Raw genomic sequence first — 57,671 nt, forward strand, 5'->3', positions numbered from 1 at the left:
TACCTGGTAAATCCCTTTCACTGTTGCTTTGGCGGGAATAGATGCCCCGAAATTCCAACGAACATGGGTGTACATTGCAACTGGCGCTGGTTTTGTTTCGGCTTTCCCGTTAGCAAGGGAAACTTTGACCGTGGGATTTTCTACAAAACTGCGTCCGCCATCAATGCTGTAGGTAATCTTTGTGCCATTGCTGCCATTTGTCGTAGCAGAATTAGGTACGTATACGGTTCCTAGAGGAATGGGTTGGTTAATAGCTAGATTTTTGACACTTCCATTGCTATTGTTGGCAGCACTTACCGTGTAGCGTACGACATCTCCCGGTTGTATCAAAGCTTTACCTTGCAATGCTTGCCAACTCACGGTTTGCTTACCCTGAACTTGCTGGATGACTCTCTTTTCTGCATCTAAGCGCAGTTGCACTTGCCCTTTTGCTTGGGTGTTTTGGGCAATGGCAGTTCCTGAAAAATTTACTATTACTGAAATCTGGCTGACAAGAGGAGCTGTAGATAAGAATGCTAAGAGTGCAAGCGCTCTTACACCTGCTATTGCAAATTGTTTCATATTAATCTCAGTACTTTGATGTTTGTTTTGAAATAAAAATTCGCTCCCCTCTTTGTAAATAGAGAGAGTAAAGTTCTAATTCACCTTGCGCTGGAAAGTAAATGTTCTTTCCTGTCCCGGTGAGACTTTGTCATTTACGGTATTTACGTATTTAGTTACGTCAGTATTAATGGTTGTTCCAGCTTGGTCACCCGTAGAGGTTGTGGCAGGTTTACTCTTAAAGAAGGTGATAGTTCCAGAAGCAGAATCTTTTGCAGAACCAATAACATTGCTGGTATCGATAGTACCGTTGTTGTCGTTGTCTAAAGCCCAGTTGTTCCCCTTGGTACCATCCCAAGTCGTTCCATCTTCAGTAATTACCACTTTGCCAGCTTCTAAGATGAAATTGCCAGTACCGGATTGAGCCTCAGAAATATTTCTGTATTTAATTTGGTACTCAATAATATTTCCAGAAGCGGGCTTTCTGGGTACATCATTGGATACATCTGCATCTATACCGGGTGTTGTCTCAAATACGCCCTGACCCGTGCCTACAGCTGGACCCGATCCTTCGAGTACGCGGGACAGTTTCACCATCTTTAAGAAGCCAGTGTAAACACGGTCAATTGTAATGTTATAAGCTTCCGTGGAATCAACGGCACCATTTTTATTGGAGTCAATAAAAGCGGTCAAGGGAACTGGAAAGCCACGGTTAATATCGGTAGAGAGTGGGGTCTCAGCAGGCAAATTGATTTCTACACCGTAGTTAGCGATACCACCTGATATCACCCCATCAATCCGAAGGGGGTTGTCTCCAGCAATGTTTTTACCGTCAACTTGACCCTGTCCTGATTGGAATACAAAAGTTTCACCATTGTATTTATAAGTTGCTGACAGGCTGTCATAACTGATGGTTACTAATGTATCCTGGGGCAAATCGCCAGGATTGACTGGAGATGTGGGTATTAGTGAGATGTTGGCACTACCCGTACTAGTATTCTTCAAAGTGTTGGTAAAGCTAACACCATTGGGGTCAATTGTTGCGCCGGGAACTGTACCTGCAGGTACTAATGAAGATTTGTTAGTGAAATCTTTATTGTTATCGTTTTCAGCAATTGCATCCGGTGCATCCTTTGGTCCATTCAACACAGAAGTACTTCCTGGTGTGGCGATCGTTACAATGTTTGCCTCTCCACCAGGCCCACTACCACTGTTATTGTTGTTCCCATCAATTCCAATTCCACTACTTCCTTCTAACTCATCGGGAATACCATTGTTATCGGAGTCATTTGGATTAATGAAACCGTCATCAACACTAGTTCGAGGAAGAGTATCGGGAATTTTATCGCCGTTGCTATCAGTACCGGTGGGGGGATTGGAACCATCGTAGTTACTGGGACTGTTATCGCCGGATTCATCGTAAACCGGAAATCCACTCGTGCTTGTACCAAACAACTGGGCAACGTTAGCAACAGCGATTGTCGCAGGTGTTCCGACAACTTCAACATTGATTTGGAAGCCCGTGACTGTCGTACCAGGGGCAATAGGTTCAGTTTTCACGAAACCGACCCGCCTGACAGTAGCTAAATCTGACGGTTCAGTCAATGTCCAAGTCGCCTCGTTGGCATTCAATGAGGTATCGGAAGTCGTATAAACAACCTGCCATCCCGTAGGAGGTTTAGCACTCGTCAATTTGGTATCTGCAGGAATGGCATCAGACACCAAAATGTAGGAACCAGAAAGACCGGGAATGGTTGTACCGACTAGTGGTGCGGGGCTGATTCCGTTCCCTGTCGGATCGTTACTCTCAACTCGCAAACTCAATTCATAGCTGAGAGTATCACCTCCAGGCCCAGGAGCACCAGCACTTGTTTGATTGGTACGAGTTTTGAGGACTGTCGCTAAAGTGTAGTTTTTCAAACTCGAATCTACCGTCACTGTTTGGGTAGCGCTGGCTTCACGAACACCATTGGCAGGTACACCATCCACTTCCCCAGGAACGGTTCCATTATCATTATCTACAGTATAGAGGTCTCCACCATTTTCGCTCCGTGGCTGGTTTTGAGCATCACCGGGCGTATCCCCTAATTTCACAGAAACGATTGAATTTCCAGTTGCGCCATCAGTCACCTTCACAGGGACTCTTACTAAAACAGAACCACCTGGTGGTATTGAATTGCTAACGCTACCAGCTGTAACTTCTACCCAAGTATTACCACCATCGTAGCTGATTTCTACCTTACCATCGATTTGCCCCGGACCTGACACTGTGGGTTGGTCTGGAATACGAACTCTGGTAGGGTCGTTACCGACGTTAGTTACGTTGTAATTGTAATAGATGGTGTCACCAATGCCGATTTTGCCATCTCCGTTTTGGTCGGTCTTAAATGCGGTACCAGAACCAGTGACAGTGATACCAGCAACCTCTGCTACAGTCACAACAACTGTATTAGAAGTCGTGTTAATTGTTGTTCCCGGATTATTGGGATCTTCATAAGTTGCCGTTGCCGTGTTGCTAATAGATTGACCTCCGGTTGTGGCTTGAGCTTTTACAGGGGTCACAGACTGGAAAATACTATTAGCTAATAATCCTGTTGCAATTAAATAATGGTAAAGCTTAGCTTTCCTGATAACTAACTTATGATTCGGTGGCATGATGAACCCGAAATCCTAAAATAGGATTTAACCTAGTTTTTTAAAGTAAAGTTGAATAAAATCATCTCCTGAAAAATTGCCAAGTAGCTTTAACTCAAAAACTTAAGTTTTAGAGTGTAGATTCTAAATATCAATTTTCAGTAGATTTCCCTGACTTGCTAAAAAGCAAATATAGGTGGTTGTTTGCTAGCCTTTTGATTCTTAGCGATCCAGAAGGTTTTAGCATTACAAGAATGTAGCTTTTGAACCTTACATCTATCTTCGGTGGTAATACTGAGTTAGCAAAAATTAATTTTATTAAAAAATATTTAAAACTATACAGTGTTGTTCCTAGAGAATTGAGAAACTTGGCATAAGTACTTCAGTATCCTTTGCAGCCCATAGCTGTACGTAAGTGAGGATAACTAGAGTGTTGGGACCGCGATCGCGATGCTGGATTAGTATGACCAGAAAATGGTCTTTCATTTGAACAGACCACTTTCCTAAAAAATAAAGGCTAGTACTTCAAGTCACTGCAAACTCAGTATATTGTCTCACATGAGGTGGATGAAACGCTAACACAATTTCCTCTGGTGCAATCCCCTTTTGTAAAAAATCCGTTGCTACCCCATCCTCTGTCCAATCTTCCTCAATCCAAATTTTGTTTGTCGCAATGATTCGTTTAATGCTCAAACAGCTTGTGTAACTCTCATAACTTTCTTAGAACTTTTCAGACATCCTCTAAGTAGACAGCGTCAAGATTTTGCAGTTAAGACTGCAAGAGAGCGCTTGTTCAGTCTAACGACTTGGTAGTTTATGAGGACTTGCAGGTAAAGAATATGGTTAAGAACCATCGTTTAGCTAAATCTGTCAGTGATGCATCGTGGTCACTATTCACAGATTGGGTGAACTACTACTCCAAAGTATTTGGTACATGGACTGTATCAGTTCCACCTCACTATACAAGCCAAGACTGCTCTGTTTGTGGGACACGAGTTAAAAAATCGTTGTCTACCCGTACCCACAAATGTCCAGAATGTGGAACACAACATTCCATCTCGCATCATTGATGGTGAAAAGATTAGCAAGATTAGAACTTGGCGTAATGTAACAGATTCCTTTAAAAACCTAACGGAAATTGAAAAATAGTCAAATTTTGGCTGATAAGAAGTTAAGGGAGCTGTAAAGAATAAATTATCCCCAGAATGTGGGAAGAGCAATCCTGCCCGTTCTTGACTAAGAGCGGGCTTTTCGACCTGCAGCACAAGAAATTTTGGGATACTTTTTGATTGAAAGCCCTAATACCGTTTTGTTAAGAATAATTTTAAATTGGGTTGAGTAGCAGCTATCCTAACAAGTACTTATGTTACTTAGGTTTTAGAATTCCTCAATCTCACCAGTGTTTTCTTCCCCCTAGAGAAGTATTTTGTCAGTTGTATAAGGAAGAAAAGAGGTACATCTATGAGATGTTCTAGCAAGCAGTCGTCTTGGCTTTGATTAGACAGAAGATCGCCAAACTCATACTATAAAAGCAATGAGAAAAGCAAAAAAGCAAAATTGATAACCGATTTGGCTGCAATTCCCACCTGTGAAAGTAAAGAATCAACTTCAATCCCAAATTAGAAATACAAAAGTTAAAAGTGGCGTGATTGACCACAAGTGATGTTAAAGTGGCAAGAAATTCATGTGAAATTTTCAGCGGGTATCGATGCTGAAGCAGCAACGGAAGAAAAAGTATATCCCTCTTATTGCAGGTGCTGGATTGTGTGCCTTCCTAGCAGGCGCAATGATGTCAGCCCCTCAGTTTGGTAAATCATTTAGCCATTTGCTGAGATTGAGTAAGAATCCACCAGAGCAGATCTCGGAAGAAAGCAAAGCTAAGTCAGCTGTGCTTCCACTGGTATCACAATCTCCACATGAACGCAGCGCAAAACTGGAAGCGATCGCGTTGGGAAGCGAAACCCAAGACCGAAATCGCGCCCGTTATCTTTTGGCAAGCGATTTGATTGACAAGAAGCAAGCTAAAGCTGCATTGGAGTTATTGGAAGGTTTGGAGGACAATTATTCACTCCTGGCACCTTACGTGTTGCTGAAACAGGCGCAAGCACAGGATCTTCTTGGGGAGGAAGGGAAAGCCTCAGATTTGCGGCAGAAAGTCGTGAAAAAGTATGCCAAAGAACCTGCAGCGGTCAAAGGGCTATACCTGATTGCAACTCCTGAATATCAGGAAAAAGCAATCGCCGAATTTCCCTCCCATCCTTTGACCTGGGAAATTATTCGTCAGCGTTTGCAAGAAAATCCGAATCAGCCGCGATTGCAGTTGACGCTAGCAAAACACGCCTACGACCAACCAGGAATTATTAGTGTCCTAGAGCAGTTGGCAGAAAACGACACCCTAAAACCCGAAGAATGGGAAATCGTAGGGACAGCGTACTGGGAAAATGGCGAATTTTTTAAGGCTGCGGCAGCGTATACCAAAGCATCTCGCACACCCCTCAATCTTTACCGTGTGGGACGGGGATATCAAGTAGGTGGAAAACGGCAAGAAGCGATTGCCACCTATCAACAACTTGTGAAAGCGTTTCCTGATGCCCAAGAAACTGGAACAGCATTGCTGCGTCTGGCAGAAATGGCACAGGTACGTCAAGATGCTTTACCCTATCTAAATCAAATTATCGGTAAATTTCCCGACAAAGCTGGCGCAGCACTGATAGAAAAAGCCAAAATTTTGCAAGCCCAAGATCCAAAGGCAGCCAATCAGGCATTGCAATTACTCCTGACCAAATACGGCTCAAGTGAAGAAGCTGCAGAATACCGTTGGAAAATTGCCCAAGAAAAAGCAAAAGCCAAAGATTTTAATGGTGCTTGGCAATGGGCAGGACCAATTCCCACTAACAATCCCAATAGTATTCTGGCTCCTAGAGCGGGTTTTTGGGTTGGCAAATGGGCATCAAGATTGGGGAAAAAAGAAGAAGCTAAAAGAGCTTATGAATATGTCGTTAATCGGTTTCCTTACTCTTATTATGCATGGCGATCGGCGTCCGTGATGGGGCTGAATGTTGGTAATTTTAATAACGTGCGCCAGATAGACCCGGAAGTAGTACCCTATCAGCGTGCCGTCCCAACAGCTGGTTCGGAAACTTTTAAGGAATTGTATTTGCTTGGTCAAGATCGGGATGCTTGGTTGCAGTGGCAAACCGAATTCGTCAATAAAATGCAGCCAACAGTCGCAGAACAATACACTGATGGCTTGATGCGGTTGGCACAAGAAGAGTATTTAGTAGCTATTGACAAAATTTCTAAACTGGAAGACAGAGAAACACCACAAGAAAAAGCTGAGTATCAAAAACTGAGACAACAATTAACTTACTGGCAAGCTCGTTATCCCCTTCCTTATTTGAAGGAAATTGAAAAGTGGTCCGAACAGTATCAGCTCAATCCCTTGTTAGTCACCGCCCTAATGCGTCAGGAATCACGATTTCAGAAAAAAGCCCGTTCTGTCGCTGGTGCTACTGGTTTAATGCAGGTTATGCCAGATACAGCTAAGTGGATTGCACCACAAATAAAGGTGGATAGCAAAAAAATTAACTTAGAAGACCCCAATGAGAATATCAGGTTGGGAACTTGGTATTTAGATCATACCCACGAGCAGTATGGCGGTAACTCCATGCTCGCGATCGCCAGTTATAACGCTGGTCCCGGTAACGTTGCCAAATGGCTGCAAATTCTACCAAAACAAGACCCAGATGAGTTTGTAGAAGCAATTCCCTTTGATGAAACAAAAAACTACGTGCGTCAGGTATTTGGTAACTATTGGAACTATCTACGGCTTTACAACCCAGAGATTTCCCAGTTAGTGACACGATATTCATCCGCACACCCACAGCTACCAGTTCAATGATCTTCCGACAGGTGTAGAGATGTTGCATCCAACGTCTCTACATAACAAAGGCTTACCCAGATACAATAGTTAATAAGGTGATGCCATTTTGTTGATTCATGACGCCTCCACAAGACGTAGAAACCAAACAGCAGTTTGATGAAGCCTCCGAACCAGAAGAGGTAACTGCTTCAACTTACCCCCGTGTTGACCTCGAAGAAGACAATGGCAAACCCGAGATTAACCCTCTCGATGAGTTGCCAGATGAGGTCGAAATGTCGCTTTTCGACCACCTGGAGGAGTTGCGACAGCGAATTTTTTACTCTCTAGCAGCTGTAGCACTTAGCGCTCTTGGCTGCTTTATCGCTGTTAAACCAATAGTTAGGTTATTAGAAGTACCAGCACAGGGAGTAAAATTTCTCCAACTTGCGCCTGGAGAATATTTCTTCGTCTCTGTCAAAGTTGCAGGTTATACAGGGCTGCTACTTGCTAGCCCCTTTGTGCTTTACCAAATCATCCAGTTTGTCCTTCCAGGATTGACTCGCCGCGAACGTCGATTGCTAGGACCTATTGTTCTCGGTTCGAGTGTTCTTTTTGGAGGGGGGTTAGTCTTTGCCTACTTGTTGCTAATACCAGCAGCCTTAAAATTCTTTATAAGCTATGGTGCGGATGTCGTAGAACAATTGTGGTCTATTGATAAGTATTTTGAATTTGTTTTGTTGCTGTTATTTAGCACCGGATTGGCATTTCAAATCCCCATCATTCAAATCCTGTTTGGCAATTTGGGAATCGTTTCTTCTCAACAAATGCTTTCTGGTTGGCGTTATGTTATTTTAGGAGCGGTTGTTCTGGGAGCTGTTCTGACACCATCCACAGACCCTCTAACGCAAAGTCTCCTAGCAGGAGCCGTTTTGGGGCTTTACTTTGGTGGTATTGGTCTAGTTAAGCTAATCGGTAAATGACGGAAATTACCTACAAAGAGTTTGAAAAAGTAGATATCCGTGTGGGCAAAATCATTAAAGTAGAAGATTTTCCCAAAGCACGCAAACCAGCATACAAACTTTGGATAGACTTTGGTGATTTGGGCATTAAAAAATCTAGCGCTCAAATCACTAAACTTTATGAAAAAGAAGATTTAATAGACAGATTGATATTAGCCGTTACAAATTTTTCACCCCGCCAAATCGCCGATTTCATGTCAGAGGTTCTGGTTTTAGGTGTCGTGCTAGAAGATGGTGAGGTGACATTAATCCAGCCAGACCGAGATGTCCCTTTAGGGAAAAAAATTTCGTGAACGACCTAACCCCCCTGCCCCCCTTCCCTACAAGGGAATGGGGGTTTTAAAGTCTCTCCCCAAAATCCTTTCTCTATAAGAGCGTTGCAATTGTTAGGATAGTGGAGATGGAGTTAGGACTTACGCACTGTACAAATTGACAATCATATTGCCAATTGTCAAAGTTTCGTGACAATGCCACCCTTCATTTTCAATTAGGGAACACTAATACCTTCAGGATGGGTGTTTATTAATGCAAAGTAAAAGGCAACAACTTCGTTATAAGCCACTTTGGGTTCCATTAAATCAAAGCCTTCTCTGATTAATTTACACTTGGCTGACTTAATAACAATATTAAATACTTTTTTTTCAGCATTAATAATTACTTCCTTTATTTTCTGCGGAAATTTCTAGAAGATTACTGCGTTTTTTAAATCTCATCTAAACATCAGCTAGCTCATCTTCAAAAAATTTTTGTCATAGAAGCTTGGCTTTCGTTTAACTAAGAGCTAGAACACTTCATCATATGAGTTCTCTTCTAAATTTTTGTTATATTCAAAGTAGTTATTAATTCCACCCTCGTAAATTTCGCCATTAGGCATGATTGTATCGGTCAAAGTTACTCCTCTCAAATCTACCTTATAATATTCAACTCCATTCTGGTCAAATCCACGTATCTTAACGCCTGTAAGGTTAGCTTTACTCATATCGGCACCTTCAAGGAAAGTGTCTTCAAGATTAGCGTAACTTAGGTCAGCACCTCTCAAAATAGCTTTGCTAAGCTTTACAGAGCTTAAGTTAGCTCTACTTAAATTTATATCACTTAGGTTAAAATTGGCTAAATCGTTATAGCTTAAATCAGCACTACTAAAATTGGCTCTACTAAGGTCAGCATTATTGAGGTTAGCACTACTAAGATTGGCTCTAGTAAAGTCAGCATTATTGAGGTTAGCACTACTAAGATTGGCTCCACTAAGGTCAGCACTTTTGAGGTCAGCACTAATAAGATTGGCTCCACTAAGATTGGCTCTACTAAGGTCAGCATCATTTAAACAACCTTCTTCTAAAGTTGCACCAGTTAAATCCGCACTAATAAGCTTGATTTCCCGAAAATCTACCCAACTGAGGTTTGCTTTTCTGAGATAGTTATTGTGGCTCACAATGCTGAGTTTGATAAAAAATGGTTTGGTTGTGCAAACAATGGAGGAAGTGTCTTACCAACTTTATTGAACCGTAATGATGAACCTTTGCCTTGGCTTTGTACCTGTACTGATTTTGAATGGCCTCGTCAAACTCGACCAAGGCAATCTTTGATTGAATTAGCAGCAGCGCATGACATTGGAATTTTTGGACTTCATAGAGCACTTACAGATTGCCAGTTAATCGCAAGTCTTTTTGATCGGATGGAAGATTTAACAGGTATGTTTGACAAAGCCTTAAGCCCCAAAGCTATGTTTAAAGCTAATGTTACTTACGAGAATCGGGAATTAGCAAAACAAGTCGGTTTCAAATGGGTTCCTGAATCAAAAAGTTGGATGCGAAGAATGGCTGTGGAGGATACGCTCAACCTTCCTTTCTCAGTCACGCAGATAGCATTCTCTTAAAAATTAATCTACTCACATTTTGCACTTAGAGAGTTTGATGTAATTAAATAGCTCAGTATGAGATCTAAGATCCTTGATTTAGCGATGAAAGCCGATTGAAAAAAGGTAGGGTTATTGCTGAGATTTTTACGTTATCTGGGTTGGTACGTATAGGTGCAAGATATGTGTCTAGAAACAATAGTTTACAACCTAGAAATAGGTTCGATGTGGCAATAAATTAAGAGTAAAAAAACGGTATATTAAGTACCGTTTTTTAATACATATTTAATTAAAAATCATTATTAAATACCAAAAAAATTAAGTAAAAAACAGCGATTACTACTAAAAATTTTATGACTGGGCTGTAACACTCACTGTAGAAAATTAATCAGTTCTAGGATTTACAAATAATCCTCAGACTACAATATACACTTATGGTTAGGTGGGAGTAAGTCACCACTTTTGCTAACGTAGTTACATACAGAGTTAATCACCCTACTCAGACAGTCATTGGCTGAAAGAGGTTAAGTATTATGGCTAATTTCAATCTACGTCTCCCCCAAAATGTTAGCGGTGACTTCTACGTCGATACCAGTTGTATAGATTGTGATACCTGCCGTTGGATGGCTCCAGAGGTATTTTCAGACATTGGAGAAAAGTCAGCAGTTCACCATCAGCCAGCTAACGAAAAGGAAAGATTGGCAGCACTTCAAGCTCTTTTATCTTGTCCCACCAGTTCTATTGGCACAGTTGAAACGCCCCAAGATATCAAAATCGCTCAGCTGAGTTTTCCGATTCTTGTGGAGGAGAATGTCTACCATTGCGGCTATCATTCCAAAAAGTCTTATGGGAGTGCCAGTTACTTTATTCAACTCCCTGAAGGTAATGTTTTGGTTGATTCTCCCCAATTTGCCCCGCCTTTGGTCAAAAAATTGGAAAAGATGGGGGGAATTCGCTATATGTACCTGACGCACAAGGATGATGTGGCAGATCATCAAAAGTTTGCTGACCATTTCAAATGCGATCGCATCCTCCATAAAGAAGAGATTACCGGAAGTACTCGTAATGTAGAAATACAGCTGACAGGTTCAGAACCCTTTTCCCTAACACCTGAGCTATTAATTATTCCAGTTCCCGGTCATACCGAAGGGCACACAGTTCTACTGTACAAAAACAAATTTCTGTTTACTGGCGATCATCTTGCTTGGTCTGATGAACTCAAGCAGCTTTATGCCTTTCGAGATTACAACTGGTACTCTTGGTCAGAACAGATTAAATCCATGCGCCAGCTAGCTAATTACTCCTTTGAGTGGGTGTTACCCGGACATGGGCGGAGATATCATGCCAATCCTGAAATCATGCGCGAGCAGATGGATAAGTGTATTGCTTTCATGAAAAGTCTATGAATTTAGACACAAATGTTCCTGATTTTTCACATTATGTGGAAAAGCCGACAAAAAACCTAACTTTCAAACCCAAAATTCAAAGTCTCTCTCCTTGTAGGAGAGAGATTTAGAGAGAGGTTTTCCATTCCACGTGAAAAGTAAGAGGTGTTTAGTGGAAAAAACAAATTAAATGTGTAATAGCTTAAAAGAATGTTCATGGAAACAAATTATCTGCTTCACGAACAGGCGTATCAAAATTTCAAAAAGACTGAAGGTTTTGTTGGTTGGGATGCTACAAATGAAGACTTTGTACGTTGTTTTAATTATGAATGGGAACGGCTATTTCAATTCGAGAAATTTCCTCGTAGCGGTCGGGTACTAGAACTTGGCTGCGGGGCTGGTAACATTGGTCTTTACCTTGCCTTTAAAGGATATGAAGTGGTAGGAGTCGATATTGCTCCAACAGCAATTGAATGGGCAATTGAGAATGCCAAGCAAGCCAATATTGAGGCAATAGAATTTAGAGTTGGTGATGTTTTACGGCTAGACGAGTTTTCAGATGAATCCTTTGATATTGTTTTGGACAGCCACTGTTTCCACTGTATTATAGGTAGCGATCGCTCTAAATTCCTGCAAAGCGCCTACCGCGTTTTAAAATCGGGTGGTATCCTCAGCATCAGTAGTATGTGCAACGAAGTTCCAGACACCGAGCAAATGAGGAAATACTTTAATCCTGAGACTCGCTGTTTGATGTTTAAACGAAATCCTAAAATTGCTATCCGCTACATTGGTTGGTCAAACGACATCATGCAAGAGGTCATTCAAGCAGGTTACTTATTACAACAGATGGAAATTCTAGATCCTGTTGATAATAAGGATTTAGCCATGTTACTTTTAGTAGCACAGAAAAAATGAATACTTAACAACAGAAGCCGATACAAACCAACCAATTTTCGTCTAACTTGCCATAACCTGTGTAGGAGAATGACGCCATAACTGATGTAACCTAGTTGCCGGCATTGTAAGATACAAAATATCTCCACCACTTAAGCTCGTTTCTAATAAATCCCAACCGTGAATGGTTTGGGAATTTGTTTCCAAATATAAAGGAACAAAGTCAGCGGACATAGCAGCTTCTCCCACTCGCAAACCACAAAAAGGATGTGCGGGTGTAATCAAAGTCGCAAACGCCACCCAAAGGCTATCTCCTGTGATGCCATTGCCAAGTATTTTTCCGCCAAGTGCTGCAGCCGCAAATGCTGGGGCTGCTAGTTCCGCAGGGCAAAGGACTGCTTCAAAGTCAAACACCTGTTGCGCCATACCAGCAAAATCGGGATCTGCGTAATGGACAATCACTGGCACTTTAGACGTTAATCCTTTTGCTTTCAACGCAATTTCTAAATTAGTAGCATCGTTCCCTGTCATGGCTAGTAGTGCTGCTGCAGTTTCTACATTGCTGGTTTTAAGTGTTGCGGGGAAGCTAGCATCAGCATGAATAACGGGAATACCCCATCCACGGGCAGTGTTGACGTACTTATTATTGGAATCGCGTTCAATCACAACAACTTCATGCCCGCTATTATGGAGCTGTTGGACGATTTTTATGCCAATACCACCTAAGCCGCAAATGATATAGTGATTGCGGTGAGGCACTCGTGCTGCATCCCAAAATTGTTTAAAGCGCGTACCTAAAATAAAATCATTAAGCAGGGCGTACCAAATACCAAAGACGGCTGCGCCAATTAACATCATGACAACGGTAAATAGCTTGATGCTCATAGGAGCTTGTGCTATTAATGCGTCGTTACCACCTGCCCCAGTAATCATGCCTACAGAAAAATACAGGGCATCAACAATAGACATATTGAGTTCGGCAGACACATAAGTGAGAGTGGCAACCAGAATAATAAATATTAAGACTAAAGCTCCCACCAAAACCGACTGAGCGTGTTGTTTAAATTGCCGAAGATTGGTAAAGACTTTCAGCAGCTTTGCAAAAAGTGATTTACGGCTAGGACGAATGGAAGGTTGGGTTCCGATGATGAGCCTATCTCCCACCTTCAACTCTTGTTGGGATGACACTGCAGTCACTAAATCCATCTCACCTTCTACTGGTAGATAGTAAATCAAAACTCGCGAGCGATCGTCCCATAGATCCCTTAGTTTTCGACCCAGCCAAGGGTGATGAGCGTGAATGAGTTCTTCTTGGATGGGCCAAGTTTGCCCAAAAAGTTTAATTTGTCCAATAGCTTTGTTACCCAAAGCGGCGAAGGTAAAGACTGGTGCTGCCAAACCCGCAACACTCATACTCAAATGGTTCGGTACAGTTTGATCCAGTCTTTCTCCCAAACTCGTGTTAAAGAAGCGATTGATAATCCGAATTCGCGGATTCAATACCCGCGCCTGCATCAGAATCGCTAAATTCAGTTCATCGTCAGGTCCGGCAATCACAATTGTATGCGCCTGCTGAATTCCTGCTGCAATCAGGGTAGTAGCTGCGTAAAGATCGCCAATAATCACATCCGTCGCTGTTTCATTAGGGATAGGTTGGTGATGAATGCCGACAACTAGTGCCCCCTGATGTCTCAGCAAACGAAAGACTTTATATCCGGTTAGTCCTAAGCCACAGACAATAATTCGAGGTTTCATGAATGGGCAGCATAACTGACAGGAAAAGCTGCATTTTAGATATTATTTACATTCTTGCTGACTTATCTTAAACAGAACTGTAGCTAACAACACGATAATTCTAAATTTCATGGCACTTTTGCATTTCTTCTACGTCCAGAATTTCTGGAAATAATTAAATTTCATAAAAAATTGCCAATTATGAAAAACTTAGCTAAAATAACCACTTTTCTTGGGTTTTTACCCCCTTTATTTGTAGCAAGTACACTGTCTGCTACAGCACAAACTCAACAACCACAAACATCATCAAGACCACTATCGGGACCCAACGTTACAATGAAAGTGCAGCGTATCTCTGGAACCTGCCCCGAAACAGTTGGATTGTGGTGGTTTTTACTGCCGTTTGAAGGCGGTGCAGAACATACAGTAGTTGCAGATACCAGAGGATTTGCTGATTCCACTAAGTTAGTTTCATCTAATAATAAACAATTTGTTGAATTCATTTCTCCTTTACGTAGTAATTACGCCTCTTGTATAGGTCAAACACAAAATCAAGAATTCAGTTTTTACAACGTGCAATTTAAAAATAAACAAGCACACTTTCGCGTAGACTTGCGAAGAATAACTGCACCTGCTCGCGAAATTACATACAAAACTATTGCGGCTTCTCGTCCCTATGTAAGGTGGTCTGTTGCCAATTAAAGTATAAAGGATAGGATGAAGGATAAAGTATGAAGGATGAAGGATGAAAAAAGGTTAAGAGGTTAATAAATGGATACTGACCTCTCAAGTTATTGATAGAATTTACTTTATACTTAATCCTTTATACTTCATATTTTATATTTTATACTTAATCCTTTATCCTTCATCCTTCAGTTAAATTTCTGGATCGACTAAGCGGGTTGTAGGACGGCTTTGAGTTGCATCTTGCACCACTTGTACAACACTAACTAAAGCTACAAGTCCCATGACAACAACAGGTAACAAACCTTTGGTCAGAAATGCAAGCGCTAGGAGAACAACCGCTGCTCCTATTCGATAGGTAGTACGGATTTTACAATAAAGAATAACTCCAAGACGGTGAAGCACACCTAAAGATAGGTAGCATAATGCAAGAGAACCACAAAGCAGCCAACGCAACTCATCAGGTAGTGGAACTTCTGGTTTGCTTAGTAATACAAGTTCCACTGCAACACCAGTAGCAGCAATGCCGAAAACGAGGGGTAAGTGGGTGTACAGCCAGATATTAGTAAGAAGTACCCTGCCCTCTGCTTGTGACCTGCGAATCGGTGTACCACCAAGATTATCAAAATAGACCCACCATAAGCCGATTGCAGTACATAAACCAAAAATTGCGGCAATAACAGTTAAAAACTGCCAATTTTGTTTAGAGACACCATCAACTACCGCAACAATTGCTTCACCTAAAACAATAATGGTAAACAGCCCAAATCTTTCTGGTAAGTGGGAGGGGTGGGGCGGTAACTGAAGCTGCACCTTGGTTGCTGTAAGGGGTGTAGCAAAGTCAATAGTCAGTCCCACTGCCCAGAATACAAAGTGCCAAGGTTTAGGTATAAAAGCTGATACAAACCAAAACAAGGCAGCTATTGCAAAACCCACGGCAAAACGAGTGGTTAGGGGACGTGCTGTGGGAATATGCTGTCCTGCACGGATGTATTCAATGACAAGAACGATACGACCAAGAGCATAGGAAATCGCAAAACCAGCAGAACTTTCATCCAAACCGTGGTGTATATTAACAGCCATTGCCGCTGCCGTAACTACGTGTAAACTTACTAGCAGTCGCCGCCCTATGTCATCGCTATCAAAGCGGTTAGCATAAAATGTGGTGCCAATCCATGACCACCAAACTGGTCTAAATAAAACTACAAATCCCAACAATCCTGAAAACGAAACATTGTCGTGGAGATAGTGAGCAAGCTGAGAAACTGCAACGACAAACACTAAGTCGTAAAACAGTTCCAGCCAAGTAGCGCGTCGTTCTTCTCCTTCCTCTTCAATACGCAAGCGTGGGGGTTGTAAAAAAGATGCCATAATGCTAATTGCTAATTGCTAATAAAGTTGTACCATTAGCCATTAGCCATTAGCTATTAGCTATTCATTATTGACCATTAAACATTCACAATAATCACCCACAGACTTGCACCCAATCCTACAGTTGCTAGGTGTTGCCAAAACAGCGAAAGCATGGGTTGACGAGCGATTTTTTGTGTCAGTACAACTGTTAAAAGCACTGAAAAAATCAAAGTACTGCCCTGTAAAAACGCAATCACTGCCGGATGAGCTACTAATGTAGGCAATTGGTCGCCATTGAGACCAAATGTTGCAAAAGTGACGGGTAAGATACGGCCTCCTTCTGCTAAAGCTAAACGAAGATAATGAGCTAAGGTACCCCCAAGCACAAGTGGTAGGTAACCATAAGCAAGTTCTATAAATGGTCGTGGCTTCAAGTGAGATCTAAAACGAGATAAACTATACGCTGCAAAGAGAAGAACAGCAGGAACAATCAAAGCACACAGTGATAGACCTAAATGGGGCAGAAACTGTGTGAGATCGATATGTAATCCCAACCAAGCTTGCAACTCTGGCAAACGATGGAGGTACACACCTCCTAAGAGTAAACACAGCAATGCTACTTCATAAGTCCGAGGTACATGAGTTGTCCACAGTTCTATCCCAGGAGGACGTAAATTGAACTCAACAGAACGATGTGGGCACGCTTTTAGGCAAGTCATGCACAACACGCAGTCTCGATTATCTTCTAACTGGGCGGGGTGAGAATATAGGGGACATCCATTAGTTTCCATTCCCTCATCCTTTTGAGGTCCACCCTTATAGCACTGATATGTGGTACAAGTTGCAGAACAAATTCCTTGTTGTGCCCGCAGTTCGGTCATTGCAAGTTTGGCAAATAGACCATTCATCCCACCAATTGGACAAAGATACCGACACCAAAAGCGCCTTTCAAAAATAGTCGAGAAAATGACCGCCCCAGCGGTAATTAATAGTAGTAACCATCCAGATAGGTAAGCAGTATTTGGTAAATTCCAAAGTTCTTCCCACAGAAAAATAAGGGTAAATAACCCGAAGAGAAACCACCCACCCCATTGTTCAGCTTGCTGCCTGGGCCAACGCCTTAGTGTTCGGGGAAACAGCCACAAAGACAGTTTTTGTGACACTTCTCCGTAAATCATGAAGGGACAAACAGCACACCAAATACGACCCAAAAAGGGAAATGCTAATAAGAAAAAAAACCACCACCAAGCCCAAAATAAATTGAGGGCAAAATTGCGATCGCGTGTTTGTGGACCCACAAACAGTATCGCAACAATAATGGGAAAGGCAATTAAAGTAAAACCATAATTGATACGATCTGGCCACCAAGAACTGCGGAGAAAGTTTCGGAGTTTGGGATAAGCATTTAAAAGATTGACCCGAAATCTCTTTTTCTTAGTTTCGGCTGACCACAGAATTTCTTCTGTCAGTTCTTTTGCCTCGCCTGCTTGTACTATGGCTCGTTCCACCAGGCTTTGTAACTCCTTCAGGTTCCCTGGAAAATCATAGGATTGCAAGCGGCGCAGTGCTTCTGGTGTTACTCTTGGTCGTGGAATTCCTCGTGCCCGAGTATAAAGACTGATGTAAAACTCAGCTTGTGCTTTGATATCAGTTTTCCGCACTCGCAATGGAGGCACTTTGATAACATGACCCACAGCATGGTCAATAGTAGATTGGGTTTTTTCTGCAATAATTAAGATACGGGCGCGGCTGGTACGAGGTTCAGCAGTTGCTTCTCCCAAACGAGTTACGGGGTTGTATTGACCCGTTTGTAACAATTGTGCCAAAGCAGGTAACAACTCGGGGGGTGTTTCTTGGATGTTGTTGAGAACTAAAGTACCTTCCCCAAGCCATTCCAACAGTCCTGGTTTACCACCGAAGCGACCAAACAAATCTGCACCGCTTGTTTGCAGGATACCACAGTTGACTTTGATGATGGGTTCTCGTCTATAAGGTGAACCAAAATGAATCAAAGCAGCTATATTGTCTTTTTCTAGCCCTGGTTCGCCGAAAATTAATACCGATTTACGCTCAAGAGCGGCTTTTCTAATTTCCTCTCGCAAGCGCACTGCATAACGGCTTGTCCCCACAATCCCACGTCGTGCTTTGGTAACTAAGTAGGGTCGCAGGGCAACAGAACGTTCTTGTTCGTAGGTTAGAGCAGATGTCAGTTGCGCTAATTCTTGTGCCATCCGACGAGAAACCGCTTGAGCAATTTCGGGGTATTGAGTCACTATTTCCCGAAATTTTGTAGCAGGCACAACCCAGAAGTGGCATTCCGTAACTGTTTCAATTGTGCGTTGAGCCAATTCACCTAGCAGGAGTTCTTGTAGGTGAATAACTGCTCCAGGGAGTAGCCCAACAGCTAACGTTGGGTTAGTTGGATTGCTACTTTCGCTTTCCAACTTACCTTTTAAAAGAATATATAGCGCGTCTGGAGAAAACCCTTCGGTCACTAAACGATAGTTTGCTGGAAAAACTTTTTCTTCAATGACTTGAGCTAACGCGTTTAACGATGCAGGCGAGAGAAGCTCTAAAGGGGTACGTTCTTGTAGCCATATGAATTTTTCTGGAGATATCATGGATGGTTCTCTTAATTTGCAAAGCGTAAGCAATCGGGATGATTACCGAAACGTTGTAACAAGATTTAACACCTATTTGATGGTTATTGCGATCGCTTGCTCTTAAAATTAGTATATGACCATACAACGTTATAACCAACAAGAAATTAAATCATTTACCCAAGCAGTATTAAATGATGGGTACTGCATGTTGCCCAATCACATATCTCCGGTAACACTCAATGCTTGGCGTGAGGCTTTTGCACCATTGCTTCAGGATTATATTGAGGGTGAAGGCAAGCTGCAGAATCGAGGTTCAGCCCGCTATTATGTCACGCTTCCGTTTACAACTCCTTTTGCCGATCCAAATATTTACGAAGATGAGGATATTTTGGCGATTGTCGAACTGTTAGTAGGCAAAGACATGGTGATGTGCCAGTTGGCAACCGACACGCCATTGCTTGGTTCGGAATATCAGGATGTGCATCGAGATACTTTGCCACTGTTTCCCGAAACTGGTCAGGAAACGCCCCCGTATCAACTTGCAGTAAATTTCCCGCTTGTCGATATCACCCTAGAAAATGGACCAATGGAAATTACACGCGGCACACATTATGATGTCGAAGGAAGAAGGGCTGCGCCGCATGGAGTCGGGTGAGATCCAATTAGAACCAGTCACAATGCGAGTTGGTGACGTGTTGATCCGCGATGTCCGGGGTTTGCACCGAGGGACACCCAACCGCACAGCAACGCCACGTCCAATGGTGGTCATTGGCTATAGCCGCCGATGGCTGTTTCGTCCTGAGGTGTGTATTCATGTTCCACAATCGGCTATGGATAAACTTTCCCCTCGCGCTCGTTACTTGTTACGTTTTAACCCAATTGTTTCTTCAATTGAAGATAAACCTAAAGAAGAAGTTTATCAGTCCTTCGCGTATTAAAACTCAATATGTAGGGTGGGCACTGCCCGCCTTACTTAATATCTGGTATAAATATTACTATCCCTGTTCTAAACTTCCTGAAACTAGCAACGCACCACCAATTCCCCGAACTGCCCTGGCAATAATAAGCTGGTTGATATCTAGTGATAGACCGCACCATACCGAAGCTAGATCGAACAGAAGAACACTGCTTGCGAAAATGCGCCGTCTTCCAACGCCATCGCCCAAAACTAAAACTCTCTTTATTCCACGGATTTTTGTTGATTTGTCAATATTTTATTGACTGTTGGTGGTATAATGTACCCAAAAAAATCAGCAAAAATGCTTTTAATTTTTATTTTTTATTTTTTAGCTAATCTTACAGGAGCTTGACCCCGTTCCCTGTTCCCTTTTGCTAAGTACTAATAACTAATCAGCAAGGATTAATGACTAATTACTCCTAATGGGGGTTAAAATAAATCCCGATTGTCTCCAAAATGTGAAGGTTTCATGATTTCCAGTAACGATTTTCGACCTGGCGTATCTATAGTGTTAGATGGGTCTGTATGGCGAGTGGTGGAATTCCTCCATGTTAAACCAGGTAAGGGCTCTGCATTTGTACGGACAAAACTGAAAAATGCTCAGAGTGGGAACGTCGTGGAAAGAACGTTCCGCGCTGGAGAAACAGTTCCCCAAGCTAACCTGGAAAAAAGCACAATGCAACATACTTATAAAGACGGTGAAGAATACGTCTTTATGGATATGGAAACTTATGAAGAAGGCAGATTGAGCGTCGCTCAAATCGGCGAACGTGTAAAATACCTCAAAGAAGGTATGGAAGTGAACGTAGTTCGTTGGGATGACCAAGTCCTAGAGGTAGAACTGCCCAACTCGGTGGTATTGGAAGTTGTACAAACAGATCCGGGTGTTAAGGGTGATACCGCAACAGGTGGTTCAAAGCCTGCAACTGTGGAAACAGGAGCAATGGTCATGGTTCCACTATTTATTTCCCAGGGAGAGCGTATCCGTATCGACACTCGTAACGATACATACCTTGGCAGGGAATAACCCTCTTTTCACCTCGAATATGCAAATCCCAAGTTTCATCCGTTACAGGGATTTGTGTCCCTGCCTTAACAAAAATTAACTTTACGGATGGGTCTGTCTACTACCTGATGCAAGAGGTAAGAAAAACTGTGCCATTGGACTTTAACGAAATTCGCCAACTACTGACAACTATTGCACAAACAGACATTGCAGAAGTCACTCTCAAAAGTGATGATTTTGAATTGACCGTTCGTAAGGCTGTAAATGTCAACAATCAAGTATTGTCAGTAAGTCAAGTGGGGGTAAGTGCGGTTAGTTCGGGATTGACTGCGCTTCCACCACCATCGGTAGTACCACCCAGCGCGACGGAAATTGTCTCTAGTGATAGCAGTGCTGTTACTAGAGGTGTAACCTCGCCCACAACTTCTTCTCCCGTCATTGACTCAAAACTAGTTGAAATTCATTCTCCAATGGTGGGAACGTTTTACCGCGCCCCCGGTCCAAACGAAACGCCATTCGTGCAAGTGGGCGATCGCGTTAAGAGCAATCAAACAGTTTGTATTATAGAAGCAATGAAACTTATGAATGAAATTGAATCGGAAGTATCAGGACAAGTGATGGAAATTCTCGTACAAAATGGTGAACCAGTAGAATTTGGTCAACCTTTGATGCGAATTAAGCCAGATTAAGTATTAATCTATATATCGAATGGTCATTGTTAAATTTTTCAGTTGCGTCCTTACGGTTCTACCCTGATGAAACAAGCGTTGCCTGTACCGCCGGAAGTTGTGCAACAAGTAGCTGAGTATTTCAGCCTCTTGAGTGAACCCATGCGTCTGCGGCTGTTGCATTTACTGCGGGATGAAGAAAAATGCGTGCAAGAATTGGTAGAGGCAACACAAACTTCTCAGGCTAATGTATCGAAACACCTGAAGGTCATGTGGCAAGCAGGAATACTCAGCCGTCGTAGCGAAGGAACCAGTGCCTATTACCGGGTGGAAGATGAAATGATTTTTGAATTGTGTAACCGAGTTTGCGATCGCCTCGCCACTAGACTAGAACAGCAAGCCCGCAACTTTCGCGTCTTGAACAGTAAGTAATTAGTCATTTGTCCTTTGTCCTATCTAATGACTGAGGACGAATGACTAATATACAGCGCGATATATCACGTCTCTACAGTTCAAAATTCCGATCGTAGCTTTGACGTGTAAGAGGCTGTTCCAGTTCTAAACCTTCACCACCTAAAACATCCAACTGTTTGCCATTCACCTCAATGTACACCTTGGCATTGGGGTTTAAAGTTGTTGCAGTGTAAACAACCTGTCCTACACGACCGATCATTGAGGTACTGCCGCCTCCACTGGTAAAATCCTCTGATAAATTTACGTGGACACTATCATTTTCTACCTTGACACCCAGTACCTTGGTTTCTTTTGGAATAGTAGTGGAGCCTGTTCCCTCTGTTGGTCCTGCTAATAAGGTTTTAAAAGCCGCTTCTAAAACCTGATTGGGTTCTCCTGCTGGCAATGCGACTGCTTGTGGAACTAAAGTAAGCTTTGTGCCGTTATCTTGCAGCCAAAAGACTTGAGCCGCTTGTCCGATAGGGGCTTGTGTTCCAGTACCCGGTTTAACTGGCTGAGAATTATTTGGTGGAGTTGAAGTGTTGCTTGTAGAAGAATGAGAATTCCAAATGTATAAAGCTACACCACCACTAGCAGCAAGAACCACTGCTGAAATAGCGGCAATGATACCTGAAGAAATACGATTACCTTGTTGTTCTTTCATATTGAATCCTTCCTTTAGTCTGAAATAGAAAAATTACTTGCGTTAAGGAGAAGCCGGGTTAAAGACGTTACCTATGAGCCCAGGGTTTCCAAGAACTTAGAGGACGGTTCTATTCGTATGAATGCTGCCATTTCTAACTCTTGTTGCTTCATATTTAATTTTAGAATTCGTACTTGTAGACCGTCACCTTCTAATCTTCCCAAATCCAATTGTTTGTTTATATTGTTCACAATTTGATTCAAAAATTTAGGCGTAACTTCTTCACCATTAACAGCAACCACCGGAGCGACAAGTTGAACATATTTTCCACCAATAATATTTAGACCTGATTCTGCCCTAATCAATAAAGGGTTATCCAGACTTTTATTCTGTAATTCTACTTGGAAGCTCAATCGATTGTTTGCTAAAAATTTTACAGTTGGATTAACAAATTTATATACTAAATTATCCTCTGTATTAAATGTATCGTCCACGGTAATTATCATTTTTTCCAATTGAGCTAGGAATTTTGGTGATTGTAAAAGCTTGTTAATATCCTGCTCAGTTAAAACTAAACGCATCCCTGCTTGTAAAGGTCGTTGAAATTTAGGTTTTCTTCCAAAACTACGCGGATCTAATTCAATGAGATCGGTTTCCAACTCTAAAGCAGCAATTTGCAAATTTTGCTGTTTCAGTTGTAAGGAACGCCCAGCAACCCTCAGGCGTTCCACTTTTCCTTGTAGCAGTTGGTGAGAGGGGGCGTTGTCAACTCGTACTTGTAACTGCTCGACTTTTGCAAACTGAGAGCGAATAGCACTTTCAGCAGCTCGATCCATTACCAATCCTACAGGAGCAATTAACCCTAGCAAACCAGATAGGACAATTGTGAGGAGTTCCATAAAAGTATGAAGTATGAAGTATGAAGTATGAAGGATAAAGTATGAAGTTCACAATTTTATCCTTCATCCTTTATCCTTTATCCTCTGTTTTGGTTAATCCACTCCTTTATAGTAGATACAACTTCAGGAATGTCAATTTCCTGAGAATTGCGACTTTTTCTTTCAACAACTTCAACTTTGCCATCAGCGATCGCTCGTCCCGTCACAATTCTGTAAGGAATTCCAATCAAATCGGCATCCTTAAATTTCACTCCCGGACGCTCATCACGGTCATCAAGCAGGGTATCAATACCCGCTTGATTGAGTTCTGCGTACAGTTTTTCCGCTACTTCTACTTGTTGGGTATCTTTGACACTAGGAATTGTAACAATTGCTTGATAAGGTGCGATCGCAACGGGCCAGATAATTCCGTCTTTGTCGTAAGATTGCTCCACAGCAGCTTGAGCCAATCGCGATACACCTATACCATAACAACCCATGAATAGCGGTTTTTCTTCACCCTGTTCATTTGTATACATTGCACCCATTGCTTGGGAATATTTAATACCAAGTTGGAAAATATGACCAACTTCAATTCCACGAGCACTTATCAGAAGTTGTTCGGGATTGTGAATAGCACGATCCCCTGGTCTTGACTTGCGTACATCTATAACAAGTTCAGGTAGTTTAAAATGCTCACCCCAATTTGCTCCCACAACGTGGTAACCGGATTCATTGGCACCCGTGACAAAATTCTTTAACTCAATTGCTGTTTTATCAACAAAACGTAAGAATTTGGGTGCAACATCCTTGGTAGGTTGAATGTAACTATCTGCAATATCAGGTGCAATATAGCCTAAAGGCAAAGCTTGAGCCATTAATTTTGATTGTGCCTCTGCATCTGGAACTATCAGCTTAATAGCCCCCATAGCACCATACTGAGAAGCTTGCTTTGTCACCTCGTTCTGCAACTTAACATCATTAACGTCTTGGTCTCCTCGGATGCTTACCAACACAAGCACAGTCATTCCATTATCAAAAATTGCTTGATAAAGAACATTTTTCACAACCTGAGTAGGGGAACATTTAAGAAATTTACAAATTTTCTCAATAGTCTCCGTCCCTGGAGTTTGCTGCTTTTCATAGCTAGTGAAAGGTGAACGTTCTGCATTAGGTGGTAAAGAGACAGCTTTCTCCACGTTAGCAGCGTATTGTCCATCTTCTGTGTACAAGACTTCATCTTCGCCAGCTTCTGCTAGTACCATAAATTCTTGCGAACCAGAACCACCAATTGCACCGGGATCGGCTTGTACACCACGAAATTCCAAGCCGCATCGCCGCAAGATATTTTGATATGCCGTATCCATATCTTGATAAGTTTTTTTCAAACTTTCTTCATCCACATGGAAGGAGTAAGCATCCTTCATAATGAATTCTCGCCCGCGCATTAAGCCAAAGCGAGGACGAATTTCGTCGCGAAACTTGGTTTGAATTTGGTAGAGAACCTGTGGGAGTTGGCGGTAGGAACGAATCATATCACGAGCGATCGCCGTAATAACCTCCTCGTGAGTTGGTCCTAAAGCCTGTTCTTGGTCGCGGCGATCTTTAAGGTAAAACATGATACCTTCACCTCTGGTGTAAGCGTCCCAGCGTCCGGACTCTTTCCATAACTCAGCAGGTTGTAGTTGTGGTAAGAGACATTCTTGCCCACCTATTTTATTTATTTCTTCGCGGACAATCTGGGAGACCTTTTGCAATACCCGCCACATGAACGGAAGATAAGCATATATACCGCTACCGATGCGACGAATGTACCCTGCACGTACTAAGAGTTTGTGGCTGGGAATTTCAGCATCTGCTGGGTCATCCCTAAGTGTGACGAATAACATTTGTGACAGTCGCATCTTTTGTCCCCTTTTCAAATTCGATAATCTTTTAGTCAGTTAAGTTAGTCTATGAGCTTGCTATAAGGTACCAAAAGGTATAAGCAAGCTTACTTTAATAAACTTTTTTAAAATGTCCGCTTGCAACTTCAGGAGAAAAGCGCCTTGCCCGATATGATTCATCAAGCCCAGCCACCCCTAGAGTTTATTCCCCCGACACTAAATCCTTTGTTTTTACGAGTTTTCCAGTTGTTTTTACCCCAATGGATAAGTTGGCAAACAGCAATTACCCATATTGAAGCAGACAACGTAGAAGTGTTGGTGGATATGTACCGCCAGTTTCAAGAAGGGAAGATCCGTTTTATGATGGCTTTCCGTCATCCAAAGACGGAAGATCCCCTCTGTTTTGGCTACTTGCTTTCTCACATTCTGCCCAAATTAGCACGACATAGGGGTACTGCGCTACAACATCCCATTCACGCGCATTTTATCTACGACCGTGGAATTCCTCTCTGGGCTGGCTCACATATTGGTTGGATTGCATCCCGTTTGGGAGGGACGCCTATCCAACGAGGTAAGGCAGACTGGACCGGATTGCGTTCGGTGCGTGGCTTGTTCGCCAATGGTCGGTTTCCAATGGCAGCTGCACCTGAAGGAGCTACAAACGGTCTTTCGGAAATTGTCAATCCTTTAGAACCAGGGATTGCCCAAATGGGTTTTTGGTGTGCTGAGGATTTGCAAAAAGAGAAGCGGGAGGAACAGGTTTTTATTGTACCAGTCGGTATTCAATACAGTTACGTTGCTGCTCCTTGGAATGCGATCGCCAACCTCTTAAGTGAATTGGAAAGCACCGTTGGTGTATCCACATCCCCTCTTCCCTCTTTTGTTCCTACCTTTGACTCCCTCTATCCTCGCTTGATGGCTTTAAGCGAACATTTATTATCTTTAATGGAAGAATTTTACAGACGGTTTTACCATCAAAAACTACCAGTCCCTACTGATGAGGTGACAAAAGATGCAAATGAACTTTTCGCGGCTCGTCTTCAAGCTGTGTTAAATGTCGTTTTACAAGTTGCAGAAGATTATTTTGACTTGCAACCTAAAGGAAATTTTAACGATCGCTGCCGTCGAGTAGAACAGGCAGGATGGAATTATATTTTTAGAGAAGAATTTAAAGATATAAAAGCTTTGCCTCCTTTAGAACGCGCTTTGGGCGATCGCATTGCTGAAGAAGCGAATTTACGAATGTGGCACATGAGACTTGTAGAAAATTTGGCTGCAGTCACAGGCAAATATGTCCGAGAAAAACCTACAGCAGAACGTTTTGCTGAGACCACTTTACTTTTATGGAATGTCGTGGCACGGATTACAGGTGGAAATCCTTTCCAAAGCCCAACTCTTGGTAAACAAAAAGTAACAATAACGATAGGAGAACCCTTATCTGTTTCCGACCGTTACCTTACTTATAAAGCAAATCGCCAAGGTGCAAGACAAGCAGTTGCCGATTTAACAAAAGACTTACAACAGGCGTTAGAAGGTTTAATTTTGAAGAATATCTAAAAAATTAGATACAGAAAAACTACATAACATAAATTAGTAAATTTGTGTAAGTAGAACGGGTGTCTTACTCGTGAAGGTCTGTAACAAAAACCAGCTCGCAAATGTAGGGTGGGCACTGCCCACCGTTAACTCCTATCTAGAAGAATTCTTATTTATCAAAACTGCTGTTAATTATGTCAAGAGATCGGTTATTTTTTTACATTAAAATATGGTTAATTATATATATATATTTCCAACTTTTTGTCAAAGGCTGTTATTAAACATATTTGTCCAGCAATCTTAGTTTAAAATTTCATAAAAAAATGGCATTACCTGATATTTTGAAATTTGACTGCAATATCAATAATGCTTTTTTGTCTTAGATAATAATCTCAAAAGAGAGAGTATCTCACTTTGTGAGGTGAGAAAAACACAGCCTCTTTATGCTCGAACTAATTCCATCGCACTTACGGGATTGTCGGGGGATAAAGTGCGAACCCATTTAAAACCCGCTGACTGAAATAGGTGATTATATTCTGCTTCAGTGCGTATTTTTCCAGAGCCAAAAACGATTTCTACCAAATCTACCCATTTGCCCCACCAATGAAATTCATTAGCTATAGGGATAACGGAATCGATCGCCAACACCTTGCCATTTGGAACCATAGCATTGCTAATATTCCTGAGGATGGTAATACAACTTTCATCATCCCAGTCACAGAGGACGTATGACAAAGTGTAGACATCACCGCCGCTAGGAACTGATTGGAAAAAGTTTCCACCAATTGTTTCGCATCGGTTGGCTACTCCTTGTTTTTCCAATACGTCGATAGCTTGTGCAACCACTTGTGGTGTATCGAAAAGAATACCACGTAGATGTGGGTTGGTTCTGAGAATGGACGAAATCATAGTGCCCTGACCACCAGCTACGTCTACTATCATGTTCACCTTAGAGAAGTCATAAGACTTGAACAACGGTGTGTGAAAGTGGCTAGCAACACCAGTCATTGCCTTACTGAAGAATTCTTCTGACTCGCGATTTTGGGATAAGTATTCCCAAAAGTGCTCAACTTGATAAACGTGCTTTACCCCAGATTGACCGTCTTTGACACTGTGGTATAATTCACCGAAAATACGCCACTGCCACTCGTCACAGTTTGTCAATGGTAAGTAACGCAAGGAATCGGAACGATCGCTCCGAAGATATTCAGCGATTGGAGTTAGGGCAAATGTTCGTGGCTCAACTTCGCTAAATACTCCAACACTCGTTAGACTGCGAAGCAATCGATAAAGTGATGGAGGATGGGTATCAGTAAATTCTGCGAGTTCATCTATACTCTTGGCTCCCTCTTTAAGCAAGTCAGCAACACCTAACTTAGCTGCTACGTTCAAAGCTTGGGAAATCCAATGTCCACAAGCAATTTGGAAAAAAGCCATCATCGGTGATGGTGCATTGCCATCTTGGACTGGAATCATCGTTATAACTCCTTTAAGAAGGATAATTAGTGACAGTTCATGATAGTCAAAGATTTATCGATCGGCAATATTGCTACGTTAGGTTTGGTAAATTGGTGTGAATAAACATAAGGTGGTGTTAGGGCTAATAACTGTAAGCTAATTTTTAGACAGTAGTCGTTGGCAATCGTCCAGTAACTGCTGACAAGATTTTGATTGCAGTAGGAGCAAAACCCACTAAACCAAAGATTCCAGGCATTGAACACGCCCTGACTTGGCGATCTCGCCTCAAATTAGGAGCATCTAAGCAGGATTTGGATATGGCGAGCGGCATTCATCCTTCTAGTGGCGAAGAACTCTTTACAATCTAACCAGCAACGACTAGCTATTAACTGATTCAGTAGCGCCCAACATCTGTAAAATTTTCTCTACATTATCCAAATCTCCGGCAATCCGTCGAATGGGAAGAGGCCAAACTTTGACAAGAGTCGGAGTTGCAGAAACTTGATTGGTTTCTGCTTGTTCTGGATTGGTTAAAACATCAATGACTTTTAAGGTGTAAGGATAACTGAGATATTGTTCTAGAAGTTCGTGTAAATTCTGTAAAATTCGTTCAGTGGCTGCACTATGTCCGGCAACAAATAAACGAAGAACATACCCTTGTGTTTCTGATTGCGGTTGTTGGGAGGATACTACGGGTTGATAGTATGAAGATGTTGGTTCGGAAAGATCCAGACGCATAACTAGGTCATGGTCTTCCCAAAGCTGGGGAAATGTCGAACGATATGATGCCAAAACCATGCGATCGCACAATCCTTCTGCCCAAGGTGTCGATTGCCACATAAGTTCCCCCGTACCAAAAATAGCATTTAGCACGGCTTGATGTCGCATGACTACTGGGTAAGCTTCAGCGAAAACCTGTATTTTTTTAGTTCGTGGATCTAACCAGCGGTCAATAGTTGCCGTATAACAAGGTACCAAAAAATGAGGTGGTTCTGGTAAGTCTAAAATTTCCTGTAAAGTGGCGCACAAATGCAAATGCCATCGACCTTGTTTGCTAGGGTCAATGCAGTAAATTAAATCTCCTCCCGGAGTAAATAGCGCGATACCTTTAAACAGGACAGGGTGAGTTGATTTGTCTGAAGCCAAAGCTGTGAAATAAGGATAAAGGATGAAGGATAAAGGATGAAGAATAAAGGAGACTACACAAAACTCATACTTTATCCTTTAAACTTCATCCTTTCTATACTTACACTCTACCACGGAGGAATTGAGCCATTTCGTTTGGAGTCGGTGACATTTCTAGGGCAGTTTCTTCGGTGATGCGACCTTCAGAGTAAAGGTTGAGTAGAGACTGGTTCATCGTGACCATGCCATCAAAACTCGCTTGCTTCATCAACTCTGTAATTGCATCATACTTACCATCTTTGATCCAATCCTTAACAGCATCAGTGTTGATGAGAATATCGTGGAATGCAGCACGCTTTCCATCAGTTGTGCGGCACAAACCTTGAGCAATAACTGCGACTAGAGACTCAGCAATAGCTACCCGCATTGCATCCTGTTCATCCCCATTGTAAAGGTTGAGAATACGTTCAATGGTTTTCACAGCACTATTGGTATGCAAAGTTCCCATAACTAAGTGACCTGTTTGTGCCGCTTTTAAGGCTGTGTTCACAGTTTCTTTATCCCGCATTTCACCCACCAAAATCAAATCGGGGTCTTCCCGCAAAGCCGCTTTCAAAGCATTGTCGAACTTTCGGGTATGCATACCCACTTCCCGTTGCTTGACTAAGGATTTTTTACTCCTGTGAACAAATTCAACCGGGTCTTCAATGGTGATAATGTGCTTGGCCATTTCTGTATTGATATAGTCAATCATCGCTGCCATTGTGGTTGACTTACCGGAACCAGTAGGACCTGTGACTAGAATTAAACCTTTGTGGTAGTGACAGATATCTTTAAAAACAGAAGGTAACCTCAGCTGTTCCATTGTTAATATTTTTAGCGGAATTAACCGCAGCACCATTGCATAGCCCTTAAGAGAGTCAAAAATATTAATCCGGATGCGAGCAAATTCGTATTGAGTTGCTCCATCAAATTCTAGTTGTTCTTCAAAACGTTGAATTTCTGCATCAGTCATTATCTCCCGCATCCAGTCCATAAACACCTGTTTATCGGTTTCTAGATACTCTGTCATCTGTATCTCTCCTCGGTTGCGGAAACGAGGCACTTCACCCACACCCAAATGAATGTCAGAATATCCCTTATCAAAAGCTTCTCGTACAATCTGTGCCAGAGTGAGCCCCGAACTATTGCTTTTAGAACGTGTGGAAGCAGGCATTGGTGGTGGTGTTCCAGGACGATGAGCAGAGACAGAAGCAGGAGGTGGGGGTGGGGGTGCAGATGCTGCGGAATTAGCTGTCATAGCCCGGTTGGTTTGCCCGATGGGTAACTCTAAAGTCTGTGTAGACTGACGCATCGTACCCATCGTCGGTGGTGGTGGGGGTAATGGAGGAACACCACGGGTTGAATTTGCTGTGGAACTCAATGGACGCTGTGATTCTGTCATATTTGATTACAAATATTTTTGATAGAGAATTTAAAACAAAAGTTAAACAAAAATTGACCTTGAGATAGATGCAACTCTCATTTCCAGCCTAATAACTTGCTACTTCTTTTAAAAACCGGAGCATAAAAGCAGTTTTTATGACCGATCTCATCTTTTTGGCTTAATGTGTATCATTTTTTCTCTTCTACGTGTGCTCGCTATCAGGTAAAGAAACTGTCTGAGCTATCTATAACTAATTTATTACATGATAAACGCTAAAGATATTCAGGGAATTTGCTTAGTTTTTTTATTAATTTTTATACAATTTCTTTTTTAAAGGAACTTTATTTTTATATGAGAAAAATTTTTAAGCTCTTAATTTTTATCGTTGTTGTTGTCCGTAAAATCACTACTCCATAATTGATTCAATCTTGTAGGTAAATTATGAGAAACAGGGCTTTGTTTTATAAGAAATGTTACAGAAGCAGAGACCAACGATTTGAAATAAACCTTAAAAATTAAGGATTGGAACCGTCTCTACCGCAAGATAGATGAGAACAACAAGTTTTCAACCAAGTACTCAACCAGATGGAGTTTCATAATTGCAAAAGATTAACTGTAAAGTTTATTAAATAAATGCTCATTTTCGCAATTGGTTTTTATATACTTAACTTCTAAGTTGCTCGATCCCGCTTTAAATCCAAGCGAGATTTGCTAAATTCAAATTTTTGTTTTTACTTGGAGAATACAAGTTATGGCTTTGTCTCAGACATCTAATTTAGGCAAGACCTACTCTTTGTTAATGATTAAAAGCTTTTTAATATGGACGTTCACCTTGGCAGTATGTTTGCTGGTTGTCGGGTTTCCTCTTGTTGTTTTAATGGCTACGGTCGGATGTCTGTTGTCAATTGTGTTGCAATCGGTCATGCCTGTAAGTGCAGTTTTGCTTGTAGCAGGTGCTTTAATTATGTTTAATGTGATGGCTGTTGTTTTAGCTGCAGGTGTTCTGACCTTTAAGGGTGTTCATCCTAAAGAAGTGAAGTGGTTGAGTTGGCTGCATGGAGAAACCGAAATATCCCACCCTACATCCGTATATGCTGCTTGCCCATTAACTTGTGAACTCAAATAACCACCGCCGCTTAATTCGACAAACAGTACATCTGCCCGGTTCTGCCGGGTTTTTTCATTTAATTAGTTATGAGTTCTTCGTCACTGGTAACAATAGTTAAGCATCAATATTTTGTCAGAACTATAGCAAGCTTATTTGATTATTGAAACCTCGTAGAAACCTCCTAGAGTGGGCAGTACCCACACTACTTAGAGTTTTTTCCAGAGTGCTTGAAGAGCGCTATGTAAAAATTGCCACAGAATCTAGTTTTAGTGGTAGTCAGTTGTAGTGGTGGCAGTGCCCACCCTACTTAGAGATTTTTCCAGAATTCTTAAGAAGCTTTGCCTGCTCTAATCTACAGGCTCACATCCTAGCCATTTTGTAAAAGCTATATTCAATGCCAGTAGAAATCGTTATAACTAATGACTAATGACTGATGACTAATGACTAATGACTAAGAAACAGATCCACATTATATTGGGAACACGTCCGGAAGCCATTAAACTAGCTCCTGTTATTCAGGTTTTTCAAGGCTCCTCTACGGTTGACACTCAGGTCATTTTAACTGGGCAGCATCGGGAGATGGTGGAACAAGTTATGCAGTTGTTCGACCTCAAGCCAAATTACGATCTGGAGATTATGCAGCCAAAGCAGTCTTTAAGTGACATTACTTGTCGAAGTTTAAAAGGATTGGAAGAATTATTTCAAAACAACAAGCCAGATTTGGTGATTGTACAGGGAGATACAACAACAGCTTTCGCAGCAGCATTGGCAGCATTTTACCAAAAAATTCCTGTGGGTCATGTAGAAGCTGGGTTAAGAACTGATGATTTATTCAATCCTTATCCGGAAGAAGCTAATCGAAGGCTAATTTCACAAATAACTCAACTGCACTTTGCACCAACTCCTCTAGCAGTAACCAATTTGGAACGTTCTGGTGTTTTGGGTAAAATTCACTTAACCGGAAATACGGTGATTGATGCGTTGCTTGGTGTTGCCGCACGCGAACCTGCTTGTTATGTACCGGGTTTAGAATGGTCTCAATACCGTGTTTTACTAGCAACAGTTCACCGTCGGGAAAATTGGGGTGAGCCGTTGCAAGGTATTGCTCAAGGGTTCTTACAGATACTTGATAAAATTCCCGATACAGCTTTGCTCTTACCGTTACATCGCAACCCAATAGTGAGAGAACCTCTACAGGCACTTTTGGGTAACCACCCCCGGATTTTTCTCACAGAACCCTTAGACTATGCCGAACTTGTAGGGGCAATTATGCGATCGCATTTTCTGCTGACTGATTCTGGAGGTTTGCAGGAAGAAGCACCTAGTTTGGGTAAGCCAGTACTGGTGCTGAGAGACACTACAGAAAGACCAGAAGCTGTAACTGCTGGTACTGCTAAAATGGTAGGTACTTCAAGTGAGAGCATTTGTGGTGCCGGTGTTGAATTACTAACCAGCCCAGCCGCTTATCAAGCAATGGCAAACGCAATTAACCCCTTTGGTGATGGGCAAGCAGCAAAGCGCATTTTACAAATTGTGCAAAACTACTTTGACATAACTTCATAAAATTGAAGTTAAGCAAAAGCCCATAATAAAAGTAAAATAATATCCATGAACAAACCTAGCTGAAAAAAGCTGGGTTTTTCTCTAATCGCCTTACTTAGGTAATTTAATAATTAACAAAGAGCCTTGAATGACAATTTTTGGTTATAAAGAAGGCTGAGGTTTGATTTTATATATAAAAGCGTCTAAGTAGTTTTACTTGTAAGGTGTTGTGACATTTTTCAAAAATGTTTTTGACTGGCAAAGTAAGAGGAAAATATCGATTGTGAGCAATTTAAAAACTCTTAGTCTCAATTTTTCAGAAACGGTAGCAATTAAAAATTTTATTAATAATTAGTACTAAAATTAGGAGAAAATTCGGAAGCTAAAGCAACTAAGCAGTAGTTAAATTACAAATAACATGATTATTCACAATGATTTCAGATTTTGCCAGCATCTCAAGCACCCTTAAGCCAATTTATGTACTTGCACAACAGTCCTGAATTCCAATTGTTTTTGGAATACGCACCCACTGCGGTCGCCATGTTTGACCGTCAGATGTGTTATGTAGGAGCTACCCGCAGGTGGTTAACAGATTATGGTTACCAGCAGGAAAGCTACATTGGTCGCGATCATTACGAGGTGTTTCCCAAAACCCCGGAAAAATGGAAAACAGTTCACCAACAATGTTTGGCTGGTTGTGCTGGAACCTCCTCAACTGACATTTTTATCTGGGAAGATGGCTCCATCAAGTTTGTAAAATGGGAAAGCTGTCCTTGGTACGATCTTAATGGTGAAATTAGCGGTACTATTTTTTCCTCTGAAATCATTACCGAACGCAAGTATATTCAGGAAGCATTGGGGCGGCTACCAACAGCTGTAGCCACTACTCTTCAAAACATATCACAACGAAAAAAAGCTGAAGATGCTTTAAGCAGATCGGAAGAACGGTTTAGAGAACTTGCAAAACGAGAACAACTGCTTAACAGACTTTCCAATCAAATTCGTAACTCTCTTGACTTAGATACAGTTATAGAAACAGCCATCCAAGAAATTCAGCAGTTGTTGGGAATCGATCGCTGTACCTTCTGTTGGTACAAACCAGATGCAAATCCACCAACATGGGAAGCAATTAAGGAAGCAAAGAATCCAGAGTTACCCAGTGTATTGGGTTGTTATCTTGCAAATGTCGTAGGTCCAATCACTCAACAGCTTTTACAACAAGAAATTCTGCGTATAGATAATATTGCAACTTTTACCGAGCCAACTTTTCAGCGGTTCATGCAGTCTTTAGGAAGCCAATCAGTAGTAATACTACCAATTCAAACCCGCTCTGGTGAGATTGGTGTTATTAACTGCAGCCACTGTAGTTACCCTCGTCCTTGGACTGATAATGAAGTAGATTTGTTGCAAGCAGCTATTAGTCAGTTAGCTATTGCTATTAACCAAGCTGAACTTTATACTCAAACTTGCCAAGCTGCTATAAAGGCGCAAAAACAAGCACAGCAGATCGAAAGAACTTTAGAGGAACTTAAGAGAACCCAAATTCAACTCGTACAAAATGAAAAAATGTACAGTTTGGGACAGCTTGTTGCTGGAGTCGCTCATGAGATTAACAATCCAGTCAACTTTATTTTTGGTAACTTAGCTCATGCCAATGGTTACATAGAAGACCTGCTAGGCTTACTCAAACTCTACCAACAAACATATCCCCAGCCTACTTTAGAAATTCTTGAGGAAATTGACGCCATTGACTTAGATTTTTTGATTATAGACTTGCCAAAAATGCTATCTTCTATGAAATTGGGAGCCGATCGCATTCGCGATATTGTCCGCTCGTTGCGACATTTCTCTCGCCATGATGAAGCTCAGATGAAAGCAGTAAATCTTCATGAGGGTATTGACAGCACTCTGATGATTCTGCAACATCGACTTAAATCTCAAACAGATCGTCCTGAAATTGCAGTTATTAAAGAATATGGATACCTACCGTTAATTTCTTGTCATGCCGGACAGCTTAACCAGGTATTTATGAATTTGCTAGCTAATGCCATTGATGCACTGGAAGAGCAATGGAGTAAGAGCAATTTTACAAGACAAAATTCACAACTTGCATTAAGTACTTCCGTTTGCAGCAAGAGTTCTTTGCCCAACGAATCTCATGTTCCAAATCCCCAAATTCGTATACGTACAGAAATTTTAGAAAATAAACATATTGTTATTCGCATTGCTGATAATGGATCGGGAATGACGCCAGAAGTTCAACAACGACTCTTTGACCCATTTTTTACAACTAAACCAATTGGAGTTGGTACGGGTTTAGGTCTATCAATTAGTTACCAGATTGTTGAAAAACATGGAGGTAAGCTTTACTGTCAGAGTGAATTGGGTCAAGGAACTGAATTTATCATTCAAGTTCCTATAAGTCATTCTGAAAATATTTAAGGTTAGTGGTTAGTGGTTGGTGGTTACTAATTACCAACTACCAACTACCAACCACTAAAAAATATTTACATAACCCCCAAAAGCAATCGGGTTTCTGAGTCAACAACTCCAGTCACAGGTAAGTTATATCTAGCTTGAAAGTTTCTGACTGCTCTTTCTGTTGCAAGATTGTAGTTTCCTGTAGGTCTGATACCCAGAGCTATCTGGACTTGTCTCACAGTATTACCCCGATCGCCTCTTGAGAGCACCTCTCGACCACTAGTGTTATAGTCGCGGTAGTTGTAATCGCTGTCATCGCGATCGCGGTTGCTGTTACTGTAGTCGTTATAAGCATAATCGCTGTCATCGCGATCGCGGTTGCTGTCACTGTAGTCGTTATAAGCATAATCGCTGCCATAGCGATCGCGGTTGCTGTCACTGTAATTAAAATCATAATCGTAGTTTCCAGAAGGATAACCTGTGGTTGCATACAAATTCAATACTCTTCTGGTTTCCTGCCCTACGCGCCCATCCGCAGGATAGATACCGTTGCTTTGCTGGAAGTTGCGGACTGCTCTTTGAGTTGCGGTACCATAGTATCCACTAGGTGATATTCCCAAAATTTGTTGAACTCTTGCAACATCTGAACCTTGAGATCCTAAACTTAGAACTCTATATCGAGGTCTTGAGATTCGATTACCAACACCAAGACCGGGAGTATACCCACTACCTGGTCTGCGACCAATCCATGTTGCAGAAGCATAGTAGCCGTTGGACAACCGAGCAAACCCATTTCTATATCCTCTAACCCGTGGAAGTCGCGATCCATTGCGGTAGCAAGCAACTCTTGGGCAATAGGTAGCTGGACCCGTGCGGAGATTGAGACAACTGCCATTTGTCCGTACATAGTATGTACCGGGGCCAGAGTAAGCAGCTGAAGCTACTTGAGTTTGGGCTAGAATCGCAAACAAGCTACCAATGCTAGCATAGGTGAGCCAAGCAGATTTAAAAGGTTTTTTCCAATTTAAAGTAAATTGAAACTCAGGGAGATTAAAGCCCTCTTCTACAGTTGTATCTGCATAAGCACTGTCCATAAGAGAATAAGCAAGATATTCCACTATGACCTCCTTTTTACTGAGAATCTAACGATCGCAAGGTTTTACTTAACTTTTCTCTAGGTTTTATTTAAGTGTATTTTATACTACACATATCATAGAGTCTTTTTACTTAAGGCTGAATAGAAAAAATAATAAGATTTTTGACACTCCCCACGGTTAAATCCGGGGGATTCTGGCATCACGCTCTTTGCTTTTGTAAGTCTATTGCTAGTGCTGAAATACCTTAGAAAATCGGAAGCGTTCGGAACGAATCTTACGACCATTTTGCCAAACTTCTACCCCATCTACATTAATGATGTAGGAGTAGCTTCCGTTGTTGGCTCGATATTTTGCTTTACCAACAATTTTGGCAGGCAGTCTTACAGGCTTATTGGGCTCTTTCTTAGATTTTCCTATATATAAAAGTCGTCCGTTTTCCTTGCAAACTTTAACAAGAAAGTTTGATGTTTCACCTTCAATCAGGGTAGCATCACTGCATCGGCTACTAGCTTTTGAAGTTCTAACAGTGGCAGGTTTTTTTTGAGTCGGTAAAGCTTGTTGAGTTTTAAAGTATGGTGACACAAAGTCGATCGTGTAAGCTGTTCTGGGAATTGTTGTGGAAGGTGTTGCGGTCTGTGCTAGAAGGTAATGACTTGTACTGAACAAAGTGGTAGAAGATATAAATGCAATCAAACTAGAACTATATAGTTGAAAAACTGTTACTTTATGCATAAGTTTCCTCTCCGTAACAAAAACGGCTTAAGTTATCCGTAGATAATTGCTGTTACAGTGTCACAAAAGAATATCAGGATTTTTGATTGTATTAATCGATAATGGTTTACAACTCAGTAAGAAGCAGTGATACAAAAATACCCTGCCTTTTTGCCATTCATCTAAGACAGGGTTTTCCACAGCTTCAATTTAAAACAATATCTGAGGCACGAAAAGATTAGCCTGATAAAGGCTAAGCAAGTCAAGAGTTATGTTCTCTTGACTCTACAGCTAACTTGTATTCTTCTAGCTACTTCTTTACCCCAGATTGTAAGAATGGCATGGATATTTAATAGCCGTTGTTGTAGCTGTTGTATCTGTTGTACCTGTTGTTGTAGTAGCGACCACCTCTGCTAGTGCCTATGACGTTCCCATAGCGATCGTACACAGGACGACCTTGATAAGCGGAGCGGACAGGTCTGTAAACGTATACGTTACGGTAAACTACACGTTGATAATTCCTGCCACCGCGATTAGAGTAGTAGCTATTTGCGTGATATCTTCCACCTCTGGAATTACAGTAGCAGTATCTACCACCAACACCATTACCAGAACGATAAACAGTTCCGGGTGTTGTGGCGATCCAGTTAGAGGCAACCCAATTACCAGTACTTAACTGAACAAATCCATTTCTGGATCTTACAGCAGAGGCAAGGGCTGCACCATTTCTGACTTTACCAACAACAGGATAGCCGTAGCCGGGGCCCGAGCGAACATTTAGGTTACCACCATTGGTATTTACATAGTATTGGTAACCACGACCATAGTAGGCAGCTGAAGCTGGTTGAACTTGACCTAAGATTGCAAATAACGTACCAATAGTACCGAGGCTAGCAAGAGTTAACCAAGTAGATTTGAATTGTTTGTTCCAACTAAATTGGACTTGAAACTCAGGAAGATCGTATTCAGCGTCTTCAGTTGCCTCTGCATAAGCACTATCAAGAAGAGAATAAGCAAGATATTCCACAAAAATCTCCTTTTTTAAAAGTATTGTAGATGTAGAGATTTGCCTTGCCTGTTTCCGTGTTAATTCGAGTATTTTTAATCATACTCAAGAATTAGTATATGACCAAGGGTACGATTTTTTACTGAGAAATTTTAAAAAAAGATAAATATTTGTCACAAATGTGAGAGAGCATAGGGCATTGGATAATGTAATAACTAATGCAATATGCTCTCGGATGGGTGTTGCTTAGCTAGGAAAGGAGTGAGGGTTTCCGGAAAGAGTTGTGTGTACAGGTTTTTCTTCCCCCTTTTGATTGATTTTAACTACCGGAAACTTTTGACCTGTCAAAACTGTCTAAACGAATAAGACTGCCATCCCGTAAAATTTTTACTCCGCGAGGGTTAACCACATAAGAAAAACTACCATTGTCAGCTTGATATGTATTTTTACCAACACTCTGTGCTGGTATCTTAATGGGGCTAGTTGGATCTTGCTTTAATTGCCCTATATAAAATAATTGACCATCTTCATAGCAAACTTTTACAAGAAAGGCGATATTCTCTCCTTCCATCACTGTTTCACCACTGCAGGTAATATCAATGTTTCCAGCTGATTCATCCTGTAAGAGCATTGATTCTGAAGGAGAAACCTGTTGTGCTTCTGAGGGTAACACCATTGAATAAGCAAAATTATCCGGTCTTCTTTTGCCAAAATTATCCGGTCTTCTATTGGCGTAAGTTGATGTCACTATTCGATGTGGTGGTATATTCCCCGCAACCAAAGCTGGTAAAAAGCGCAAGGGGTTAGTTGCGTGACGACTATTAGGATTAGGATAAATTTCAAAATGCAAGTGAGGTCCGGTGCTATTACCTGTAGATCCCATTTTGGCGATGAGCTGCCCTTGAGCGACTGTTTGTCCTTTTCTCACTAACACGTGTTGATTGTGACCGTAAACTGTGACGCGACGATCGGAATGTTGAATGGTAACTGCATTACCAAGCCCTGTATTCTCCCAACCTGCTTCTAGCACGACACCGCTAGCCGCAGCAAAAATAGGAGTTCCAGTGGGTCCTGCAATGTCAATTCCTTCGTGTTGGTATTTGCGAAAACCTTGAGAAATGATCCCTTGAGCAGGCCAAATCATACGAGAAGAGAGGGCACTTGGGGCGGAAGATAAGGGACTTGGGGCAATCTCAAAATCCTGGGTTTCCTGTGTTAGAACGCGGTCATTTGTGCCTATCAGAGCAAAAAAGGATAGTAATCCAGTCAAGCCACAACTACATATACGAGAAACAGTTACTTTTTTCATTGGCTTCCACCCATAAAAATGGTTCAGAGTGTTTTGAGAAAATGGTTGTTACAGTGTTACGACAACAACGTTGGATAAGTCATCTGAATAAATTTGTAACTGTGTTGTTATCTCACGATTGGCTACCACTATAGATTTACTGAAAAGGGATTGCTTGCCAAAATACCAAGTGGATAAACTGAGTCTCGCTTGCTCGCTCTAAGGTAACACTCTACACTTGATATTGTTCCCAAGTGGAAGCATCAAGTTTACACAAAATTTGTTTTATCTCTCATATCTTGTACCATCGTCTTATTGCAAAAATCAAAGCCCAAAAAGCTGATTGTTTCGTAGGTAGGGCTAAAGCCCACCAGCCTTGCCACAAAGAAGGTGCAAGATGTCAGATCTAAAACTTTTATTTATACAGTCTGACTTTAAAAGCCAGAAAAGCCTGTCATCTCAAATTTTTTATCAACTTCAGTAGGGTCACAAAACGGTTGTGTCCCTACGTCAATAAATGTAAAAAATTACTCTTAGTTCTTTAAGCGACCCCTCCTCTTAGTATCATTTTTATCTTAGTTAACTTAGAACTTTTTAGCTACACCTAAAAATGGTTCTTCATTCTGGTAATGAACTTCCAGCAGCGATTTGCTCGCTTATTTGAATTTCTGATTGTGGTTCTACGGTTGGTGGCTCTTCTTCCTCTGGTAAACCAAACATAGACCTGTATAACTTCACGTACTCTTTGGCAGAACGATACCAGCTAAAGTCCTGACCCATCCCGCGTTGTTGAAGTGCAAGCCATTGGGGTTTGTAGCGGTAACCCTCCCAAGCTCGTATTAGACACGTAAATAAATCCAAGGGTTCATAGCGGTCAAAGCAATAACCAGTACCTGTTTGTGCCACAGGATCGTGATGGAACACTGTGTCCACTAACCCCCCAGTGCGGCGTACAATTGGCACGCTTCCGTAACGGAGAGCCATCATTTGGCTGATACCACAGGGTTCAAAGCGACTTGGCATCAAAAAAGCATCACTACCGGCGTAAATGCGGCGAGCTAAAGCGTCGTTATAGAGTAGGTAGGTTGCCATTCTTCCGGAATAGCGAGATGCCATCTGCCACATTTGGGTTTCGTAGTATCTATCACCCGTTCCTAACAGTACAAATTGTGCATCCGTGTAAGCCAGAAAGCGATCGAGGATTTGCAATATCAAATCAATGCCTTTTTGTTCTACTAGGCGTGTCACTATTCCAATTAAGAAGGCATTGCTGTTGACTTCTAAACCCATTTCTTCTTGCAAAGCAACTTTGTTAGCTCTGCGTTTTTCTAAGGTATTTACAGTGAAGGTTTGAGCAATATATTTATCATTAGCTGGGTCGTAAACTTCAGTATCTATACCGTTTACAATTCCAGATAATTTGCTGCTGATAAAAGACAGCAAACCTTCTAGTTGTTCGCCATAAGTGGGTGTTTTGATTTGGTCAGCATAAGTTGGGGAAACTGTTGTTACCCTGTCAGCATACTGTACAGCCGCAGCCATAGTGTTGTGCCCTTGCATATACCAAGGACACCAGGTTACTTGCTCTAAGTACCAGCGCCACGGTCCCTGATATGCCAAGTTATGTATCGTAAAAACAGTGCTGATATCAGGAGACTGATGCATCCATACGGGTATCATTCCCGTGTGCCAGTCGTGACAGTGGACGATATTTGGCTTCCAGTAGTTCCAGCAGAATTCCGCAGCACCATTAGCAAATAGTGTAAACCGCCAAAATTCATCGTCACCACCATAGATTTTCCGAGGCCAAAATGCAGGATGCCCAAATAAGTATAAAGGAATATCAGTCCCAGGCAGGACGGTTTCATAGACTGCAAAGTCTTGGAACATGGCATATCCCCACCAAATCGGGTCTTTGGGAACGTCCAGTTTGTCTGAGATATAACCATAGTAGGGTATGAATATCCGTACATCATACCCCATTCTTTTTAAGATTTTGGGTAGTGCTCCAACAACATCACCCATTCCTCCGACTTTGGCAACGGGAGCTGCCTCTGCCGCAACAAATAAAATCCGCATGGTAATCTGTATTTCCCCGGCTCTGCCTAGATTAGAACTTTACCGTAGGGTGGGTACTGCTCACCAAAATTTTCGTCCTGGAAGCCCCCAAATTTTATGGGTGAGGAGGAACAAACAGGAAGTTGTCACTCCCTTAAGTTCCTCTTTATTGGCGTTTTTCCGTCATTCCCATTTCTATGTAAAGTGAGCCTAGCCAAAGTTCAAGAGCGGTAACTGTCCCAACGGCAATGGCTGAACCTCCGTACATCCTTTTAATCGTTAGATTTATAGCGATGGGAACTGGCGAGCATTCCAAGGTGGGACTTAAACTCTTCCCTTGAACGTAGTCCGCAAGCGGACTTAGGCGGGTCAGGGAAAGCTAACTACAAGCCTTTGAATTAATTCGGCAGGTTTGCAATTAACTGGAAGTTCCTAACCGTGACATTGCTGGTGGGCAATACCACCCTACTTCCGTACAACGATAACCTGTCTTCATCTAATCATATTGCTTGCAGTATCAGTTAAGAATTTCTTTGGATTTGAGCAAAGATTGCATCTAAAATTTCTTGGGCTCCTTGTTCTCGCAAGCACTTTGCAAGCTCCGTTCCTAACGCTTCAGCATCTTTAGCTTTCCCATTCACTGTGTCTTTGACTACCTTTGTTCCATCCACACTGGCAACTATACCTGTTAGTGTTAAATTATCACCATTAATTTCCGTATTTACACCAATAGGTACTTGACAACCACCCTCTAGATCGCGCAAGAAAGCTCGTTCGGCAAGGCAGCGATCGCGTGTTTCTGGATGTTCAATAGCTTTGAGGATTGATAACAATTCTGCATCATCCCCACGACACTCAATTCCCAAAGCGCCTTGTCCTACAGCATGGAGAGAAATTTCTTTTGGTAGAATTTGATGGATGCGATCGCCCATTCCCAAACGTTCTAATCCTGCCACTGCAAGAATGAGGGCATCATATTCACCTGCGTCCAGCTTGGACATACGGGTATTGAGATTTCCCCGTACATCTTTAAAATTTAAGTGAGGAAAATGGTGCCGCAACTGGGCCAATCGTCTGAGGGAAGAAGTTCCAATCGTTGCACCCTCTGGAAGAGTATCAATTTGCTTATCCTTATGCTTGGAATGGACAACCAGTGCATCTGCCGGATTTTCCCGTTCCGTAATAGCAGCTAGCACCAATCCCTCAGGTAAACGTGTTGGCAAATCCTTGAGAGAGTGAACGGCAAAATCAATCTCTTGATTAACCATTCCCAGTTCAAGTTCTTTAGTAAATAATCCCTTATCGCCAATTTTGGCTAGGGCAACATCCAGAATCTTGTCACCTTGAGTAGACATGGTGTGAACTTCAAAAGAAATATCAGGAAAACGTTTCTGGAGTTGTTCTTGTACCCAGTGGGTTTGGACGAGAGCTAATTGGCTTTTACGCGAACCAATGCGAATTGTTCGTATGGAACTGGAAATAACAGATGTCATAAAGAAGTATGTCAAGCCAGGCGATAAATTCACTTTATCTAGAGTACCGCAGTGAGTGACTTATCAGCCCTGCAATCTGCCGATTTTGGTTATGGGTTTTCTTTACACTTCTTTACCTAAGTTTTGTTAATTTTTTATAGACTAGGTTGTGTTAAGGAACGAAAACCAAAATTTAATCGAATTGTCAGATTTCCTTCTTCAACCCAACCCACTTTATAAATAGCCGGAAAGCCTTTCTTTTAATCATCTTTCAAGGTCTCAATTAATAAATCAACCTGTTGCTGTCGCTCTTGCAAAAAACTCTCACACTGACGCAAAGACTCAACAGCAAATGAAAACTGCTCAAACACCTCTTGCAATTCCAAACTGCCCGATTCAATGCGAGCAATAACTCTTTCTACCTCAGCAACCTTCGCCTCGTAATTCCACCCTTCCTGATTCTCACTCTTACTCATTGATACCTTCACGCCCTTTGCGTCTTCGCGGTTTACCTACATCCACAACTTTTACTTTAACCTCCCCCTGACCCAACTGAACCGATAACTCCTGACCCACAGTTAACTCAGCAGCAGAACGAGCGATCGCACCATCTTCCAGTCTTACCACAGCATAACCGCGCTGTAACACTGCTTTGGGGTCGAGAGTAGCTAACTTTTGTCGTAACATCTCCACATGTTGCATTGATTGTTGCAACTGGGTCATTGTCATTCTCACCAAATGCTGGCGCTTCCAACTGAGCCCTTGAATTTCCTGTTGCACTTGGCGATCCAACCGCAAGCGTCGCAATCGATTTTGTAAGTGTCGCAATTTGTCTTCTGCTATTTCTAGAGAATAACGCACGCTATTTTGTAAAGCGATCGCTCGTTGCTGATGTTGAAAGTACAATTCCGACAGAGATGGAACAACCCGTTCAGCAGCAGCAGTGGGAGTATGCACGGCGGCGTCTGCAACTAAATCCACTAAAGACTCATCTCTTTGATGACCGATACCCGTAATAACTGGTATCGAACAATTTGCCACTACTCGCACCACCCGTTCGTCATTAAAACACGCTAATTCCTCAACCGCACCTCCACCCCGTGACAAAATCAGCACTTCTGCACGTTGGTCTCTTTCAACCCTCTGAATGGCGTTGACAATAGATTGCGGTGCTTGGTCACCCTGTACTGTTGCTGGGGAAAAGAGCACCTGTAATCCAGGATACCTTTGTTTTAGAGTTTTTTGAATGTCGCCCCAAGCCGCAGCAGTAGGAGACGTAACAACAGCAATAGTTTTGGGATGGATGGGGAGCAAGCGCTTTCTTTGGGGGTCAAATAACCCTTCTGCCTGCAAGCGTTGTCTGAGTTGTTGGTAACGTAATGCTTGCAAGCCAACACCAGCAGGGAAAGCTTGCCAGACTGTTAATTGGTACTCTCCGCGTTCTCGGTAAACCTTCAAACTGCCCAAAACAATAAGCAGCTCTCCAGGAGCAGGGATTTGTGCTAATTTTGCCAATTGGCTATTCCACGTTACACACCGAATAGCTGCCATAACGTCTGGGTCTTGTAGCGTAAAAAATAACCCACTACGATGCCTGCTGGCACTAGAAACCTCACCAGTAACCCAAACTTGTCGCAATTCTTCATCTTGCTCTAAGAGAAAGCGAATGTAATCTGTTAATCCTGCGACTGTCAGGGCTGTTTCGGGAATGAGAGAGTCAGGAAGGTTAAAAGTCATATCATTAAAGATATATGCCTGGTAAATTTTGAGGTAGAGGTAGTGCGTTAGAGGCTTTTCGTTGATGTTACAAAATTCCATACATAGTTGTTTGTACTGACACAAACAAGGCAGCTGTTGCGCTAGGATCTTGTCACGCTTCTTTATATAGAAGTTTAGCGCTGGAATTTTGTGCTTAAATTAGTAGTATATTTGTTCTACTTAAACTCTCAAACCCACATTCCCTAGATCCATAATATAGAGGCTCCGAATGGCTGTTAACACTACTGATACTGCTGGCAAGCAAAAAGCGCTCAACATGGTACTCAATCAGATTGAGCGTACCTTTGGCAAAGGAACTATCATGCGCTTGGGCGATGCTACCCGGATGCGGGTAGAGACTATTTCTAGTGGGGCACTTACCCTGGATTTGGCACTAGGTGGCGGTATCCCCAAGGGACGGGTCATTGAGATTTACGGTCCTGAAAGTTCCGGTAAAACGACCTTAGCACTACACGCAGTTGCTGAAGTGCAAAAGAACGGCGGTATTGCTGCCTATGTTGATGCCGAACATGCTCTTGACCCAACCTACGCTGGAGTATTGGGTGTTGATATTGAAAATTTGTTGGTTTCCCAGCCAGATACTGGAGAAGCAGCTTTAGAAATCGTCGATCAACTTGTTCGTTCCGCAGCAGTTGATATTGTCGTCATTGACTCGGTAGCAGCACTGGTTCCCCGCGCTGAAATTGAGGGTGAGATGGGGGATGCTCATGTCGGTCTTCAAGCAAGATTGATGAGCCAAGCCTTACGTAAAATTACTGGTAATATCGGTAAATCAGGTTGTACGGTAATTTTCCTCAACCAATTGCGGCAAAAAATTGGTGTGACTTACGGTAACCTTCTCAAGCGACAGCTTCTCAGGTGGAAACATCGCAAGCAGTGACTCAATTAATGAAAAATATTGCTGCTTCTTCACAACATACCAGTGATTCCTCACACCAAGTTTCCGGTTCTTTAGTAAAAACTTTACAGATTGCAGAGGAGTTACAGCAGGTTGTTGGTACATTTCGGGTTAGCTAAAAGTTGCTATTATCAATAAATAGGGGGAAAATTAAGGTAACCTGGGTAAAATTGTGTGACTTAATTTACTTACCTTGGTAGGTGATTGACTTTACAATTGCATCTGGAACTTACTATAATGCTCCAAAAATAGGTACCCTTTGACTAAGTGCGATCGTCAAAGGGTGCTATGCCAAAGCAAAATTTTATACGACTTGGTTTTTCTCCGTGTAATTTACACACAGTAAGTTACTGAGAGTTTTTTAATTTTAATTAAAGAAAACTCTCAGTGGACTAACTCTTATACGCAATGGAACAAGAAGTTGAAGAAAACGATTTTAATCTTAGCTGCAAACCCTAAAAACACCACACAGCTGCGCTTAGCTGAGGAAGTGCGCGAGATCGAGGAAGCTTTGAAGAGAGCAGAAAACCGAAGTCAGTTTGTTCTGCAGACAAGATGGGCAGTACGCCCGAGAGATCTAGTCAGAGCTATGACAGAATTAAAACCTAATATTGTCCATTTTTGCGGTCATGGCAATGCAGAGGAAGGAATCGCTTTAGAAGACAATCAAGGCAATACACAATTAGTCAATATCGAGGGTCTTGCCAATCTCTTTAAGTCTTTTACCAATCAGGTAGAATGCGTGCTCCTGAATGCTTGTTACTCAAGATTCCAGGTCGATGCAATCAGCCAATATATCAACCACGTTATTGGCATGGAACAAGAAATTAAAGATAGAGATGCAATTGAGTTTGCTGTAAGTTTTTATGATGCCCTTGGTTCAGGAGAGACATATGAAGTTGCGTATAGGCTTGGGTGTGTTGCCATGCAACTTGTTGGTTCTCCAGAAAATTTGGAGCCTTTTTTAAAGAGTAAACATAACGAGCATTTGGCATTTAATAATGAAAAAGAAAGCATGCCTGTATTAAGCGCTCCAACAACTTCTGAAGAAGCAGGTATTTCTTTCTACGCGTTACCTAGTATTTTAGAGAGATATGACCGCTTTATAGGAGATTTTATCGAAAAAATAGATTTTACATTACCTATAGAATCTTCAATAGCCAATGCAATAAGAAATTTATTTAATGCTCAGCTAGTTTATATTTACAAATATGCTGAAGACAGTATTTTCTGTGAAAGTAAATCTACAGATTTATCAGATAGAGTTAGCTCAGATAGCTTAAATTCTCTTCTAAGGGAGAGATACTTGAAGGTTCTGAAATCGGATAGACCTCACAGGATTCATATAGAAAAAGATTTATTTTCTACTGAAGAAGCTTATCTAGTAACTATTCCTAACAAAGGCTTAAATTCTGTAATTGTCATTTTCAATTGCTCCAGTCGATTAGATTCCTTAGAAGATATTATTAGTATTATTTTTGGAAACTTGTACGACTCGAAAAATGGCTTTGCTTCATTTAGAAGTAGAGAGGATATTAAATACAGAATGTATGATTCTATAAAAAATCAATACCATTATGTAAGCGATAAAACCTATGAAGAGAGATTCCAAGGTTTTCGTAATTCTTTAATGAAAATCCAAGTTTTTTTTGAGCCAATCATATTTTTCGATAAGCATGAAGAAAATATAACGATCGCTGGTTGGGAGGCATTAGCACGCGATCCAGAAACTGGTCGTGCTCCGTCTTTGTTGTTTGAAATAGCAGAAATGTGGGGAGTCCGTTTCCAAACAGAACTAGATCTTTATATTTTAGAAACTGCACTGAAAACTTATAAGCAAGCGACTGAAAAGGCAAAAGCGGAGAGATACGATGAGAAGAAAATGTTATCGATTAATGTTTATCCTTCAAGTATTCTTCGCACTGCGTATGAAAAATTATTGAAAACACTGATAACAGAGCAAAGGCTAATTTCGGGAAAGAAGCTGATGCTTGAAATTTCTGAAAAAACTCTTCTTCCATCAATAGTTGATGATGAAGGTAAAGGCTTGGAAAGTTTTAAAACTATAGCCAGAAAGTATAAAAAGAATTACGATGTAAAATTTGCTGTTGATGACTTTGGAGTTGGCAACGCTACTATTTCTAGATTAGAAGAGGTCGATCCTACATATGTGAAAGTTGACAGAGAAATTCTTCATTTTGATAGAAAATTAGGAAAAAGCATCATAGAATATCTTGTTGATTTAAAGTACGAGATCAACTGTTTTACAATCCTTGAAGGATTTGATGAGTATAGTAAATTTTCATTGCGAGAATTGGTAGTTGAATTGGGGGTTGAATACATTCAGGGGCATAGCCTCGGTCTCGCCACTCCGGAAATTAAACGAAGATTGGATAAAGAGCAGTGTGACAAGATATTTGAGACATTGAATTGGAGAACAAAGATGTAATATCGTGTTCAGATAAACAATTACATGTGGGGCTTCTAGCCGTTTAAGCCAAATTCGGTATAAAAATCTTAAAGGTTGTCCCGTCTGGATTACTCATCACATCGATGTTTCCTTGCAGCCGATTTACTAACTTTTTAACCAGTGCCAATCCCAACCCAGTGCCATCATGTTTCCACGGGTTATTGTTAGGAATGCGATAGAACGGGTCAAAAATTCGGGAGAGTTCTTCAGTGGGAATTTCAACTCCAGAATTGCTGACGTCAATCTGGACACCACCGCGAGGGGAGTGGGAGAGGGATTGTGCTGCGTTGTCTTCGTTGTTTTCCGTGTCCCCCGATATCACCCGAACAGTAACTACAATTTCTCCCCCTGCAGGGGTGTATTTACAAGCATTATTTAGCACTTCCGACAAGATGCGGGTTAGGCTGGACAAATCCGAGACCAAAGGTGGCAGTTCTGGAGGAAAGCTGACTTGCAAGTTCTGCTGCTGAGTTAGGATACGGGCTTCAAAACTCTCTACGATTTGGGAAATGGAGTTTTGTAGCTGAATTGTAGTTAATTCCAGGGGGTAGGCATTCGCATTAAGCGCTCGCATATCAAGCAGATCGTTTATCAGTATCAGTTCCCGGTTGCATTGGTCTTCTAAAATCTTCAGGTAGTGATTGACCGACTGCGAGTTTGAGCTTGTTAGGGAAGCTAGGATACTGTGTTGGGCGAGGACAGTTTCCAGCAGTCGAACTGCCATTTTGATATTCCACAGGGGCGATCGCAATTCATGGGAGATTGTGTTCAAAAAATCATCTTTAAGCTGATTCAGTCGTTGGAGTTCTGCCATTTGCAGTTCTAAGTAGCGTGTCCGCTCCATTGCCAGATTTCGTTCCTCCATCAATCGGCGTTGAGTGATGTCTCGGAAAACTAAAACAGCCCCTGTCATCACGCCTTTGTTATCTTTAATGGGAGCTGCACTGTCTCCAATGGGAATACGCGTGCCATGCTTGGAAATTAACAGCACGCGGTCTTGTAGATAGATGGTATTATCTTGTTGGAGTACAGTTAATACAGGGTTATCTATAGGTTGCTGAGTTTGTTCATCGACAATGTTAAAAACCTCCCTCAACTGCCGATCTCTGGCTTCCTCCTGCCGCCAACCTGTTAGCGATTCAGCAACTGGATTGAGAAATTGGACGCGATTTTGGGGATTGACTAAAATCACTCCATCCCCCATCCCTTTTAAGATGGCACTGAGCAACTGTTCTCGTTCGTACCGCTGCAACGTCGTTTCAATCGCTATATACAATTCCTCCTCTTTGACGGGTTTGAGGATGTAGCCAAAGGGAGCGGTAATCTTGGCTCGTTCCAGTGTACTTTTATCAGAATGCCCGGTTACGTAAATGACAGGAATAGAAAGAGTGTTCCAAATTTGCTCAGCGGCTTGGATACCGTCCATGTTGCCTTTGAGTCGGATATCCATGAGCACTAAATCTGGACGCAGCTGTATGGCTTTTTCAACCGCTTGCTCTCCAGAAGCTGCGATCGCCAGAACAACATATCCCATAGACTCTAAAGTTTCTCTTGTGTTGAAGGCGATGATTCTCTCATCTTCTACAACCAGGATTTTTACCTTTTTAGAACAATTAATTGGAGTAGAGTTTTCATTGGGAACAATCACAGCTTGCCTCCAGGAAAAGTAATTTTAAATTGAGTGCCTTGATTGCGTTCGAGTTCAATTATTCCTTCTAGCTGTTCTACCAATCCATAAACGAGAGTAAGTCCTAATGAAGGAGTGTTTTTGATGTCAAACTCTTCGGGTATTCCGATGCCGTTATCTCGAACAATTAACGTCAAGGTATTATCGCTGTTTGCCAGAAATTCAACGTAAATTTCTCCTTGGCGATTGGCGGGAAAAGCATACTTAAAGGAATTAGACACCAATTCATTGACAATCAAGCCACAGGGAATTGCTGTATCAATGGCTAGAAGAATAGCTTCCACATTAGTATTGAGGGTGATGGTATTTGGACTTACCTTATAGGTATCAAAGAGATGTCTTATTAAACCGGGAATGTACTGACCAAAATCAATGTTAGCTAAGTCTTCGGAACGGTAAAGCTTTTCGTGAACCAGTGCAATAGAGGCAATCCGATTCTTACTATCTCGCAAAACTTCTAACGCCTGTGGTTCTTGAGTTCGCCTTGACTGCATCTGTAAAAGGCTAGTAATAATCTGCAAATTGTTTTTGACGCGATGGTGAATTTCTTTGAGTAATACCTCTTTTTCTTTGAGAGAGTTTTTAATTAGCTCTTCGGCTTGCTTTTGTTCCGTAATATCGTGTTGAACTGCTACATAAACTGTTCCATACTCAGGATGGTCAAATATTGAACACGTTGCTCGACACCAGAACTGAGTGCCATCTTTTTTAACGTTACGTACTTCATAGGTGGCTTCACCATAGGTTTCTATTTTGTGAATGATTTGTTTTGTAGTTTCTAACGCACTCACTTGGTCATCTTCGTAGTTCACTACAGACACGGGTTTGCCGTTTAACTCCCCTGCGTCATAGCCAAAGATTTTTTCAAACTTGGGATTGGCATAAACAATCACCCAATCGGTGACTCTAATTAAGCAAATTCCTCCCGGCATATTCCTTGTAATCACAGCCTGGAGTTCCAATTGCTGCTGGGCAAGTTTGCGATCGCTAATATCTTTGTGAGTACCTGTCATCCGTAAGGGTTTGCCATTCTCATCGCGAACCACTATCTTGCCATAGTCTGCAATCCATTTCCATTCTCTTGATTTGGTAAGCAGTCGATAGTCAAAGGAGTAGGGACATGAACTATCTTGGAAATGAGCCTCCAATATGCCCATCACCCTAGATTGGTCGTCTGGATGAATCAATTGTTTCCAGCTATCCACGTTTTGTGGGAACTCATCTATTTCATAACCCAGCATCTCTACGTAGCGGGGACTGTAATACACCTCTTCGGTGGCAATATTCCAATCCCAAAAACCATCTCCAGAGCCTTCGAGTACCAACTGCAAGCGCTCTTCAGAATCTCGCAGGGCTTGCTCTATCTCTAAGCGATTGCTGACATTCTTAGCAATCAGCGATGCACCAATTTGCTGACCGTTTTTATCCTTAATATTGCTATAGGTAATTTCATAGTAATTCCGTTCGTATGCCCTGTCCCCAAATTCTTCAATAATCGTAAACTGTTCCCCAGCAAGCGCACGACTCCAAATTTGAACAAGCTTAGCCTGTTCTTCTGGTAAGTGGGCAACTGCCTCAATCAAACTCGTCCCGATGTCAATTTCTCGACCAAAAATCCTCAGAAACTCTGCTTTGCAACTGCTGTTTAAGGCGATAAACTTGAAGTCCATATCCAGCGCTGCAATTAGGTCAGTTGTTCCTTCAATAATAGCATTGAAAAGAGATTGGCTTGCTTGAAGTGCTTCTTCAACTTTTTGGCGCTCTTGCAGTTCCTGTTGCAGTTGGGTATTTGTCTGAATGAGTTGGGCTGTCTGTGTAGCAATGATTCTTTCGTTCTGTTTTGGTTCGCTTAAATCAGTTACGATTAAACCACTGATTTTTACATCAGACATCGTTAAGCTATTGATAGAAACCTGAACGGGAATCTCCGTTCCATCAGTAGCAATGAGGGATAATTCTCCTTTACCGACTCCGGTTTGAGCTTTTTGAGCTTGCTGAAATAAGGTTTGAAACTTCGACCAATCTCGATGTATCACGTATTGTTTGAGTTCGGAACCGATGATTTTTTCTAACGAATGTTTCAGCCAAGATGCTAAACGATTATTGCAATATAAAATTATTCCGTCGGAATTAATGGTAGCTGCCCCTTCTTGCATATCTTCAACGAATCGTCGATAGGGATAATCAGCACTCTGTAAAGTAAAAATCTGCTCACCTTGCGCTCCAAATACAACCAAAGCATCCACTTCACCTTGTGTTATAGCCCGCAAAGTTTCTTCAGCTACCTCAAGGCGCTCGCGGAGTTCAAGAACTTCCCGTTCAAGTTCTTCCCTTGATTTTTCTTGATGAGCCATAATTACCAACCGTTATTTTTGAGTTGTTTTAGGCACAATGTCCAAACCCACGAGCACTTTTTCTGTCTTGGACATATCGCCAATGATTTTCTGTAGAGGAGGGGGAAGTTTTTTGATTAGGGTAGGTACAGCAACAATATGCTCTTGCTTGCTTGCACCTGGTTGTTGGTAAATATCAATGACTTCTAGTTGGTATCGCCCTTGTAGATGCTCTTCACAAATTCTCTTGATATTTTCCAGGGCTTGGATAGAGTACACGGTTGTTCCAGCTATATACAAACGCAGGTAGTAGTATCTATTATCGAGTTCGGTAATGGCTTGCTCAAAGGCTTGGGTAGAATCATTAGTAGGTTCATTTCTCATTGATTTTTCCTCATTCACTTTATTTTAATTTGATAGTTGGAGTTTTTGAATGTTAAGACCTACCAAGATTTTTTCTTTATTTGATAAATCTCCAATAATTTTCTTGATGGGTGGAGGTAGTTTCCTTACCAAAGTCGGAAGAGCTACTATTTGGTCTTGAGAAGCAAGTTGGGGGTTTTCTAAAAGGTCAACGATTTCAATCTGATATTGATCTTTCAGATATTCCTCACAGATTTTTTTTAGGTTGGCAAACGCTGTTATAGATTTTGGGCTTTGTCCAGCTACATACAACCGCAATAACCAAATTTCTGATTCAGACTGCTGGTTATTCTCTTGAAGTTCCATACTGTCATCCTTTAATGTTTTTCTTGATGAGCTTGGGGCAAGCTATTGGAATCGGCTTTACGCAGTTGTGCTATTGCGGTTCTATCTTGGACTAACATACTCTGCTGCAACTCCTCTTGCTGATTCATCAGTGCTAGTTCTTCCTCCTCAGCCTCAAGTTGAGCCTGTAAAGCAGCAATCTGCGATTGTGCGATCGCTTTTCTTCGTGCCAAATCCCGTCGCTTCTTGTCAAACTCCTGTTGGCGAATCAAACGAGCGGCTTTTTCTTTGGCTTCTTCAATAACCCGTGCTGCACCTGTCACCACAATTCCTTGTCCCAAGTAAATTTCGTCAAGTCCTTGGATTCCCGTTGGGCATTTGATGAGCTGATTTTTATCTGGGTCGGTTTTCCGATTTAGTTGAGTCATAAGTCACCGGATTGTGAATAGAGATGAATTGAAATCATTTGCGTTCGGCACTTTGAAGTGCTCATCTCCGGTAATCTTTTTGATTTATCCCGGCATAGCTCAGCCCAATTGACTCAGCGCAAGGGCTGAGCGCTTCTGCCTTACAAAGCTAGTGAAAGAAAATGAGGAAATCTTGAGGATGGGAGTAATGGATACAATTCTTCAAGAAACTTTGCCTCCTCCATCTATATCTAAAGATATAGGTAAGAAATGTTACTCTTGAATGAGAAAAATCTTTAATTCCTTTTGCATACTTAAGTTAGTAAAGACAGGGTGCCAGTTCTTTAAAAACAGGGTGTTCTTAGCTTTCACAACAGGGTGCATTTCGCTTCTGGTACAAAGAGCGAGCGAAATGCTAAGATTTCACAAAGATTGCTGGTGAAACTTTTACTGTCTATGACTCAGTTCTTTGAATTTGAAGCTGATTTTGTAGAATCTTTGCGCTGCATCCCCATGCAGGTTCGCCTGAAGTTGGATACTTGTGGTATTAAGCTGAAACTACATCAGTGGAATCAATTCACTCACCAAGAACGTCTAGGACTTTTAGAGCGACCCTGCAATACAGAAGAAACTATTCAGCAATACCGGGAATTTTTGCAAAAACTGGTTCAACAGCATACGGGGGAGTCAGCTACCGATCTACCAATTGAGGAAAATCCACCTTGGCTGGATGTAACAACCGTCCCTGAAAGTGTCCGGAATAAAGCACAAGAATTTGATATCTCAATTAGCCCAGAGCAATGGGCTAATCTTCCGCCCGAACAAAGATTTGCACTTATTAAACTCAGTCGTTCCAGTCACGAAAATAAAAACTTCTTACCGGCTCTTAAAGAATTCCACCTTGTTTGATATTACCAGTGCGATCGTCTATCTACGGTTGAATTTAAGGGACTATAAACTATGTAAAAAAAGCCCTTGGATTGTATCGACACAGGCTTTTAAAAGCTTGGTGTTTAAAAATGTATAGTCTTTATAACTTAGGTTAAAAAAGTGTTAAAAGTTAAGTACACAAGATAATATCTGTTAATATTGATGAGTTGAATTTATACAGGGAAAACTACCGAAAATGCAAGTAAGCGCTCGCAATGCCCTTAAAGCTACCGTAAAACAAGTCATAGAAGGATCTGTTAACACTGAAGTTATCTTGGAAATTGCTCCAGGAGTAGAGGTCACTTCAATTATCACTAAATCTTCAGCGGAAAAGCTTCAATTAACGGAAGGAAAACAAGCATACGCTATTATTAAAGCATCGGATGTTATGGTTGCTGTTGAGTAGGAAGTTTTCTTTCATTTTTAGGTGAGATACGTTGGTAGGGACGTAATGTCTTGCGTCCCTACTACTTTCATCAAGTCATTCTCAGTCTCATGAGCCGAACTGGATTCAATAAACAATTTTAATGAAGCCCCTAAAAACTATCTATTCCAATTTTGCAATAGTTAAAAAGGTGGACAGAAAGTCCAACCCACAAATTTATCATTCTTGTGGGATGGGCATCCTGCCCGTCCTATGTATAAGAAGTACAAAATATGACGTAAGACTAATTGGTAATAGAGCTTAATTATGAATTACCAATTTAAGCTGCAACTGCTTCTTGATAGGGGACAAATGTTTTCTTTGTAGCGTTACAAATTGGACAGTACCAATCTTCGGGAATTGCTTCAAAGGGTGTTCCGGGCGCAATTCCTGAATCAGGGTCACCTACAACGGGATCGTAAATCATTGAACATTGCCGACAAATCCATTTCTGAGTTGCGGGCTCGCCACTCGCAAATTTGGGTGCAGGCGCAACTCCGTCTAAAGCGTGGAGTGCTTCTGTATACTGATTTGCGTGAAGGTGTTCTATGGGTGTCAGCAATCCAAAGTTGTGTGCTGCTTTGCGGAACATCTTAGCGTGTTCCTGAGACTCTACTTGTTGTGCTTCAAACTCTACTACAGCTTTGGTATCACGATCTGCACGTGCTGCATCTGTAAACTCTGGGTACATGACGGTGTACTCATAGGTTTCTCCTTCAATCGCTAACTCCAAACACCGGGCGGCGATCGCTTTCTTCTGCTCTGGGGTTAATGATGCGACATCATCCACTACCAATTCTGGATGCATTAATCTAAAGTGAGCAAAAGCGTGCTCTGTCTCTTGATTTGCTGTTTCCCGAAACAGTTTTGACAGTTCACTCATCCCTAACTGACGCGTGACTTCCGCAAAGAAAAGATACTTGCGGTTCGCCATTGATTCTCCAGCAAAAGCGTCAGCCAGGTTTTTTGCAGTGTTAGAGTTTGATAGATCCATAGTTTCTCTTCTCGTGCTATTAACTTAGGGACTGCCATCAGGCAATCTTGATAACTCGTACTCGTAATGAATACGCTTAATTTAAATTGTACTCATTACGACTATGAATTAGCAAGTCTTTCACAATATTTTTATGCTGAGGGACGGGTGGCAGACAAATGCTCAAGCCTGGGTTGAACAACTCAGAACTGCGATCGTTACGCATCGTAATATTGGACACGATTGGCAATTCAACGACGATCGGAGAAAACTGTTGCAGCAGTATTACCAGCGAATCTTATATAAGCTGACATCTTGCACCTTCTCAATAAAGGGGTGGTGGGCTTTAGCCCTACCTACGTAATAATAAGCTTTTGGGCCTATTATTTGCGCTTGGGAAATGGTGGTGCAAGATATGAGTAAGCCGTTCAGTTCGCCAGGAGATTGAAGATACATTGCTGTTGCCAGTAAATCGAACCTAAGCTCTTACCCAATGAGCAACAACGAGCAGCAGATTTATATAGTTCTCTGATTCAACCAGGGAGAAGTATTCGGGGGAACTAACGGAAAAATGCAATATCAAAATAAAACCCCCTATGTAAGATAAGGGGGTCAACGGTATCGTGGTTGTGGCCCGAGGGCTTAATGATTTAATAGGTGACAGTACAATTAAGATATGCACTCAGGCAGTGAATCGCGAGATATAACAAACAAATTTTGCAGCTGCTACTAGCTACTAGCTGTTGGCAAGCATTTAGAAAGAAAAAACAGTTCGCAATGTACCTGTTACAATCGTGTTGTTTGCCTCTTGATTGGAGGGATTGGCGATCACTTGAATCAAAGGTGTGACTTGAACGTTGTAACTGATAGGAAAGTTATAGAACGCTTCAAAGTTGGTTTGAGTAGAATCCCCAATCTCAGTAGCAACAAAGGGTTGCCCAGCAGCAATACCAGCTAAAGCACCTCTAGTAAACAAATCTGGAAAAGCGACTCCTGCCATCCAGTAATTGGGTTTAATATCGCCAAAAGCGGTATCATTGTAGCTACCATAGCCATAACGACCAAAGATGGCAACTTTTGGTGAAAGCAACAACTCAAAATTAGCTCCAAATACGTCATAGCGGTTATCCAGTAATTCACCGCCACTGTACTGGAGGCGTAAGGCAAATTGTCGGGAGGGGGCATATTCCAGTTCAACTGTACCCTGATATGTGTCGCCAAATAAGCCGGAGTCGCCAAAGTTACGAGTAGGATTAACGGGATATAGCAGAGGAACAAACTGTGTGACCGATTTGAGAACATCATCAGCATTCCCTAGGTTTAAATTGCCTGGTTGGAATGGTGCGGCGGCGGCGTACAAAGCTCGTACTGAAAATGCTCCTCCTCCCGGCTTCCAATCAATTGCTGCACCGGCAGTTGGACCGCTCAGAGGGAAGAGAATGTAGTTGTTGGCAAATGCTTGAGTGCTAAAGTCTCGAAAGCTCAGGTAAGCAAAGCTGTTGCTATCGACGTAGTCAGTGGTACGAATATCGGGTCCTATAGATACTGTAAAATTCTGGAATGGTTGAAAACTGTAGAATACCCTGGATATTGCAATATCATTATTTGTGGGTGGTTTAACAGAAAAGTCCAGAGCACTGCCGAAAGATGGCTCTAAAAATCCTGCAGCATCGTCAATACCCCTAGCAAAAATAGCACCTCTGTCATTAGCCCTGTCAATCCCACTGCCTGTATCAATACGTATTTTTAACAGGTCTGT

Annotated in this window: 51 protein-coding genes and 3 pseudogenes (2 of these 54 cut by a window edge); 24 read left to right on the forward strand and 30 right to left on the reverse strand. The window is 41.8% G+C overall.

Annotated elements, in window-relative coordinates; all coding sequences use genetic code 11:
- The 4 genes and pseudogenes from ACYRY3_RS41020 to ACYRY3_RS41035 all read right to left on the reverse strand — a co-directional run.
- Positions 1–561, reverse strand: the 5' portion of a protein-coding gene (locus tag ACYRY3_RS41020) for a hypothetical protein (RefSeq protein ID WP_460207588.1). 12 nt of this gene lie to the left of the window's left edge; the window shows 561 of its 573 coding nt (coding positions 1–561); it begins with the start codon at positions 559–561; its stop codon lies beyond the left edge, outside the window.
- Positions 562–636: 75 nt separating this feature from the next.
- Positions 637–3,195, reverse strand: coding sequence for a DUF7925 domain-containing protein (locus tag ACYRY3_RS41025; protein ID WP_460207589.1), 2,559 nt, complete (start codon positions 3,193–3,195; stop codon positions 637–639).
- Positions 3,196–3,525: 330 nt separating this feature from the next.
- Positions 3,526–3,660 (reverse strand): hypothetical protein, encoded by a 135-nt coding sequence (locus ACYRY3_RS41030; RefSeq protein ID WP_460207590.1) that lies wholly within the window; start codon positions 3,658–3,660, stop codon positions 3,526–3,528.
- Between the two features lie 39 nt (positions 3,661–3,699).
- Positions 3,700–3,843 (reverse strand): annotated as a pseudogene (locus tag ACYRY3_RS41035) (element excision factor XisI family protein); the annotation flags it as partial.
- Between the two features lie 72 nt (positions 3,844–3,915).
- Between ACYRY3_RS41035 and ACYRY3_RS41040 the strand changes: the two are divergent.
- The 4 genes and pseudogenes from ACYRY3_RS41040 to ACYRY3_RS41055 all read left to right on the forward strand — a co-directional run.
- Positions 3,916–4,217: pseudogene (locus tag ACYRY3_RS41040) on the forward strand (RNA-guided endonuclease InsQ/TnpB family protein); the annotation flags it as partial.
- A gap of 665 nt (positions 4,218–4,882) precedes the next feature.
- Positions 4,883–7,075: a lytic transglycosylase domain-containing protein gene (locus tag ACYRY3_RS41045; RefSeq protein ID WP_460207591.1), complete on the forward strand. Its 2,193-nt coding sequence runs from the start codon at positions 4,883–4,885 to the stop codon at positions 7,073–7,075.
- Between the two features lie 98 nt (positions 7,076–7,173).
- Complete coding sequence (gene tatC, locus ACYRY3_RS41050; protein ID WP_460207592.1) at positions 7,174–8,016, forward strand: twin-arginine translocase subunit TatC; 843 nt, start codon at positions 7,174–7,176, stop codon at positions 8,014–8,016.
- The gene (locus ACYRY3_RS41055; RefSeq protein WP_460207593.1) at positions 8,013–8,348 is read left to right on the forward strand and encodes a tRNA-binding protein; all 336 of its coding nucleotides are present in this window, start codon (positions 8,013–8,015) and stop codon (positions 8,346–8,348) included. The genes tatC and ACYRY3_RS41055 overlap by 4 nt, the downstream gene beginning before the upstream one ends.
- Positions 8,349–8,836: 488 nt before the next feature.
- Here ACYRY3_RS41055 and ACYRY3_RS41060 read toward each other — a convergent pair whose 3' ends face one another.
- Positions 8,837–9,487 (reverse strand): pentapeptide repeat-containing protein, encoded by a 651-nt coding sequence (locus ACYRY3_RS41060; protein ID WP_460207594.1) that lies wholly within the window; start codon positions 9,485–9,487, stop codon positions 8,837–8,839.
- Between ACYRY3_RS41060 and ACYRY3_RS41065 the strand changes: the two genes are divergently transcribed.
- The 3 genes from ACYRY3_RS41065 (at position 9,479) to ACYRY3_RS41075 (ending at position 12,210) form a co-directional block, all read left to right on the forward strand.
- On the forward strand, positions 9,479–9,931 hold the full coding sequence (locus ACYRY3_RS41065) for a 3'-5' exonuclease family protein (protein ID WP_460207595.1): 453 nt from the start codon (positions 9,479–9,481) through the stop codon (positions 9,929–9,931). The two genes, ACYRY3_RS41060 and ACYRY3_RS41065, sit on opposite strands and share 9 nt — an antisense overlap.
- A 512-nt stretch (positions 9,932–10,443) precedes the next feature.
- Positions 10,444–11,316 carry an MBL fold metallo-hydrolase gene (locus tag ACYRY3_RS41070; protein ID WP_460207596.1) on the forward strand — a complete coding sequence of 291 codons (873 nt, stop codon included), beginning with the start codon at positions 10,444–10,446 and terminating at the stop codon, positions 11,314–11,316.
- A gap of 195 nt (positions 11,317–11,511) precedes the next feature.
- A complete protein-coding gene (locus tag ACYRY3_RS41075; protein ID WP_460207597.1) occupies positions 11,512–12,210 on the forward strand; it encodes a class I SAM-dependent methyltransferase in 699 nt (232 codons plus the stop codon).
- A 42-nt stretch (positions 12,211–12,252) separates the two neighbouring features.
- On the opposite strand, the gene ACYRY3_RS41080 is transcribed toward ACYRY3_RS41075, so the two are convergent.
- Positions 12,253–13,944, reverse strand: coding sequence for an NAD-binding protein (locus tag ACYRY3_RS41080; protein ID WP_460207598.1), 1,692 nt, complete (start codon positions 13,942–13,944; stop codon positions 12,253–12,255).
- 180 nt (positions 13,945–14,124) lie between these two features.
- Here ACYRY3_RS41080 and ACYRY3_RS41085 point away from each other — a divergent pair, with 180 nt between their 5' ends.
- Entirely contained in the window at positions 14,125–14,625 is a 501-nt protein-coding gene (locus ACYRY3_RS41085; RefSeq protein ID WP_460207599.1) for a hypothetical protein, read from the forward strand.
- A 174-nt stretch (positions 14,626–14,799) separates the two neighbouring features.
- On the opposite strand, the gene ACYRY3_RS41090 is transcribed toward ACYRY3_RS41085, so the two are convergent.
- Together ACYRY3_RS41090 and ACYRY3_RS41095 are read right to left on the reverse strand one after the other, a co-directional pair.
- Positions 14,800–15,978, reverse strand: coding sequence for a low temperature requirement protein A (locus ACYRY3_RS41090; RefSeq protein ID WP_460207600.1), 1,179 nt, complete (start codon positions 15,976–15,978; stop codon positions 14,800–14,802).
- A gap of 77 nt (positions 15,979–16,055) precedes the next feature.
- The gene (locus ACYRY3_RS41095) at positions 16,056–18,581 is read right to left on the reverse strand and encodes a sigma 54-interacting transcriptional regulator (protein WP_460207601.1); all 2,526 of its coding nucleotides are present in this window, start codon (positions 18,579–18,581) and stop codon (positions 16,056–16,058) included.
- 115 nt (positions 18,582–18,696) lie between these two features.
- Between ACYRY3_RS41095 and ACYRY3_RS41100 the strand changes: the two genes are divergently transcribed.
- Positions 18,697–19,218: a phytanoyl-CoA dioxygenase family protein gene (locus ACYRY3_RS41100; RefSeq protein ID WP_460207602.1), complete on the forward strand. Its 522-nt coding sequence runs from the start codon at positions 18,697–18,699 to the stop codon at positions 19,216–19,218.
- The gene (locus ACYRY3_RS41105; RefSeq protein WP_460207603.1) at positions 19,175–19,501 is read left to right on the forward strand and encodes a hypothetical protein; all 327 of its coding nucleotides are present in this window, start codon (positions 19,175–19,177) and stop codon (positions 19,499–19,501) included. Before ACYRY3_RS41100 ends, ACYRY3_RS41105 begins: the two co-directional genes overlap by 44 nt.
- Before the next feature lie 57 nt (positions 19,502–19,558).
- Here ACYRY3_RS41105 and ACYRY3_RS41110 read toward each other — a convergent pair whose 3' ends face one another.
- Entirely contained in the window at positions 19,559–19,729 is a 171-nt protein-coding gene (locus tag ACYRY3_RS41110; RefSeq protein ID WP_460207604.1) for a hypothetical protein, read from the reverse strand.
- A gap of 261 nt (positions 19,730–19,990) precedes the next feature.
- On the opposite strand from ACYRY3_RS41110, the gene efp reads away from it, so the two are divergent.
- From efp to ACYRY3_RS41125, 3 genes are all read left to right on the forward strand, one after another.
- Complete coding sequence (gene efp / locus ACYRY3_RS41115; RefSeq protein WP_460207605.1) at positions 19,991–20,548, forward strand: elongation factor P; 558 nt, start codon at positions 19,991–19,993, stop codon at positions 20,546–20,548.
- A gap of 128 nt (positions 20,549–20,676) precedes the next feature.
- Positions 20,677–21,216, forward strand: a complete 540-nt coding sequence (gene accB, locus ACYRY3_RS41120; RefSeq protein WP_460207606.1) for an acetyl-CoA carboxylase biotin carboxyl carrier protein — start codon at positions 20,677–20,679, stop codon at positions 21,214–21,216.
- A 66-nt stretch (positions 21,217–21,282) separates the two neighbouring features.
- Positions 21,283–21,627, forward strand: a complete 345-nt coding sequence (locus tag ACYRY3_RS41125) for an ArsR/SmtB family transcription factor (RefSeq protein WP_460207607.1) — start codon at positions 21,283–21,285, stop codon at positions 21,625–21,627.
- A gap of 73 nt (positions 21,628–21,700) precedes the next feature.
- On the opposite strand, the gene ACYRY3_RS41130 is transcribed toward ACYRY3_RS41125, so the two are convergent.
- The 3 genes from ACYRY3_RS41130 to ACYRY3_RS41140 form a co-directional block, all read right to left on the reverse strand.
- The gene (locus ACYRY3_RS41130) at positions 21,701–22,312 is read right to left on the reverse strand and encodes a GerMN domain-containing protein (protein WP_460207608.1); all 612 of its coding nucleotides are present in this window, start codon (positions 22,310–22,312) and stop codon (positions 21,701–21,703) included.
- 71 nt (positions 22,313–22,383) lie between these two features.
- Complete coding sequence (locus ACYRY3_RS41135) at positions 22,384–23,190, reverse strand: LmeA family phospholipid-binding protein (RefSeq protein WP_460207609.1); 807 nt, start codon at positions 23,188–23,190, stop codon at positions 22,384–22,386.
- A 77-nt stretch (positions 23,191–23,267) separates the two neighbouring features.
- A complete protein-coding gene (locus ACYRY3_RS41140) occupies positions 23,268–25,073 on the reverse strand; it encodes a proline--tRNA ligase (RefSeq protein ID WP_460207610.1) in 1,806 nt (601 codons plus the stop codon).
- A gap of 144 nt (positions 25,074–25,217) precedes the next feature.
- Here ACYRY3_RS41140 and ACYRY3_RS41145 point away from each other — a divergent pair, with 144 nt between their 5' ends.
- The gene (locus ACYRY3_RS41145) at positions 25,218–26,612 is read left to right on the forward strand and encodes a 1-acyl-sn-glycerol-3-phosphate acyltransferase (protein ID WP_460207611.1); all 1,395 of its coding nucleotides are present in this window, start codon (positions 25,218–25,220) and stop codon (positions 26,610–26,612) included.
- Positions 26,613–27,032: 420 nt separating this feature from the next.
- On the opposite strand, the gene ACYRY3_RS41150 is transcribed toward ACYRY3_RS41145, so the two are convergent.
- On the reverse strand, positions 27,033–28,067 hold the full coding sequence (locus ACYRY3_RS41150; RefSeq protein ID WP_460207612.1) for a methyltransferase: 1,035 nt from the start codon (positions 28,065–28,067) through the stop codon (positions 27,033–27,035).
- A gap of 191 nt (positions 28,068–28,258) precedes the next feature.
- On the opposite strand from ACYRY3_RS41150, the gene ACYRY3_RS41155 reads away from it, so the two are divergent.
- The gene (locus ACYRY3_RS41155) at positions 28,259–28,417 is read left to right on the forward strand and encodes a hypothetical protein (RefSeq protein WP_460207613.1); all 159 of its coding nucleotides are present in this window, start codon (positions 28,259–28,261) and stop codon (positions 28,415–28,417) included.
- A 10-nt stretch (positions 28,418–28,427) separates the two neighbouring features.
- Here ACYRY3_RS41155 and ACYRY3_RS41160 read toward each other — a convergent pair whose 3' ends face one another.
- Together ACYRY3_RS41160 and ACYRY3_RS41165 are read right to left on the reverse strand one after the other, a co-directional pair.
- The gene (locus tag ACYRY3_RS41160) at positions 28,428–29,195 is read right to left on the reverse strand and encodes a circadian clock KaiB family protein (protein WP_460207614.1); all 768 of its coding nucleotides are present in this window, start codon (positions 29,193–29,195) and stop codon (positions 28,428–28,430) included.
- 100 nt (positions 29,196–29,295) lie between these two features.
- Positions 29,296–30,618, reverse strand: a complete 1,323-nt coding sequence (locus ACYRY3_RS41165) for a type IV pilus twitching motility protein PilT (RefSeq protein ID WP_460207615.1) — start codon at positions 30,616–30,618, stop codon at positions 29,296–29,298.
- A 733-nt stretch (positions 30,619–31,351) separates the two neighbouring features.
- Here ACYRY3_RS41165 and ACYRY3_RS41170 point away from each other — a divergent pair.
- From ACYRY3_RS41170 to ACYRY3_RS41180, 3 genes are all read left to right on the forward strand, one after another.
- Entirely contained in the window at positions 31,352–31,726 is a 375-nt protein-coding gene (locus tag ACYRY3_RS41170; protein WP_460207616.1) for a hypothetical protein, read from the forward strand.
- A 429-nt stretch (positions 31,727–32,155) separates the two neighbouring features.
- Complete coding sequence (wecB, locus tag ACYRY3_RS41175) at positions 32,156–33,271, forward strand: non-hydrolyzing UDP-N-acetylglucosamine 2-epimerase (RefSeq protein WP_460207617.1); 1,116 nt, start codon at positions 32,156–32,158, stop codon at positions 33,269–33,271.
- Positions 33,272–33,694: 423 nt separating this feature from the next.
- Positions 33,695–35,692 carry an ATP-binding protein gene (locus tag ACYRY3_RS41180; protein ID WP_460207618.1) on the forward strand — a complete coding sequence of 666 codons (1,998 nt, stop codon included), beginning with the start codon at positions 33,695–33,697 and terminating at the stop codon, positions 35,690–35,692.
- Positions 35,693–35,757: 65 nt separating this feature from the next.
- Here ACYRY3_RS41180 and ACYRY3_RS41185 read toward each other — a convergent pair whose 3' ends face one another.
- The 8 genes from ACYRY3_RS41185 to xseA all read right to left on the reverse strand — a co-directional run bounded on the left by ACYRY3_RS41185 (position 35,758) and on the right by xseA (position 45,040).
- Positions 35,758–36,789: a peptidoglycan-binding domain-containing protein gene (locus ACYRY3_RS41185; RefSeq protein ID WP_460207619.1), complete on the reverse strand. Its 1,032-nt coding sequence runs from the start codon at positions 36,787–36,789 to the stop codon at positions 35,758–35,760.
- 207 nt (positions 36,790–36,996) lie between these two features.
- Complete coding sequence (locus ACYRY3_RS41190; RefSeq protein ID WP_460207620.1) at positions 36,997–37,500, reverse strand: hypothetical protein; 504 nt, start codon at positions 37,498–37,500, stop codon at positions 36,997–36,999.
- A gap of 328 nt (positions 37,501–37,828) precedes the next feature.
- Complete coding sequence (locus ACYRY3_RS41195; RefSeq protein WP_460207621.1) at positions 37,829–38,506, reverse strand: SH3 domain-containing protein; 678 nt, start codon at positions 38,504–38,506, stop codon at positions 37,829–37,831.
- Between the two features lie 298 nt (positions 38,507–38,804).
- Positions 38,805–39,794 carry a M23 family metallopeptidase gene (locus ACYRY3_RS41200; protein WP_460207622.1) on the reverse strand — a complete coding sequence of 330 codons (990 nt, stop codon included), beginning with the start codon at positions 39,792–39,794 and terminating at the stop codon, positions 38,805–38,807.
- 597 nt (positions 39,795–40,391) lie between these two features.
- Positions 40,392–41,852, reverse strand: coding sequence for a glycogen synthase GlgA (gene glgA / locus ACYRY3_RS41205; protein WP_460207623.1), 1,461 nt, complete (start codon positions 41,850–41,852; stop codon positions 40,392–40,394).
- A 500-nt stretch (positions 41,853–42,352) separates the two neighbouring features.
- Entirely contained in the window at positions 42,353–43,324 is a 972-nt protein-coding gene (hemC, locus tag ACYRY3_RS41210; RefSeq protein ID WP_460207624.1) for a hydroxymethylbilane synthase, read from the reverse strand.
- 239 nt (positions 43,325–43,563) lie between these two features.
- Positions 43,564–43,779 carry an exodeoxyribonuclease VII small subunit gene (xseB, locus tag ACYRY3_RS41215; protein WP_460207625.1) on the reverse strand — a complete coding sequence of 72 codons (216 nt, stop codon included), beginning with the start codon at positions 43,777–43,779 and terminating at the stop codon, positions 43,564–43,566.
- A complete protein-coding gene (gene xseA / locus ACYRY3_RS41220; RefSeq protein WP_460207807.1) occupies positions 43,772–45,040 on the reverse strand; it encodes an exodeoxyribonuclease VII large subunit in 1,269 nt (422 codons plus the stop codon). Before xseA ends, xseB begins: the two co-directional genes overlap by 8 nt.
- Before the next feature lie 250 nt (positions 45,041–45,290).
- On the opposite strand from xseA, the pseudogene recA reads away from it, so the two are divergent.
- The 3 genes and pseudogenes from recA to ACYRY3_RS41235 form a co-directional block, all read left to right on the forward strand.
- Positions 45,291–45,917 (forward strand): annotated as a pseudogene (recA, locus tag ACYRY3_RS41225) (recombinase RecA); the annotation flags it as partial.
- Positions 45,918–45,958: 41 nt separating this feature from the next.
- Entirely contained in the window at positions 45,959–46,099 is a 141-nt protein-coding gene (locus tag ACYRY3_RS41230) for a hypothetical protein (protein ID WP_460207626.1), read from the forward strand.
- Positions 46,100–46,401: 302 nt separating this feature from the next.
- Positions 46,402–48,429 (forward strand): EAL domain-containing protein, encoded by a 2,028-nt coding sequence (locus ACYRY3_RS41235; protein WP_460207627.1) that lies wholly within the window; start codon positions 46,402–46,404, stop codon positions 48,427–48,429.
- 43 nt (positions 48,430–48,472) lie between these two features.
- On the opposite strand, the gene ACYRY3_RS41240 is transcribed toward ACYRY3_RS41235, so the two are convergent.
- From ACYRY3_RS41240 to ACYRY3_RS41260, 5 genes are read right to left on the reverse strand one after another with little or no spacing between them, the layout of a single operon-like run.
- Entirely contained in the window at positions 48,473–50,098 is a 1,626-nt protein-coding gene (locus ACYRY3_RS41240) for a hybrid sensor histidine kinase/response regulator (RefSeq protein WP_460207628.1), read from the reverse strand.
- Positions 50,095–52,491 (reverse strand): PAS domain-containing sensor histidine kinase, encoded by a 2,397-nt coding sequence (locus tag ACYRY3_RS41245; RefSeq protein WP_460207629.1) that lies wholly within the window; start codon positions 52,489–52,491, stop codon positions 50,095–50,097. The genes ACYRY3_RS41240 and ACYRY3_RS41245 overlap by 4 nt, the downstream gene beginning before the upstream one ends.
- A 12-nt stretch (positions 52,492–52,503) precedes the next feature.
- Positions 52,504–52,854, reverse strand: coding sequence for a circadian clock KaiB family protein (locus ACYRY3_RS41250; RefSeq protein WP_460207630.1), 351 nt, complete (start codon positions 52,852–52,854; stop codon positions 52,504–52,506).
- Positions 52,855–52,878: 24 nt separating this feature from the next.
- Positions 52,879–53,199, reverse strand: coding sequence for a circadian clock KaiB family protein (locus ACYRY3_RS41255; RefSeq protein ID WP_460207631.1), 321 nt, complete (start codon positions 53,197–53,199; stop codon positions 52,879–52,881).
- Between the two features lie 11 nt (positions 53,200–53,210).
- A complete protein-coding gene (locus ACYRY3_RS41260) occupies positions 53,211–53,606 on the reverse strand; it encodes a hypothetical protein (RefSeq protein ID WP_460207632.1) in 396 nt (131 codons plus the stop codon).
- A 435-nt stretch (positions 53,607–54,041) separates the two neighbouring features.
- Between ACYRY3_RS41260 and ACYRY3_RS41265 the strand changes: the two genes are divergently transcribed.
- Together ACYRY3_RS41265 and ACYRY3_RS41270 are read left to right on the forward strand one after the other, a co-directional pair.
- The gene (locus ACYRY3_RS41265; RefSeq protein WP_460207633.1) at positions 54,042–54,494 is read left to right on the forward strand and encodes a nitrate reductase associated protein; all 453 of its coding nucleotides are present in this window, start codon (positions 54,042–54,044) and stop codon (positions 54,492–54,494) included.
- A 217-nt stretch (positions 54,495–54,711) separates the two neighbouring features.
- A complete protein-coding gene (locus tag ACYRY3_RS41270; RefSeq protein ID WP_460207634.1) occupies positions 54,712–54,921 on the forward strand; it encodes a TOBE domain-containing protein in 210 nt (69 codons plus the stop codon).
- Positions 54,922–55,219: 298 nt separating this feature from the next.
- Here ACYRY3_RS41270 and ACYRY3_RS41275 read toward each other — a convergent pair whose 3' ends face one another.
- Positions 55,220–55,933 (reverse strand): rubrerythrin family protein, encoded by a 714-nt coding sequence (locus ACYRY3_RS41275; protein WP_460207635.1) that lies wholly within the window; start codon positions 55,931–55,933, stop codon positions 55,220–55,222.
- A 133-nt stretch (positions 55,934–56,066) separates the two neighbouring features.
- Between ACYRY3_RS41275 and ACYRY3_RS41280 the strand changes: the two genes are divergently transcribed.
- Positions 56,067–56,276 carry an NACHT C-terminal helical domain 2-containing protein gene (locus tag ACYRY3_RS41280; protein ID WP_460207636.1) on the forward strand — a complete coding sequence of 70 codons (210 nt, stop codon included), beginning with the start codon at positions 56,067–56,069 and terminating at the stop codon, positions 56,274–56,276.
- A gap of 390 nt (positions 56,277–56,666) precedes the next feature.
- On the opposite strand, the gene ACYRY3_RS41285 is transcribed toward ACYRY3_RS41280, so the two are convergent.
- Positions 56,667–57,671, reverse strand: partial view of an iron uptake porin gene (locus ACYRY3_RS41285; protein ID WP_460207637.1) — the 3' portion only. It continues 816 nt past the right edge of the window; only the last 1,005 of its 1,821 coding nucleotides appear in the window; its start codon lies beyond the right edge, outside the window — the gene reads right to left on this strand; its stop codon occupies positions 56,667–56,669.

Source organism: Scytonema sp. NUACC21 (assembly GCF_054684315.1).

Excerpts from the sequence above, each read along its gene's own strand:
- ACYRY3_RS41075 (WP_460207597.1), top strand. The coding sequence starts at position 11,512 with ATGGAAACAAATTATCTGCTTCACGAACAGGCGTATCAAAATTTCAAA.
- efp (WP_460207605.1), top strand. The coding sequence starts at position 19,991 with ATGATTTCCAGTAACGATTTTCGACCTGGCGTATCTATAGTGTTAGAT.
- hemC (WP_460207624.1), bottom strand. The coding sequence starts at position 43,324 with ATGACATCTGTTATTTCCAGTTCCATACGAACAATTCGCATTGGTTCG.
- ACYRY3_RS41135 (WP_460207609.1), bottom strand. The coding sequence starts at position 23,190 with ATGGAACTCCTCACAATTGTCCTATCTGGTTTGCTAGGGTTAATTGCT.
- ACYRY3_RS41270 (WP_460207634.1), top strand. The coding sequence starts at position 54,712 with ATGCAAGTAAGCGCTCGCAATGCCCTTAAAGCTACCGTAAAACAAGTC.
- ACYRY3_RS41130 (WP_460207608.1), bottom strand. The coding sequence starts at position 22,312 with ATGAAAGAACAACAAGGTAATCGTATTTCTTCAGGTATCATTGCCGCT.
- ACYRY3_RS41140 (WP_460207610.1), bottom strand. The coding sequence starts at position 25,073 with ATGCGACTGTCACAAATGTTATTCGTCACACTTAGGGATGACCCAGCA.
- ACYRY3_RS41255 (WP_460207631.1), bottom strand. The coding sequence starts at position 53,199 with ATGGAACTTCAAGAGAATAACCAGCAGTCTGAATCAGAAATTTGGTTA.
- ACYRY3_RS41055 (WP_460207593.1), top strand. The coding sequence starts at position 8,013 with ATGACGGAAATTACCTACAAAGAGTTTGAAAAAGTAGATATCCGTGTG.
- ACYRY3_RS41200 (WP_460207622.1), bottom strand. The coding sequence starts at position 39,794 with ATGAAAAAAGTAACTGTTTCTCGTATATGTAGTTGTGGCTTGACTGGA.
- xseB (WP_460207625.1), bottom strand. The coding sequence starts at position 43,779 with ATGAGTAAGAGTGAGAATCAGGAAGGGTGGAATTACGAGGCGAAGGTT.
- ACYRY3_RS41190 (WP_460207620.1), bottom strand. The coding sequence starts at position 37,500 with ATGCATAAAGTAACAGTTTTTCAACTATATAGTTCTAGTTTGATTGCA.
- ACYRY3_RS41105 (WP_460207603.1), top strand. The coding sequence starts at position 19,175 with ATGATGTCGAAGGAAGAAGGGCTGCGCCGCATGGAGTCGGGTGAGATC.
- ACYRY3_RS41095 (WP_460207601.1), bottom strand. The coding sequence starts at position 18,581 with ATGATATCTCCAGAAAAATTCATATGGCTACAAGAACGTACCCCTTTA.
- ACYRY3_RS41150 (WP_460207612.1), bottom strand. The coding sequence starts at position 28,067 with ATGATTCCAGTCCAAGATGGCAATGCACCATCACCGATGATGGCTTTT.
- ACYRY3_RS41260 (WP_460207632.1), bottom strand. The coding sequence starts at position 53,606 with ATGACTCAACTAAATCGGAAAACCGACCCAGATAAAAATCAGCTCATC.
- ACYRY3_RS41250 (WP_460207630.1), bottom strand. The coding sequence starts at position 52,854 with ATGAGAAATGAACCTACTAATGATTCTACCCAAGCCTTTGAGCAAGCC.
- ACYRY3_RS41090 (WP_460207600.1), bottom strand. The coding sequence starts at position 15,978 with ATGGCATCTTTTTTACAACCCCCACGCTTGCGTATTGAAGAGGAAGGA.
- ACYRY3_RS41275 (WP_460207635.1), bottom strand. The coding sequence starts at position 55,933 with ATGGATCTATCAAACTCTAACACTGCAAAAAACCTGGCTGACGCTTTT.
- wecB (WP_460207617.1), top strand. The coding sequence starts at position 32,156 with ATGACTAAGAAACAGATCCACATTATATTGGGAACACGTCCGGAAGCC.
- glgA (WP_460207623.1), bottom strand. The coding sequence starts at position 41,852 with ATGCGGATTTTATTTGTTGCGGCAGAGGCAGCTCCCGTTGCCAAAGTC.
- ACYRY3_RS41280 (WP_460207636.1), top strand. The coding sequence starts at position 56,067 with ATGCTGAGGGACGGGTGGCAGACAAATGCTCAAGCCTGGGTTGAACAA.
- ACYRY3_RS41170 (WP_460207616.1), top strand. The coding sequence starts at position 31,352 with ATGGCTTTGTCTCAGACATCTAATTTAGGCAAGACCTACTCTTTGTTA.
- ACYRY3_RS41265 (WP_460207633.1), top strand. The coding sequence starts at position 54,042 with ATGACTCAGTTCTTTGAATTTGAAGCTGATTTTGTAGAATCTTTGCGC.
- ACYRY3_RS41245 (WP_460207629.1), bottom strand. The coding sequence starts at position 52,491 with ATGGCTCATCAAGAAAAATCAAGGGAAGAACTTGAACGGGAAGTTCTT.
- ACYRY3_RS41045 (WP_460207591.1), top strand. The coding sequence starts at position 4,883 with ATGCTGAAGCAGCAACGGAAGAAAAAGTATATCCCTCTTATTGCAGGT.
- ACYRY3_RS41070 (WP_460207596.1), top strand. The coding sequence starts at position 10,444 with ATGGCTAATTTCAATCTACGTCTCCCCCAAAATGTTAGCGGTGACTTC.
- ACYRY3_RS41165 (WP_460207615.1), bottom strand. The coding sequence starts at position 30,618 with ATGACAGAATCACAGCGTCCATTGAGTTCCACAGCAAATTCAACCCGT.
- ACYRY3_RS41125 (WP_460207607.1), top strand. The coding sequence starts at position 21,283 with ATGAAACAAGCGTTGCCTGTACCGCCGGAAGTTGTGCAACAAGTAGCT.
- xseA (WP_460207807.1), bottom strand. The coding sequence starts at position 45,040 with ATGACTTTTAACCTTCCTGACTCTCTCATTCCCGAAACAGCCCTGACA.
- tatC (WP_460207592.1), top strand. The coding sequence starts at position 7,174 with ATGACGCCTCCACAAGACGTAGAAACCAAACAGCAGTTTGATGAAGCC.
- ACYRY3_RS41085 (WP_460207599.1), top strand. The coding sequence starts at position 14,125 with ATGAAAAACTTAGCTAAAATAACCACTTTTCTTGGGTTTTTACCCCCT.
- ACYRY3_RS41025 (WP_460207589.1), bottom strand. The coding sequence starts at position 3,195 with ATGCCACCGAATCATAAGTTAGTTATCAGGAAAGCTAAGCTTTACCAT.
- ACYRY3_RS41100 (WP_460207602.1), top strand. The coding sequence starts at position 18,697 with ATGACCATACAACGTTATAACCAACAAGAAATTAAATCATTTACCCAA.
- ACYRY3_RS41080 (WP_460207598.1), bottom strand. The coding sequence starts at position 13,944 with ATGAAACCTCGAATTATTGTCTGTGGCTTAGGACTAACCGGATATAAA.
- ACYRY3_RS41030 (WP_460207590.1), bottom strand. The coding sequence starts at position 3,660 with ATGAAAGACCATTTTCTGGTCATACTAATCCAGCATCGCGATCGCGGT.